Below are 57671 nucleotides of genomic sequence, written 5' to 3'. Positions count from 1 at the left end.
CTTTGTTTTTCCAGACAAGCAATCCCATATTCCGGGCTATCAGGCTTTCACAGTATATCGGCATATAAACAAGTGTGCATCATACCGTTCCGACGCGAAGCCCTCGCCAAGTACGCAAGGCTTTCTCCTACACCCGGAGAGATTGCTGAGTCGGTTGATATGATGCGTTTCCTCGAACACGGCATTCCTGTTCGAATGATACAAACAAATCAATCGAGCTACGCTGTAGACACGAAAGAAGATCTGGAACGTGTCATTCCATTGATGGAAAAGGACCCGTTTGTCCCAGAAACGCTTCAGCACATAATTAAAACCTGAGAGTTAAGATGAATTTCAAAGTTCTTGTATCGGCCCCTTATCTACTTCCTTTTATTGAAGACTTCAGACCTTACCTCGAAAGTCAAGGGCTCTCACTTTTAATACCTCAAGTACACGAACGCTTGGAAGAGGAAGACCTTCTTCCGATCATCCATGACATCGATGCTGTAATGTGTGGAGATGATAGGTTTACAAGAAAGGTTTTTGAGGCCGCTAAAAACCTCAAGGTATTGTCGAAATGGGGGACCGGCATTGACTCTTTGAACAAAGAGATTGCCGCAGAGTTTGGTGTAGAAGTAGTGCGTACGCCAAATGCGTTCTCTGAACCGGTAGCAGACACAGTTCTTGCTTATGCGCTCAATTTTTCGAGGAACATCGGAAAGATGAACTCCGAGATGCGAGCGGGGCGCTGGGAAAAGATTAACGGCCGCGCCATGAATGAGAGTACATTTGGGGTAATCGGCGTTGGCAACTGCGGCAAGGCCGTACTGAGAAGAGCAAAAGCTTTTGGAGCCAAACTGATCGGATATGATATTGCCGCCATTGATGAAGAGTTTATCAATGAAGTGGGCTTGGAGATGGTCGATCTAAAAACCCTTCTATCAGAGAGTGATTTTGTAAGCCTCAACCCGGATCTTACAGAGAGTTCATATCACCTGATGAATGATGAGCGTTTTGATTGGATGAAGCCGGAAGCTGTCCTTGTAAACACTTCCCGCGGGCCAATAATTGATCAGGCAGCTTTGGTCAGAACACTTGAGAAAGGAAAACTTTACGGTGTTGGCCTTGATGTATTTGAAGACGAACCGCTTCCTCAAACAAGTGAGCTAAGAAAGTTTGAACGCGTCATGATGGCGCCACACAACTCAAATTCAAGCCCGAAAGCTTGGGCACGAGTACATGACAGCACAATACAAAACATGCTGAATGTGCTGAACAAGTATCGGTAAGCTTCAGAAATGGCTCACCCCGAAATATCTGTCATCATCCGGACCTACAATGAGGAAAAGTACCTTCCGCTATTATTGGAGGCACTTAGCAACCAAGAACGCCAAAATTTCGAAACTATAATAGTCGACTCTGGATCGACAGATAATACCTGCAAAATCGCAGCACCGAGGGCACACAAGCTCATAGAAATAAAGAAACATGACTTCACCTTCGGGTACGCTTTGAACGTAGGAGGGGCCGCGGCGTCAGGAAAGTACCTCGTGATGGTCTCTGCCCATACTAAACCCGTGGGAAGGGATTGGCTCGAAAGACTTGTTGCACCATTGCGAAGCGAGAGTGTTGCAATGTCTTATGGGCGCCAAATAGGTTGGGAAACATCTAAGTTCGGCGAGGCCACGGACTTCTATCGAGTATTTCATACACGTAAGGAAGACCTAAAGCCCCCTCACTTTTTTGCAAACAACGCAAACTCAGCCGTTCGCAGGGATCTCTGGCAAGATCACCCGTTCGATGAAGAGCTCCCCGGCCTAGAAGATGCCGAGTTTGCCAAGTATTGGATGGAACGCGGCTACAGGGTGGTTTACGAACCTGAAGCTATAATTCACCACATTCATGAGGAAAGCTGGCCGCAAGTTCATAGGCGCTACTTCCGAGAAGCTGTAGCCGCACGCGTGATGGGACTTTCCGGCAAAGCACACATCCCGAACGTTGTTTCCAGAGAAAGCTACTGGTTTTTCAAAGATGTCATTTGCCAAATCTTCAATCCTCCAAAGGAAGTTCGCAGACGAGCATGGTTTACGGAGCTAAAAGAGATAGCACGTTTCCGCTACCTCAAAGCATTAGGAACGGTTCAAGGCATCCTTAGCTCCGAAGAAATCAAAAGTCAGAACATCCGACAGTTTTACTTCTTCGACAAAACTGGCAAAACGGTCATTATTGCCGAGCCGGGATTGGCAAGCGTTGAGGATGTAGAAGTCAGAACACCGAAACCTGGAGAAGTCCTACTTCGAGTAGCCTACGCTGGCGTTAGCTCAACTGATATAGAAATGTTCGATGGAACCTTCGAATACAACGGCCAGCACTATGATTGCTACCCCAAGACCCCAGGAAGAGAATTCTCAGCAACAGTGGCGGCAATGGGCCAAAATGTAAAGCACTTGGCCGTCGGTGAACCTGTAATCGCAGAGAATTTACAACAATGCGGCGAATGCGCTCAATGCATAGACGGCCACTCGAACGGTTGCGCGAAACTGAATGATATTGGAGTAACATCAGAACAAGGAGCATACTCCGAGTACCTGATTTTACCAGGGCATCAGGTCCACAAACTCCCGGACAATGTCGATTTAAAACTTGCCACGCTTATTGAACCATTGGCCGTTGCGATCAAGGGACTATCCAAGATTGAAAATATTCGAGTTAACAAACCGTCTTCGTCCGACGTTTTCGGGGTATATGGAGCAGGTTTGCTCGGACAACTTATTTCCTTAACCTTGCAACACCGAGGGCATAAGGTACAGGTTATAGACAAAAACCCATCCCGCCTAAAGCCGTTATCTCCGTTAGTCACAACAACTGACGATCCAGATATCCTGATTTCTTGTGGTACTGTAATCGAGGTGACGGGTGACGGCGAAGTTCTAGAGAAAATAATACGTAAGACTAAACCTGGTTGCAGCATTCTTTTGATTGGACTGCCTTACGCCCGGCACTCATTTTCTATTTCAAATGTCATGATGTTTGATAAAACTCTTGTCGGATCGGTTGGATATGACAGATCGCATCTGACGGAGGCGATTGAGCTTATCAGTAAACTACCCTTGGAACACTGCCTAGAGCATGAGTTCGAATTGCAAGACTTCAAGAACGCCTGGCAAGCGCATCGCACAGGCACTGCCTTGAAGACAATCTTGCGAGTATCTTGAACAAGTAAGGTACGTCTCTAGTGAAAAAAGACTTCACAAGCTTATTGATCTCCAAAACAGCGACTGTGATGGATGCCATAAAGGCCATCGACGCAGGCGGAAAGCAAGTTGCCTTTGTTACGGCAGAAAATAATAAGCTAACAGGCAGTGTTACTGACGGCGACATCAGGCGTGGCCTCTTGCAAGGCATTAGCTTGAGCGACCCTGTTGAGAAAGTGATGAAAACCAATCCAGTTCATGTCAAGCATGACAATTGGCAAAAATGGTTTGTGCTAGACTTGATGAAAACTGACAAAGTCCACCAGATACCCGTCATTGATGATGACGGTTGCATCGTCTCAATTTCATCTATTGATGACCTGCTCGAACAACCTGAACCAAACAATACTTGGGTTGTCATAATGGCTGGCGGACTTGGCACAAGGCTGCGCCCACTAACACACGATGTGCCAAAACCAATGCTACCGGTGGGCGGCAGACCATTACTGGAGAGTATTATCCGAAATTTTGTCGCCCAAGGTTACAGAAAATTTTTCCTCTCTGTAAACTATAAGGCAGACATTGTTGAGAAGCATTTTGAAGACGGTACAGACTTCGGTGCCGATATCAGATACTTGCACGAAAACAAACGTCTCGGCACAGCTGGCGCTTTAAGCTTACTCCCAGAACGACCAGATGCCCCCGTTATTGTGATGAATGGCGACTTGCTAACAACTGTCAATTTTGATCATCTGTTGCAGTTTCATAACGAGCATCAAGCGGAGGCAACAATATGTGGACGAGAATATCAACAACAGGTGCCGTATGGCGTACTGAAAACAGAAAACTCGTATTTGACTCAAATTGTTGAGAAACCCTCTACCAAATATCTCGTCAATTCAGGTATTTATGTCGTGTCGCCAGACGCCTTGGAATTAATTCCGAAGAACACCTATTTTGACATGCCACAATTGTTTGAATTACTCCTAAAACAAGATAAACGGACTGTAGTTTTCCCGATGCACGAATACTGGCTTGATATTGGTCAATTCAAAGATTTGGAAAAGGCGCAAACCGAATTTGAACTTTTATTTGGATCCGAGAGTTAATAATGAATCGCACAATCGACGAAAACAGTATTAGACCAGACGATATTTTCGAGAAATTTTTAGAGCTGTGCATTGAGGATGCAGAGAATTTTTTTAACAAAGAAAACTTTATTGAGATTCCATGTCCTGCATGCGGATCAGACGAAAAGGACTCATGGTTTAAAAAACACAGTTTTCAGTATGTGGAATGTGCCAATTGCAGGTCCCTATTTGTCAGTCCAAGGCCATCGCTCGAAGACCTCGGAAACTACTATTCATCTTCCGCATCTGCAGCGTACTGGGCAGATAATGTAATAAAGAAAACACTTTCTTCGCGCAGAAAGTCGATCGTTCGACCAAATGTCGAAAGAATATCCGAATTGACGTTTGAGAAAGCTAATCAAGACCATACGATAATCGATATCGGAGCAGGAAGTGGATCATTTCTATCGGAATGGAAAAACGAGCACCCAAAAGCATCTTTAATTGCAATCGAACCGGGCGATCAAGCTGCGAAGGAATGCGAGAAGCTAAACATACAAGTAAAAAAAGGCGTTGTCGAAAATACATACAAGGGCATCGGCCCAAAAGGGGATATTGTTACTTGCTTTGAGGTGATTGAGCACGTTCAAAACCCAAAAGCATTCGCGACAGCAGTTTTTGGGTTAGTTGCCCCAGAGGGCACAGCAATCATAACTGGCTTGGGGGTTGACGGATTTGATATTCAGATAATGTGGGAGAACTCAAGAAGCATTATGCCTCCGCATCATTTGAACTTTATGTCGGCAGAAGGTATAAAAGAGCTGTTTCTCAACGCAGGTTTCTCAAAAGTGACCGTAGTAACCCCTGGTAGACTGGACGTAGAAATCGTATCACGCGCAATAGCACGTAAAAGCTACACCCCCCAATCGCGGTTCGAAAGATTTCTGTTTTCTCGAAACCCTGCCACGCTCGACGCTTTTCAGCAATTTTTGGCCGAAAACAAGATGAGTTCCCACGTGTGGGCAATATGCCAACGTTGATTGCGAATGATGTGCTGAGCGAGTCCTATTAAACTTGATGGACGACAAACATTATACGCTTAGACAAAGCCACTTTGGTCACCTTTACATTTGGCGTTTTTTGGAGCCATTCATTCCATGCGCGCTGTATTCCGTGCATGGGGTGACAATGATGGCGAACCCAATCGTCAATTACAATCACCGAACCGACCTGCAACCCATGCTGCAAATAATTAAAGATTGGCACTGCAGACTCATAAATGTCGCAGTCAATGTAAGTCATTGCGACTTTACGGTGTGAAAACACTTCTTTGGCAAGATCCTCAGTCAAACTCTCGTCATAGAATCCCTCTACGACTCCGATCTGATCAGACGCCACCCCATCATTTGTCACATTTTTATGGAACAATTCGCGAGAGGCCGAAAAAGCGCCCTTCTCAAAATGTGATGGTGCATACGAGTCTGCTGTTTCAGGCAATCCCGCGAATGAATCGTACGCCCAGAACTTCATTTCAGAAAACAACTCATGACGAGTATGTTTTTGAAACAGGTTGGCAACTTTACTGAACGATCGCCCCCTGAAGACACCGAATTCATGATAGTCACCAACCACGTTATTCATAACCGCAGTTTCGACGCCAAACGACAAAGGCCAATCGAGGATGGAACGTCTGACGATCCCTTCAATCTGGTTTTCAATTTTATTTCGAATGAACCGATACATCGCTTCGCTTACCTCGTACTCTGAAGTTGGGAGCGTCACATTATGCATTTACAGAGAAGTTTCAACACTTAATCGGAGCCCCGATTACGAATGCTGACCGAAACTGTGGTTAAAACACTCCCTTATCAACCTGACATCATTCTCTGGATCCAAAAGGCACACTCATTCCAAAAACTCTGTCTCGAATTCAACATTTGACTAATCTGACCGTTTCACTAAAAGCAACTGCATGATGTACAACATTCAAATTCGAACAGTCTGCGAAAAAAATGGCCTCTTTTAGTAGTTCGATTAAAATGATTTCCTTGGTTGTTCGAGATAATCGGGGTGCAACATTTACGGTTATATCTTGCTTGACACTCGCCACAGCTTTGGAAGCCATCGGAATTTCAGCAATGTTTCCGGTACTAGCCGCGATGCTGGATATGGACACCCAAATTCAGGACGGCATCATCGGAAGAACAATACAAATTGCGCAGTCTTACTCTGTATATCAGACCGCTGCTTTTATTTTAGGTTGCTTTGTTCTCAAGTCGATAGTCAACCATCTTTCTTATTACATTATAGCTAAGCATATTGCGAGTTTTTCAAACAAGCTTCGTATTTCGTTTGTGGACGCTGTTGTTAGATCAAAAATTACATTTATTCATTCGAAGTCACTTGGCGAGAACCTGTCTGTTCTAACCAATGATTCAATTCGCTCGGCGCAAGCCTATATCTCAGCAGCACGGACAGTTTCAAGCGGTATGCAGGTTGCGCTCTATGTCCTATACGCACTATGGCTCTCGGTTCCTGCAACTCTGCTTTCTTTTGTCACAATAGCTCTTTTAACACTTCTGGTACGTGGCACCCTTTCAAGAACCCGCGAAGCAGGTCACGACACCACAGTTCATATGCATGCTTTATCTAAAAATATGGGAGAAGCAATAAGAGGTATAAAAGCGGCAAAAGCAAGTGCACGAGAGGAGTTTATATGCAAGAAGATCAAAAACTCCTCTGAAAAATTATACGAAGCACATAGAACTGGCATTCTCGTTGGACAGACTCTAAGAAACATTCAAGATCCCGTACTGGTCGGATCCGTATTATTCTGCCTAATATCTTTTAAAGTCTTACTTCAACTAGACCCAAGCGAAATTATTTTCATTCTTGCGATATACTACCGCCTAATGTCGTCGATGAATACACTTCAAGCAGATATTCAGAAATACCTTGGTCAAGAATCTGCACTTTGGTCGATACTTAACATCACTCGAAAAGCGGAAGAAGAAAAAGAAGTCCACACAAAGGGGCATTCAATAACATTTGAAACCCCCCAAGACATTCGACTTAAAAACATTGGTCTTTGCTTCGGAGAAAAGGAAATTTTCACCGGGCTAAATTTTACCTTTCCAAAGAATCAGATTACCTTATTAAAAGGTGAATCGGGGAAAGGGAAGACTTCTGTAATTGACATTATTTGCGGACTGCTTCAACCGACGCAAGGTGAAGTCAAAGTCAGCGGCACTCCCTTGGCGCAAATCGACATATACCAATGGCGGCGGCAGATCGGGTATGTAGACCAATTCCCATTTTTGTTTAAGGGATCAGTTCGCGAAAACATCGTCCAAGATGGGCCTACATTCGAGAACGATGAGCACCTTAATAATTGCCTGACACTGAGTCACTTGGACGATTTTGTCGCGTCTCTTGAAGATGGACTAAACTTTATGCTCGAAGAGGGCGGGAACAACATCTCTGGTGGTCAACGGCAAAGGATCGCCCTTGCCCGAGCCCTCTATTTCCGACCCAACTATCTAATATTGGACGAACCGACCAGTGCACTGGACCCTAGCAGTCAAGAAATGATTTTCAATTCTATGACGGCCCTAAAGAAACAGATGACCGTGATTGCTATTAGCCATAGTACAGAGATAGAACCATATGCTGACAGCGTCCTAGATATGGGGGAGATATCTCGCACCTAGATCCGCTATCTAGCCCGTCGGCGCAGAAACGTCACGGACAATAGCCTGAGCTATCCGGCCGGCAACATCCGGATCTCGACTATCCCCGTACAGTTCTTGCGCAAAGAACTCTCCAGCATCTTCACTGTTAACTCGTGCACAACCCGAACGCATTTGCACAATTAGCTCTTCCAGGTCGGATAGGCTATTCAGAATCGACCACGCATTCCCATGGTCAAAAACGGTATCGAACTCCTGCAAAAATGCCAAGTATCCAGCCACCTTATCTTTAAGCAACACGTGGAACGCAATTGACGAACCAGAGAACAAGACAAGGTCACTCCAATCAATTAACTCTGTTGATGGCACATCAGGAACCAAGTGAACACCCGGAAGCTCTGCGATACTCATAAAGTCAAACTTCATCCCTCTGGTATGAGGCTTGATAGCCAACTCAACATCGTTCATGAATGCTAATTTTGTTAGGCATTTTTTTAGTAAGTCAATATCGACACCGTAGTTAATCTTAGACAACATAATGGATACGTGGACTACTCTTGGAAGTCGTACCAAGCGTCGATCCGAAACATCAACTAGAATATCAGAGAGCTTCTTCACCCAAACCGCATTCATTCGGGGATTTCCAAACCTGACAACATTGACGCTCGGCAGAGCCTGCCGCTCAAACATTTCGTCAATGGGACCGGATACGTTAAAGAAGCGGACAGCAACTTCACGAAGTTTGATGTTACTCGTGTCTACTTTAGCCGGATTTGAGACATAGTATATGTGATGCCCCGTCTTGATCGCGTAGATTGGGATGTAGCGAGATTTCGATATCTCCACCAACTTATCAACAATTGGTGATCGCCCCTCTTGAAAAACAATCTCGTCGGTAAGGACGATACCGTCCGAAATAGCATCAACTACCTTGTTGACCCAACTCCCCATACTATCAAAAGATGACCTCATGATAGTTCGGACAATCAGATCTGCCGGCTTAAGAGCCACATCAAGAACAGAAGAAATTTTTCTAACTTTTCTTATTCGCGACAAAACCGCAGACGATAGCCTCAATATTCGGGGACAATTCTCGAGTTCAGTAATTCTGGAGAAACGGACTTTATAGTTCTTCTTGAGGAAATCAGTTAGCTCGTGATGATATGGTTCTGAGACATGCCCATCAGCTATAAGTCCAATAACATGAATGTCTGAATATCCGCGCTCTGCCAAGGCAACGATAACTGAAGCCTGCATGTCCATATCGTTATAAGCACGGTTTAGAAAGACCGCTTTGCGCCGACGTTTATTTTGGATTTCAGTCATTACAAAAGTCTCTCATCACACTCAAGTCTCAAGACCCCTTCACAAAACAGCTCTGTTTTGACACAGCCCTTTGGTAAACCTTCGCCCGCAACATACTCATCAACAGTTCTATTTACCAAGCTGATATCCAACCCCATTTCCTTGTGGCGTCCATAGTCCTCCGCAATGGCACGATATCTTAGAGACATCGGCATTACCCTTCGGAACACTTGATGCTCGTTCATGAGTAAAAGCATCCCATTCAAAAACCTTTTGATTCGCTCTTTGAATTCGATCTTGCAGCCTTCCAGCCCCCTTGTCGGTTCTGGAGCGATTGCTGAAAACACTTTTTCAATTCTTGTCGAAGCACTTCCATTACAATCCGAATAGATCCAGGGTTTCAGAACCTCATCTGCGCCTTCTTTTTTTCTGTATTCCTGCGTGCTAATCGCTTCTAATACTAATGTAGTGAACTCTCGCCGGTTTTCGGCGCGTAAAGATACCGCCGCAGGCAGTTCTAAATCTGCAATATCCAAGTACTCTGGGACCCTAGGTTCGTAGGTCAGTACAGGCACTCCAAGCAGATACCCCTCTACGCTCGTAGTGCTTCTAAAGTGGAGCATAGCGCGAGAACCTAATATCCACGACGTCACACTTCCGTTGTACACGACATGAATATTAGCGTGCGCTTGCTCCAACCGTTTCCACATTTCATGTGTCTCTGATGGGTGTGGTCTTACGACAAAACTTGTCTCAGGGAATTGTTGGGCAAGCTCAGGAAGGAATTGGTAATACTCGTTAAACGTAATACGCAGCAGCTCTCCTTGTGCTTGCAACAAGCGTGTCATATGCGACGAAATGCCCTTACCCGCCATTTCAAAAGTCAGACCAACGCCGTACTCGGTCCCCATCCGATGTGCTGCACCACCAAAACTCGATGGAACAAATATATAGTCTCCAAAATCCCTTTGATGATCTTTTATCGCCTTGCCATAAACAGCGCGAGCATAGTCCACCCAAAAATCAGAGCGTGGGCTACCTGTGAGTACTGCTTTACTCTCAAACTCGGGGAGGGCCTTGGAAAAGGCATTGCATTGCATTTCTCCCCAAAACAACATCTTGTCTACGATAGATAGGGTGTCTGAGTTGTATCTGAGCTGGCTCTCAAATGAAGAGACCTGATCCACAAGCCCCTCTTCATCCAACACACAAATTCGATGGCCTGCGTCAAAAATCAATTTCAATTGATTGAATTCATTCGGGGTCGCACTTTTGACCAGAAACACCCCTTGAGGAAGGGACTTGCATCGCGCCATCAATGCACGTTTTTGGCCAACGAATACATTCCATCCACGCGATGCGCAAACAGCAGCAAGTAGAGCTTTCCCGTCAAGCTCTCTGACGACGAGCTCCATAGGAATATACAAAAATTTATCGCGCATTATAACCGTTTGGATGCGTTAAGAAATGAAGCTACTTAGAATTTTTAATCCTGTTGCCCCACTCTTTTCTGGGTGGAACTGGACACCGACGATGTTGTCCTTTTTTATTGCAGCACTGATCATAGAATTACCATAGTAACTTGATGCAATCAGGTGTCTGGAGTCGTCAGGAATTGCTGTAAAGGAATGAACAAAATATGCGCAGTCACCAGCATTGAGTTGACTTAGAGGGGTGTTAGCCCACGAACCACATTTGTGACCAGCAGGAAGCTCAAGCTCCGCCCACCCAATATGGGGAATTTTCTGAACACGACCATTAATGTGTTCGGGTAGAATTGCAACAACCCTACCAGAGACCAAACCGAGCCCCTTATGCTCGCCAAACTCCTCCCCAACATCGAAAAGCATCTGCATACCAACACAAATACCAAGTAAAGGACGGCTTTCAGCCACATAATTCATCAAGGCGGTTCGTAAACCACTTTCATCAAGTGCAAGCATGCAGTCCCCGAACGCACCTACACCCGGCAAAATAAGCCTTTCGACTTTATCCATACCTTCTGGGGTATCAACCAAAGCGACTTCAGCACCGCAATGCTCTACGGCCCGCTTCACGCTCATCAGATTGCCTACTCCATAGTTCACAATTCCTACTCGGTTTTTTGCAATCATTAATGAGTTTTTCCCAACGGTCTGATATCAATTTGGCTTGAAATTGCTGCATCGCGAATCTCACTCAAAGAGTAACGCTCGTAGTGCAAAACATCTGCCATCGAAACAGCATCAGCATGTCCCTTTGTCACAACATCAACCAAGTGACTCAAATTTCCCATACCACCAGAAGCGATAACTGGAACGGGCACAGCGTCAGCAACGGTCTGGGTCAGATCTATATCAAAACCTTTTCGTGTTCCTTCGTTATCAACCGACGTTAGGAGGATCTCTCCTACGCCCATTTGACACGCACGTTTCGCCCAATCGACAACATCCAAACCGGTGTGCTCGCGTCCATTGTCGGTAAAAGCTTCCCATCCTTCACCATTAGGGCGTCGCTTGGCCTCAATTGACAAAACAACACACTGGGAACCGAAAGTACGAGAGATCTCCTTCAATAAATCAGGCCTTTTCACGGCAGCCGTGTTGACGGCAACTTTGTCCGCACCGGCCTGCAATGCTTGCCGAACATCCTCTAGACTGCGAATTCCCCCACCTACAGTGATCGGTACAAATACATCTTTCGTTGTTCGTGAGACAATATCGAGAAGGCTGTTTCTCTCGTACAAGGACGCTACGATATCCATATAGATAATCTCGTCGATTCCTTGTTCGTAATAGCGTTTTGCAAAATCGTTGGGATCGCCGATTTTCCGCAACCCCTCCAAGTGGATGCCCTTAATCAAGTTGGGGGCCTTTACATCCAATCTGGCTATCAAGCGTACACGCGACATCAGTGAAGAACCCGTAAAATTTAGTTCGAAAATATTTTGTGCCGAAGCAACCACGAACCGTTCTCGTATTTCCAAAGATGCGGAGAGCGAAACTCATCCACCTTACGATCAAAACTATCTTTGGACATTATTGGGTCTTCGAACTGGGCGCAGATGGCGGAACCAAATTCCTTCTCCGTTATTGACATGTAGTCAAATAACTCTTGCTCGAAACGAACCGGATATTCGCCATCAAATTTCTTTACCAATGCGATTCCTTCGTCACGCTCAATGTCACCGGATCGAACTTCTTGGGACGCATCGTAGGTTGCACGTCCAATACCGAATTTTACAAATGTGGTATAGTAATGCAGATCATCCATCTTATCGTCGATGGAGTTATATTTTGAATAAGTTCCGGGAGTTCTCTCGGGCGCAGCTTCAAATCCACCATGCTCTACTGCATAATAATAAGCGGCCTGAGGATGCCACTTGACGTAGTAGCCGAGATAATGCACCTCAATCCCTTGCTTTTCTACAACCTTTGGATCAATCGGCAGATAAGGCTCTAGATCGTGCTGACGAAGACCAAACGTAGATTTCAGGTCATGAAATGATGTACCGCCAAGATAAACGTCGTGGTCATCAGAAGTGGTAAAGTATTCGTACTCGGCAAAATCGCGTTTCGCACTCTCATTCTCCTCGGAGGGATTACCATACTCACTACCACTTTCGCCGTAGAAAATCAGTTGGATATTGTGCAAAGCAGCCATTTTAGCTGCCAAGTGGCGCTGCCCTACAATAAATGGCTGGAAAGGATGCAGCAAACGATCAAATGCCAGTCGTGTCAGAAGACGATGAACACGACCATTCGGTGTGACAAGGATATTATCGAAGCCGGCATGAATCCATTTCTGGAAGTTTCTCCATCCCCAGTCTGTGTAAATGTGTGGGGCCCAAGTTACGGTTAGCGGATTCATTCCATACTTGTACTTAAGAAGATGGGCCTGCATAAAACTGTCTTTGCCGCCAGACCCTGGTACAAGACAATCATAAGAACCATCTTTGGAGCGATACTTGTCACAGAGCTCTATAAGCTCTTGCTCCCGATCGTCCCAATTAACTGTATCTTTCCAATCCTTAGTTTTGCATGCGTCGCAAACACCTTCAGAAAAAGCAATAACCTTCTTCTTTGTTTCTTTTGTGTGCTTTTGCTCGATCGTGGAATTAGGCCGCTGGTTCGATATCACGCAGGTTCTGCAGAATTCGACGTTATGCGGGAGACCGTAATATGCTTCGTTTGGAGCATCTGTCTCATATTTTGAAAATTTGCTCATAAAATTGGTCCTTTTAAAATCATGATATCGACGGCAATCAGAGCGAAGTTTAATGCCATTCGCCTAAACAGCAGATTTCTCTAATACATAAAAAAGTTGCCCCTTGAAAGGCGACCTGAAAACATGACCGTCTTGATAGTCAACGCTATAGCGGTCACGAAGTTTGAAGCCAGCTTTTCGAACCAACGTCTCCAGCTCTTGTGCTACAAACAAGTGTCCAGATGACTTAAATATCTTTCCTTCAATATTCCAGTCGTAATTTGCATCGCCTCGCTTTTCATCAAAGATGAATGAGTCGATCAAAACACGTTTGGCAACGGTAAAAGCACCATAAGCAGTTGCATTATGTCGGTTATTTACATCGAGCATTAGTATGCCGCCATCAATCAACTTATCGGCAATACATTTCAAAGCAGTTAGGCGCGCATCCGAGTTTCTCACATGTCCCAACACATTCCACAACGTCAAGGCCACACTGAATTGACCAATGTGCAATTCGTCAATCTTCTCTGCCAATACTTCTCGAACATCTCCCGCCAGATTCTGGCGACAAATTTTTGCCATCTCTTGGCTTGGTTCGACAGCAAGATAGTCTGTTATACCAGCCTTCTGGACTATGCGAGCGGTTCGCCGGCCATCCCCGGCTCCTATGTCAAGCAGTCGATCTTCAGGCGACAAACGCTCAATAACGAGGTTTTCGATAGCCGCGAGGTATGCTGATCTACTCATTGAGTAATTCTCATACATCGGAGCTATAGCATCATAAGCCTGCAACGTCGTTTCACTTCTCGTTTCCGCGCTGTCTACCATGCTGTCCAACCACCATCTACGATTAGGTTTTGCCCCGTAACATAAGCAGCATCATTAGATAGCAAGAATGCAACAGCGCCGGCGATATCTTCGTTTGTAGCCATTCGCCCCAAAGGTGTCTTATATTCATACCTAGAAACGAATTGCTCGTCCTGTCCCCTTTCTATTCCACCTGGCGTCACAGTATTAACTCGAACATCCGGTGCCAACACCGTGCTGAGCCAACGACTGAGCTGAATTAATCCTCCTTTTGACGCCGCATACGCGGCTGGATTGGTCATGTTAAGACCTTCGTAAATACGATGATCAGGCCCTACCAAGCCATAAATCGAACTTACATTCACTATTGCACCGGATTCTGACTTTCGAAGAAGTGAGCTTAGGCTTTGCGCTAGAAAAAATGGGGCCAATAAATTGACCTTCATTACTTTCTCCCAAGCCTCATAGCCCTCCTCTTCGAATGGAACTCCCCATCCTGGAGTATCATCGTAGAACGCCGCATTATTCACTAGAAAATCCATGCGGCCAAACTGCTGCGAAACAGTTTCACACACCTGAGAAAAGGCGTCTGGGCTTGATAAATCGCAAGGTATGAAATCAGCGTTTACTTGATACTCTTCGGTGATCGAAGAACATGCGCGCGCCGCTTGTTCCCTATCCTTGTCCAGCAAGACTACATCAACTTTATTGCCCGCCAGCTTACGTGCTACAGCCTGACCAATATGTCCTGCTCCGCCGGTAATAAGAGCGATTCTATTTGTCATGGAATTGAGGTCCTCGATAAGGTGTTCTTAATATGATATCAGCCAAATACAGATCATATTCCGTGTCGATATCCAGAGCTCTTTCTTGAGGAACCACAATAGCGCCAACCTTACCATCAACAAGCCTATCACACGACATAACGTAATCAGTGTTAGCAACGTACACAGATGTTGTTATGTCATACACACAAGGAACATCTTGCCTACGATAACTGCTGCCTTCTGAAATCACCACGTTGATCAACCGATCCTCATTGATGGTGACCATATTTAGATAAGGGCTTCGCAACGATGGTGATATGGCAAAAACGACGTCGCAATCGCCTTCAGAATGACGTTTTACTGCCGCATCAATATCACTTGGCGCTCTAAGTGGACTAGTGGCAGGAAGTGAAACCAGAACATCCTGTTTATCTTGACTAAATATTTCGGGCATTTGTTCAATCGCATGACGCCAAGCTAAAATTTCTGGCGTGGCATCTGCAGCCAAGCTGGCAGGGCGCATCAAAACACGTGCACCAAATTTTTCTGAAACTTCGGCTATTTCCTCATCATCAGTAGAAACTACCACCTGCCCTATGCAACTTGCTGACAAAGCACATTCAATTGAATGTGCGATTAATGGCTTACCTTTTACCAGACGAACATTTTTCCGAGGAACACCTTTAGATCCCCCTCTGGCAAAAATCATTCCTGTCAAGAGTGATCTATTTGACATCCTGTTCCCCTGGGAAGTGCAGACGTTTCCCTTTGGCATTGGACGCTTTGGCAAGATCAATTAACCTCATAACGTTCGCGGCATGCCTCACATCAACAGCATCCTTGAAGCTGGCCGTCTCTTCAAATCGATCTTGGTATGCCTTTAGCGACCGGCTGAAAAAGTAGTCGAACTGCCTCAAATAAAGTTCATTGCCATTTTCAAGTCTTGTAGCATCTACAGCCGTGCCATTCGGATTACTAGGTGTTTTCAACACTAGGTTTTCATTTATGAGATCCGCTTGTAATGTTGCCTCTGTACCGACGATTTGAAGAAACATGTTTGCCGTACGCTGTAAGAAATCTAGCTGGACGTGAACAGTTTTTGACCCGTTTTGTGGGCCGTACTCAAGAAAGACTTGAGCAGAGTCCTCTACATCTATATCGAGATCACTAAGCTTTGAGGCACTGCATATCACGCTATCTGGCAATCCAAACAACCAAGTTGCGTAGTCGAGTTCGTGACTTAACTCAAGGAGGCAACCTCCGCCGAGTGATTTTTGGGCACTCACACCAAGACGGTAGTCTGTTTCAGGTCTCCAATCAGGAAGATACTGCCCCACCTCTACATGCGCAGTAAGGACCCGCCCTAAAGTACCGGCGGCCATGAGACTTCTTACCTCATGTAGGATTGGTAAAAACCGTAAGACGTAACCGATCATCAAAAATGCATTCGACTCCGTTACAATAGTCGCAAATTCATCAATATGATCCGAAGTATGAGACAGGGGTTTCTCAAGGAAAACCGGAATACCGCGTTCTATAAACGGAAGGCTATATCTAACATGCTCAGTCGCGGGCGAAGAAATTATAACAGCGTCTGGCGCAAATGAGATTGCATCACCAATAGAGCCGAGCAATATGTCAGCGCCGACAGGAACAACACCGTCATTTTTAGTATATTGACGAAAGACAGCAATTTCTGCATTTGGAAGCAGCTCACGGGTATTTTTTAGATGTCTCCGGCCGATGCTTCCTAAGCTTATGAGAAGAATTTTTTTTTTTTGCATTTCTGTCAAACCTTTATTGGAAGTCGGTCCATTTTATTGGTTCATCGTAAGCCTTGTCTTTTGTCAGACGCAGTCCCACGACTTTATCGATATCGCTCGGGACAACGGCTCCGGTTGTTGCTGGTCGTTTAATGCCAATCATATCCTTGGTTAATACGGTACCTTTCAGCAAAAGAGGTGCATTTACTGTCAACGTTTTTCTGATGAGAGGCCTGTTTGAGCTTTCACACGACATAGGACGCTTGATCCCATCACCAACGCTCTTCACAGCCCCTTTGACAGCCTCAACTAAAATCTTTAGCTCTGCAATATCACTAGAAGCTTTGTGATCAGGTCCAGGCAGAGACTTGTCCAACGTATAGTGCTTTTCGATCATGGCCGCCCCCAAGCTGGCAGCTGCAATTGAAGCAACAATGCCATCGGAATGATCCGAATAACCCACAGGAACATTCAAGGCGCTACGCAAGGTAGCCATCGCGCTCAGATTAAGTTCATTGAGAGGTGCCGGGTATTCTGAGACGCAGTGCATGAATGCAATTTCTCGAGATGCCACTTGTTCTACCCACTCCAGTGCCTGACAGCACTCCGACAAATAGCTTGCACCTGTCGATATCAGAAGGGCATCAAACTTCTCAGCCATGTGTTGTAGCAAGGGCTTGTTATTAAGTTCCGGAGACGGAACCTTAATACTTTTGCAACCCAACGTATCCGCAATGAAATCAACACTTCCGTGATCGAATGCAGCACAGAGAAAACCTATATTTCTCTCATTACAATAGGCGTGCGCCTTTACGATCCACTCGTCGGGAAGCTCCAACTTCTGAGCCATCTGAAGTTGGCTCTCACCCTGACCGGCTTTTCGTTGGTAGTCAGTTGATGACGCAAATTCAGATAACTCATCCTTAGAGGAAAAGCGCTGAAGCTTGATGATATCGACACCAGCCTCGATCCCCGCATCAATCAATTTGAACAGGAGGTCGATATCTCTGTTGTGGTTGACACCAATCTCTCCAATGATTTTACATTCACCGGCTTTCGAGAAGTCGAATTCTGCTGCTTCGAAGTTCATTAAGTCCTCTAGACCTTGTTATCTTATCTGTAAAAAATCAGCCGCGTCGGCTTTTGAACCTGGCCAGTCATATCCATCCACTGATCAACAAGTGCATCATAATCTTGCTGCAACAAAACTCTTTGCCCAATGCGATAATCATCAACAGCAAAAGCATTGCTTTTCTTGAACCGCAACAAGGCATCATGGTCTGCGGTTGTCCGACCTCCGCCTACATTGAGGAATCTTACCCCACTTTCTCGCAGAGCACAGGTCATTGTGTAAAGACCAAGATTGCCGGCACCAAGACGTGAATAATCAGACAAACTGGCACCCAAGTGGTACAACGCGTTGTTCTTATATGTCAGAGCAATTGCAGAAGAAACCATGTCGGCGCCGGCAAAAACTCCGAACAACCGTACCGCACCCTCTGGAAAGTCACTTAGCAAATCGTAATACGCGTCATCGTACAGGAAGAAGCTAGGCGCATTATTGCGTTTCATAGTCTCCTCATAGAGGGTACGAAAATCCCGAAGGCCCCTCTCTAATTCAAGCTCCTTAGCCTCAAAGCCAATTTTTAGCGCTTTTCTAATCATGTTGCGTGTTTTAGACGGCAAAGACATCAGGATATCATCCGATTTATCTGGCAACGCGGAAACCGCAACTCGTCTATTGAATGCAACCTTGCAATCGGGATGAGCCAACTCGTGAGAGCGTGTAAAAACGCTGAAGCGTGTGAATTCGGCGACGACTTTCGTTGCACTGGCCCATTCATCGAAGGCTTGCCAAGCGTTACGAATAAAGTCCTTATCAGCAGTATTGCTCAGCGGACCACCATATCCATACGTGCTTGATATATCGAAGAATTTGGTCTCAATCTTTGTGCTCTCGCTAGACAAAGTGACAGGCGTCAAGACAAAGGGATAAGCAAAACATTTTTCACCATCATTGATGTGCCAGATATAGGACTTCCCCCCAGCCGAGCGAGTGTCATATAACCGGTGATACTCAGGTGTGGAGCAGACATCTACAACCGGAAAATGTTTAAGAACGTCGCCCCATTTCTCAGGGCTATCAACGCTTATCAAGTTAGATTTCATATTCGGGTCTTTGAAAAGACAGTGGATCAACAAACTTTTTTGACAGCAGTTTATTCATGTCTCTTTGAGCCTTTAGAACTTCCAGCATTTCGGCAATACCGCGCGACCTAACATACGGGTTTTTGACGTATTTCATATTGTCTCGAAACGCCTGGCTTGAAACTAACTTGATTGCATTCTGTATAGACGAGACTTCCAAATCCGCATCCACAACATTTTCGGATCGAACACGCCCATTCTGACGAGAGCCAATATTAATTACAGGCAGTTGGAAACTCGGTGCTTCCCACAAACCACTTGATGAATTTCCAATCATGTATCGAGCATAACTCATTGCTGCGTAGTAGTTATCAGCTCCCAAATGTTCGTAGAGACGAACTCGACCATTACTTTTGCGACAGTAATCAACTAAGCCCCTGTAAAATCTTCCACTCCCGGGGTCTGGGTTAGGCGCAGTCAATACAACATTGCCGCGTACCAGATCCAAGGCGGCCAAAAATAGCTTAATCTGATTTTCGAATGACATTGGATCGTATGTGGTAGGATGAAACGTTGCCAGAACGAAGTCTGAACCTACAGGCAAGTTTACCAAGCTGTAAAATTCTTCTTTACTCGAACTTTGCCGCTCTATCTGACTTAACGCTGGCTCTCCAACAGTCCGAATTCGCCAGCTTTCCTCGCCGACCGCCATCAACCGCTTAGCGTGCTCTGGCAATGCAGTAAAATGCAAATGCGCCAAGTTTGTTAGCAAGTAGCGGGTTTGGTTATCAGCTGAGCCTTCTGTGATATCCCCACCAGAATGATGCGCTATCGGTATTCGCATTAGAGATGCTACCGTGGCGACAGCTTGCATTTCCCAGCGGTCTCCAACAATGAAAACACAGTCAGGACGACTCTCGCTAAAAATGTCGAAAAAGCTAAATACGGCGCGAGAGTAAGCAGCTGCCATAGTATCATCTGTATCGTCGGTCTCTTCCATGAACCGAGCTAGATAGTCGATTTTGATTCCGTCGTCTTGAACGACTTTAACTGTATTGCCAAAACGGCTCAGGAGGTGACTTCCGCCTACTGTAACTTCAACCTCAAGATCTGCGTCCTCTATAGCGGCCTGAATAATTGGCTTGGTTGAAGCGTAATCCGAACGACTTAGAGTTACAAAATGAAGACGTTTCATACGGCGAAGTCTGGCTTCTTAAAAACACAATGATATTCTTCTATAGCGCTGATATTTGCCAGAGAATCGCTACGAATATGTCGGTCTATTGCGATCATTTCAAAATCGCCGAAGACGTTTTCGATCTCCTCCATATCAAAGAAATGAGAAACGCCCATATCTTTACAAGGGCCTACTCCAATCTTGTCAAAGGTCTTGGGCTCGATCAAAACGCCTGTGCCAACGCCCTCACAGTTGACCCCCCAAAGCTTGGAGTAAAAGAGAGCACCGGGTTTCATTACCCTGTAAACTTCAGAAACAGTACTATTTATCACTTTTCTGAGATTCGCATAAATAGCAAAGATGTCTATGACAACATCAAAACTACCATCCTCCCACGGCAATACAGAAAAATCTCCGGCCTTTAAATCTGGCTCCGCAGAGTTGATCTCTGCATTTTCCTGCTTTAATCGCTTATGCGCAAGCTCAACGCCATGAGAGGAACCATCAATTCCTGCAACAGCAAAGCCCTCACGGTGCAAGAACCAAAGGTTGGCCCCAGTACCGCAGCCAACCTCCAACACACGTATCTTAGCCTTATCCGCAGAACGAAAACTCCTCCCAAAAAACCTAACAAGATCCTCTGGAGGGTATCGCCCCCAACTTCGCGTTCGGAACTTATGGTCCCAATGCTGAGTGTATTCTGCAATCATGGAGCGATACCTTAAGGCCTGTGACTAGAGGAGGCTACCGATCTCTAGAGAGTCAAGATAGATTTCCCGCCGGTAAAATGGGGTCACATCCCGGAACAGAACATTCTTGGAACGAAGAGAAACGTCGTCCCTGAATTTATCCAATTGCTCGGAATAACCCAATTTCGGCAGCTTGAATGCGACAGGAATCTTGGCAATGTCAAGATGTACGAGTGTTGCATCCTGACTTACAATACCGAGATGCTTGCATTCCCGCCATGCACGTCCAGCAAGAGCTTCTGCGTTGTTCCAATCTTCACTATTTAACTCAACCGGGCATTCGCAGGTAATAAACGAAGTACCATCCTCTTTGACTTGACCACTAAAGATGCCCGCCGACGCGATGCGATAGTTTACAGCTTCTGGGTCAAAGTTCTGTAGGTAGGTAAAATCCTTGATCTTGTCGGCTTCAGTGATCATCGTCATAAGCACCAGTGAGGTCCGATGTTGATAATCCGACAGATCGCATTCAAAACCCATTGCAGAGCTAAGAGCTTTCACATTGTCGTTTGCCCAAATAACTTTATCAGCACAAATCTCGCGCTTGGTTGTTTTAACAACCGCTTTCCCAGAGTTCTCTGTGATCTTAACGACCGATTCACCGAGACATAGCTCCACACCCTTTTTCTGAAGCCACTGCGTAGTGCGCTCGCACCAACCACGCATTGCTTCGCCAGTATCAGGATAAATTGAGACGAAGTCGTCAACCTTCACCTTGAGACTTTTGCGCCTTGCGGCTAGTACGGTATCGAGCCAAGAATGGCTTTTCAGCACGAGCATCTCCTCGTCGGAAAGATGCTTCATACGCCCCATAGATGTCTGAGACAAAGCCTTTGCTTCAAGCTCGTTTGGTTCGACGTGGTAAATATTTTCAAAGATCTTCGAAAAAATACTCCCAGCGGTTTTCCCATATCTCCCGTCAAAAAGCTCTCTCAGAGTCCTAAAGTGGTCATTGGAATGGTCTTCACTAGCGAGCTTTACAAGCTCAGCTGTTATTGCATCTTTGATATTGCAGTCATCCATTGAGGACAAATCTGGCAGGGAATAACCTTGGGTAACTTTGCCATTAAATGCACTCTCGGAAACAAAATCAATTTCCTTTACAGCCCCACCCATTATCTCCGTAATCACGTCAGCTAGATCAACGGGGATAGAGTCGAAAACATGAACACCTTTGTCGACATTGAAGCCATGAACTTCACTCGAGTAAATTACTCCGCCAAAAAACGGAGCGGGATCAACCATATAGACTTTGCAATCTGGTTGTTTCAACAACTCGAGACAATCACAAAAGCCCTTAAACCCAGCCCCAGCAACGACATAAGTCTTAGTCATAACCACCAACCTCTACGGCAATACCTGAAATGTCATTCGCGACACTTACACGCGACACGCAGGACAAATACCACCTCAATCAAAAAAATCAAAAAGAAAAGAAATTTACATTCCTACAATTAAAACAAGCACTGGCTAGATGGTATGTTAATAATAGAATTCGACAATATTTTAGCGTTTCTATTTTTCATCGACGGCATTTCCTGATAACAGCCGACATTACTTAAAATTTTCCATACCTTCCTCGCCATAATATTGCTTTTATTTAAAAAACTCAAAATTTCATCGAGCTCCACCTCGCCATGATTATCTAAGATTAACGCATTAATCCAATAATTGCTTTCCCTGTCAGAAGATTCAGAAAAAAACGTACACCCTTCCATATCGGAAAATGCTTCTGCATATCGGCGAGCCAAAGCTCTTTTACGCCGCAAGAAATCAGGCATCATCTCCAATTGAGCACATCCAAGAGCGGCATTTATATTCGGCATACGGTAGTTATAGCCAACTTGATCATGGTCAAATTCCCATTTATGAGGGATCTTTGCGGTTGTCGTCAAATGCTTGGCTTTGTCGGCTAGTCTTTCATCGTTGGTAAGGATCGCTCCCCCGCCCCCAGTAGTAATTATTTTATTTCCATTGAATGAGAGAGCTGCGGCCACCCCAAAACAGCCAACATGATTGTCTTTGTACTTACTTCCAAGTGCTTCAGCAGCATCTTCAACAATAGGAATGCCCCATTTTTCACTAATGATGGCCAATCCATCCATATCACATGGATGACCAAAGGTATGCATTGGCATCAACGCCGCAATCCTTCGCCCAGTGTTGCGGTTAAAACATCCATCTTCCGTAATCTCTGCAATTTTAGAGAGATAGCCTTCAAGCGCCCGAACGTCTATTCCAAGTGAATCAAGATCGCTGTCAACAAAGTGCGGCACAGCACCCAGATAGGATACTGCGTTGGCAGAGGCAATAAAACTGAGGGCGGGAACCAGCACCTCGTCGCCAGACCTGACGCCAGCGAGTATTAGGCACACTTGAAGCGCAGAAGTTCCGTTAACAACGCTGATCGCACGTTTAACACCGCAGTAAGCGGCCAACTCCTGCTCGAAACGATCTACGTACGTACCGACAGAAGATACCCAACCTGAATCAAGACAATCTTTGACATAGTCCCACTCTTTACCTTCAAACGACGGCCTGTGAAGCGGAACTGGGTCATCTATCTGACCGATTACACTCTCTATTCTTGCCTTGATTTCCAAAGCCAAGATTTCGCTATTACTCATATAACGTATCTATCGGTCTTGTAGAGGGACAGGTTTTTGGGATTGCTAAACCACTCAATGGTTTTCAGGAGCCCCTTCCTGAGACCAGTGGCTCCTGAAAACTCGGGATTCCAGTCCATGTACTTTTCCGCTTTCAAAACTCCAGCACAGAGTCGGTCAACTTCGCTTTTTTCAGGTCTAAGTCTCTGCTCATCGCAGACGACCTGCACCTCTTCCGAACGCCCCATCAACTCAATAATAGCCCCCGCTAACTCACCAATAGATATTTCGTATCCAGTACCAATATTTGTCACAGAGCCGATTAAATCATCGCAAGCAGCTGCCAAAACGAAGCCTTTTGCCGTATCCGTTACATATGTAAAATCACGGGTCGGGGCCAATGAACCGAGTTTGACTTCTTTAGCCCCACTTGCAACCTGTGAGACGATTGCCGGAATCACAGCTCTTGCAGATTGCCGGGGACCAAAGGTGTTAAATGGCCTCAGCAAAGTTACAGGAAGATCAAATGATGCGTGAAATGACAATGCAATCATGTCAGCACCGATCTTGGAAGCAGAATACGGCGATTGCCCTTGAAGGGGGTGCTCTTCGGTAATCGGCACGAATTTGGCTGTCCCGTAAACCTCTGAGGTCGACGTACAAACGACGCGATCGACACCAAAGTCTCTTGCTGCCTGCAGAACATTCAGTGTGCCATGAACATTGGTATCCACGTAGCTCGCAGGCGCAGAATACGAATAGGGTATAGCTATTAGCGCAGCAAGATGTAAGACCACATCACATCCCTTAACTGCGTCGCGTACGCTACCCGCATCTCGAATATCTCCAAGGACGACTTCGATTCTCGATGTTATCTCATTCTCACAATTGTCCAGCCATCCCCAAGCGCCGATTGAATTGTACATGGCAAACGCACGGACGTCATGTCCACTGCGAACCAAAGCTTCCACCAAATGTGAACCAATAAACCCATCAGCACCTGTCACCAGAATTTTCTTATTGCTCAGTTTCATGTCGCTTCGAACCAATTTTGCGGCGCCTGGCCATACTAAATACGTCTTAAAGGAGAAAATCCGACTGCAGAGAAAACATTCTCGAATACACCAGAACGCTCTATTACGGCGTTCCACTCAAGGTCATTTACACTAGGAGTCCGAAAATCAAACTTTTCTAGCATTGAGGCACTAGTCACCTTACCCCCACGATTTAGCCAAAAAAATCTTCCATCTCGTTCACGGACAAACTCATCTACCCATGAATAGTGAGAACTAACCACACCGATCCCTAGGGCGCAATATTCAATCAACTTGGTGGAAGTTTGAATATTATATGGGTACACATCAGGTATAAAATTTAGCCCTGCAATCGCCGATAAAGCCAAATCTGGCAGGACAGACTGATCAACACGACCAGTAAAAACGATATCTTTGTTGCCACGAAACTCGTCAAAAACGCCTCTTTCCGGCTCACCTACCAACAGGATTTTTAAATTGATGCCGCGACAAACCAGACTTTTGACAAACTCGTGCACGCCACGACTTTTTGTCAGACTTCCCATGTAAACTAAATGGTATTCCTTTTTCACATTTCTGGCGGTTTCTGCAGCCAGAAAGAAAGATTTGTCCACTCCCATATCTCTTATAGAAGCTGGCACTTCATCCTTGAACTTAAAACCGGATCTAACCCTTTTATTCAGAAAAACCCGATAATCTGGTCGAGCGTTTGCTACTTTTTTTGCTAAATTTTTAATCTTTGCAAAAGGGGCTGTAGAGAGCGAGTTGTATTCGTGAACCGTGAAAATATGATCTCGTCTCGGCAATAGGCCTGGGAATTTCCAAAGAACATCATATGCAGCCCCCAAGCATTTACAGCTAGAGCAGGCTTCAAACGTCTCGACACCATCAAATTGATCCAGATATCGCCTATAAGCAGTGACCTCGGGCAAGTAGGAACCGGCAGATCGCTCGAACAGGATTTTCATTCTTCGTCTTTCAGATTCATCACGATCAAAAACGCCAAAAAAAATTAAACGCCACTTCCGTTGAGTTCTAGCTCAAGTTTTGAGATTAAAACACATGATTTGAAAACAAACAGATGTTAGAAAGCCAGAAATAGATTTTAAGGAAGTTTATATGCGGGTTCTTGTGACTGGTGGTGCCGGATATATCGGCTCACATGTTGTTTGGATGCTCCTAGATCACGAACACGAACCGGTGGTCGTAGATGACCTATCAACGGGCTACCGACACCTCATACCTGAAGATGTGACCTTCTTCCAAGCAGACATCGGCAACAAACAAAAACTGTTTGAGTTGTTTGCCGCTGTTAAACCTGAGGCAGTTATGCACTTTGCCGGGTCTATCGTCGTTCCGGAATCAGTAAGCAACCCGCTTAAGTACTACGAACACAACACCATCAACACAATCAACCTTGTTGAAGCATGCATCAGGCATAATGTCAAAAATTTCGTCTTCTCCTCAACTGCAGCGGTTTATGGCGATCCAGAGAAGCCTTCAATTGACGAGAAAACCCCCACGCAGCCGACCAACCCTTATGGAATGTCTAAACTTATGGTCGAGAGAATCTTGAGAGACGTATCGAACGCTCACGACTTCAGGCACATAAATCTAAGGTATTTTAATGTGGCAGGGGCCGACCCAATGGGCAGAACAGGACAATCGACGCCTCAAGCTACACACCTTATCAAGGTTGCGACTCAAACACTTTTGGGCATACGACCATCCATGAAGGTATTTGGGACAGATTACGACACGAGAGACGGAACCTGCGTAAGAGATTTCATTCATGTTTCAGATTTGGCCGAAGCGCACATTTTGGCACTCAATCATCTTACGAAAACCAAACAGAACAATACATTCAATTGTGGATATGGCCATGGCTTCTCAGTGCTTGAAATCCTCGATGCAATTCAGAAAGCTGCTCCGGAGAGGCCCTTCACCATCGAAAATGCAGAGCGCCGACCGGGGGATCCACCCGCTCTGGTAGCAAATTCTTCCCATATCAAAAGCACACTTAAATGGGTGCCGAAGTTTGACAACATCACATTTATTGTAAAAACGGCGCTGGATTGGGAAAAACGTCTATTAACCGAGCAAAGTTAGTCTTTTTTCAGTTTTCACGAATGAGAACAAAATGTCTTTGAAGAACAAAATCGACTATTCAATCAATCCTTCCTACAACTCGCGGGAAGAGAGGAATAAGTTTGTTTATAGCCTACTTGAAGGCTCAACAAATAAATCTGTCGTTAATGTAGGAAGTGGGGGCGAGAGGTTTCTGCAAAATTTTGCAAAAGATTTCGATGTTTTTGACATTGATATCAATGGTGATGTTGACCTCAAGGTTAATCTTGAGAGAGATTTGCCGCTTCCACTTAAAGACAATCAATTCGGTTTAGCCGTTTGCCTAGATGTTCTGGAACACATTGAGACTTTCCACGCTGTGTTCTCTGAGATCAACAGAATCACGACCGACAGAATTATAATTTCCTTACCGAACCCACTTCATGAATACATGTTCAACATCATAAAGGGCCAAGACTACCTTAAAGAGGGAGACGACAAGCACCGCTTTGGCCGGCGCTCAAAGTACTATGGCATACCCTTGTCAAAGCCGTGTGACCGACATAAGTGGTTTTTCTCGTTTGACGAGGCATACGATTTTTTTGAACAAAATGCCGATAAATACGGTTACGAAGTCGAAAAGGTGTTTTTTCCGAGAAGAGATACCCTCCTAAAGAACATTATTCGGCGCGTTCATTTTGATCTGTATATCAATTTTGTTCCGAGAGCATTTTGGATCATTTTGAACAAGAAAAAATGAAACAGGCAAAACGACTAGTTCTTTTTTTTACGTTTGACGTATCCCTGCAAACATGGCTTGAGACAGGCCTCTTTGCACGTGAGGTCGAACTTTACCGAAGATTGATTAAAAATGGTTGGGACGTAACGTTTCTGACCTACGGGACGAACAATGACCTTGAACTGGCAAAAAAAATATCGCCGATCAAGGTCGTTCCCCTTTTCAAGAAGTGGCGACCTAGCAACCCCATAATCCGCTTAGTTTTGTCTCCATTCCTCATCTTCAAGGCCAGAAAACTGATAAAGAACTGCAGCGTTTTAAAAACGAACCAAATTTGGGGAGGATGGAACGCAGTTCTTGCTCGGTGGGTATGGGGACGGCCCCTAGTTGTACGCGGCGGCTATGAACCATATGCATTCTCGATACATCAAAACCAACCCAAGCCAAGGCAGATTTTCACCAAATTGATGACCGGGCTCTGTTATCGAAATGCAGATGCTGTCTTTCTGGCAACGAAAGAAGATTTGGACTTTGCCAAAACACACTTTTCAATTCACACGCAGGAAATATACATTAGAAGCAATTGGGTAGACACTGAACACTTTCGTCCAAGCCTCAAAAAACGATCCGCTTTAGAAATCCTCTACGTTGGACGCTTCAACTCTCAGAAGAACCTTACTACACTTATTAAAAGCTTGGCCAATAGTGACTACATTCTGCACTTAGTCGGCGACGGCGAACAAAGACATGAACTTGAGGAACTGGCAGAAAAAGTATCGGTTTCGGCAATTTTTCATGGCCGCCTACCCAACGATGTACTTTCGAAATTTATGGCAGAATTCGAAATATTTGCCCTGCCGTCACTGTTCGAAGGGAACCCTAAGGTTCTGATAGAATCAATGTCGGCAGGACTGGCAATTGCAGCTACAGATAGCCCCGGTATCAATTCACTAATACGCCACAATGAAACCGGCGTCCTATGCCCTCCATCGGAAGAAGGACTGAGGAGGGCAATAGACAGTCTTGCAGCTTCGAAGAACTTCCGAATGTCTATTGGGAAAAAAGCAAGGTCCTATATTTTAGAGCACCACAGCTTAACAAGTTTCGCAAATGAAGAAGAAAGAATTTTATCTAGTTTAGCAGAAAAGAAATACGATGAAACCTGAAGTAACAGTGCTCATGTCTGTTTTCAACGGAAGCAGTACCGTAGCAAGTTCTGTTGAAAGCATACTTAATCAAACATTTAAAAACTTTGAGTTCATCATAATAAATGATGGATCAACAGATGAAACATCTGATATTTTAAATAGATTTGCTAAAGCAGATAGTCGTATTAATTTATTCGAGCAAAAAAACTTGGGGCTAACAAAATCTCTTAATAATGGAATAAATATAGCAAACGGCAAATACATTGCACGTCAAGATGCTGATGATCTATCTAAGCCACAAAGGCTGGAGAGGCAGCTTTTTCTTTTTCAAAACAACCCCTCAATTGCGCTTGTCGGAAGTAATTCCGAAGACCACTACGACAGCCTTGGCGCATCATCTGAATGGGGCTTCTACTCAGATGAAGAACTTAAATCTATTGTATATTTGCAAACACCTTTTCCCCATTCATCAGCAATGGTCAGGACCGACGCATTGAGAGCCGTCGGCGGCTACAATGAGGATTTCAAAACAAGTCAGGATGCAGATCTATGGATGAGAATTGCTTCAAAGTATATGATTTCCATGTGTCCAGAAGCACTTATCGAAAGACACATTCACCCCAACTCAATTAGCTCGAAGAAGCATTTTCGTCAGTGCATTGACAGTTTCAATGCTCGTCGAAGGAGCGGAAAAGTAAATCTGCCGCGCTGTATCTGCATCTTAATTCGACAGCTTGCCGTTGGCTCAATACCTCAGACAACAGCCTTAACCCTCAAAAGGTTTAAAAAAAAGCTCACAGGAAGGCATGCTGAGCCCTAACCATCACACCTTCACCACTGCAGCGAACACAGCCAACGTCTCCTCACTCACATGATGCTCGATGCCCTCGGCATCGAACTCTGCGACTTCGGGGTCGACACCAATGGAGACCAGGAAGTTATAGACGATCTGGTGGCGTTCGCGACATTTTTTGGCAAGCGTCTCGCCTTTTTCTGTCAGGAAGATCGAGCGGTAGGGGCGTGAGGTGACGTAGCCGTCGCGCTCGAGCCGTTTGATGGTGTTATTCACCGTGGCAGCCGTTACGCCAAAGCGCTCTGCCAGGGCGACTGAGCGCGCCTCGCCTTCTTCGGCGATCAGGTCGCCGATCATTTCCACGTAGTCTTCGGTCACTTCGCGGGCGTGCGCGTCGCGCAGGCGCGCAAAAACTTCGGCCTTGTTGTGACGCGGGTTAAGGCTTGTGTCGTCGCCCATTAAACTCTCCAATCCAGACTCCTGAAATCTTCATAACAAGTAAGTTGGCAAATAGCAATTTAGCCTTGACTAACTTTAAAAGTCCGCACATAAATAGGGGACATTTACCAGAGTAATTCCAATTAGCTTTCGGATGCCCTGATGTCGTTTTCCCCCACTGCCCGACCCGTCGCTCGTTATCTTGTTGCACTTGCCTTTGCGCTATTTGTTAGCGCGGGCGCTGCCCATGCGAAGCCGCTGAATGTCGTTGCGACCACATCGATGATTGCCGATGCCGCGCGTCAGGTCGCCGGTGATCGGGCCGAGGTCACAGCACTCATGGGCCCGGGTGTGGATCCGCATTCCTATCGTCAGACGCGAAGCGATATTGCCGCGCTGGCGCGTGCCGATCTTGTTTTGTGGCATGGCCTTTATCTTGAGGCGCAGCTTGAAGAGTTCTTCCTTGATCTTGGCAAACGCCGCAACGTGGTTGCCGTCGGCGAAGCCGTGGCACGCGAGAAGCTTCTGAGCCATGCCGACTATGAAGGCCGGTTTGATCCGCATGTCTGGATGGATCCGAAACTATGGGAAACCGTGGTTTATGCCGTGCGCGATGCCCTGATTGCGACCGATCCCGATGGCGAGGCAACCTATAACGCCAATGCAGACACCCATGTGGCCGAGATCGAAAAACTGGTCGACTATATGACATCCGTCACCGCCACCGTGCCAAAGCAAAGCCGCGTGCTGTTGACTGCCCATGACGCGTTTAGCTATTTCGGGCGTGGCTATGATTTCGACGTATTGGGCATTCAGGGTATCTCAACAGAATCCGAGGCAGGCCTTCGCCGGGTCGAGGAATTGGTCGACACCATTGTCGAGCGCAAGATATCAGCCGTCTTTGTCGAAAGCTCCGTGCCGGAACGCAATGTGCGTGCCCTGATTGAAGGGGCTTCTGCCCGTGGCCAGGACGTTACGATTGGTGGTACGCTATATTCCGATGCGATGGGTGAGCCCGGCACCTATGAAGGCACCTATATCGGCATGATTGATCACAATGCGACATTGATCACCCGCGCCCTTGGCGGCGATGCCCCCGAAGGCGGTTTTCAGGGCAAGCTTGCGGCCGGGTCATAACCGCTTCACATATTAATCGCGATGGCATGACGCAAAACGAAGCAGGACAAACACCATGAGCAGCGCCAAACTGGTTGCAGAATCAGGCAAGATACTGGACGTCGCATCCAAGGACGCGCCGCTGACCGTGCGCGGACTGACGGTATCTTATGGCAATAAGCCGGCTGTTTTTTCCGTTGATGCCTCGATCCCGGCGGGCTCCATGACCGCGATCATCGGCCCGAATGGCGCCGGCAAGTCGACCTTCCTCAAGGGCGCGCTTGGTGTGGTCCCGCGCCTTTCCGGCGAAGTGCGTATTTTTGGCAAGCTGTTTGAAGATGCCCGTGATCGTGTGGCCTATGTACCGCAACGCGCCAGTGTTGATTGGGATTTTCCGGCGCGTGTGATCGATGTCGTCCTGATGGGGCTTTATGGATCGGTCGGGCTGTTTCGCCTGTGGCGGGCACGCCATCGGGAACAGGCAATGGAGTGCCTCAAACGCGTGGGCATGGCCGATTTCGCCGACCGCCAGATCGGCCAACTTTCTGGCGGACAGCAACAGCGCGTGTTTCTGGCGCGCGCCTTGGCGCAGAATGCCGAGTTCTATTTGCTTGATGAGCCGTTTGCTGGCGTCGATGCCGCGACGGAGCGCGCCATTGTTTCGGTGCTGAAGGAACTTAAATCCGAGGGCCGCACAGTGGTTTGCGTGCATCATGATCTTTCGACCGTGGCCGAGTATTTTGACCGGGTTCTTCTGATTAATGTCCGGCGCATTGCCGAAGGCCCGGTCGAGACGACCTTCACCGCCGAGAACCTTCAGGAAACTTATGGTGGTCGACTTGCCGCCACCCATATCGATGAATTGCATCTGGCGTAACGCACATGGGATTTGGTGATTATTTCATAAGCGCCCTTTTCCTGCAGGCTGGCTATAACAGCGCGCTTGTTGCCATTGGTGCAGGTCTGCTTGGCCTGTCGGCCGGCAGTGCCGGGGCGTTTATTTTCCTGCGCAAGCGTGCCCTTGTTTCCGATGCGATCAGCCACGCCACCCTGCCCGGTGTCGGGCTTGCATTCATTATCATGGTGGCGTTTGGCAGTGACGGGCGCTGGTTACCGGGACTTATTCTGGGATCGGCAATTTCATCGGCCATCGGGCTTTTGATGGTCGAATGGATCACACGCAAAACCCGCCTGACAGAGGATGCCGCGATCGGTGCCGTGCTGTCGGTGTTTTTCGGCTTTGGCATCGTTCTTTTGACCGTGATCCAGACCATGTCATCAGGCCGTCAGGCCGGGCTTGAAAACTTCCTGCTGGGTTCCACCGCAGGCATGCTGATTTCAGAGGCCACCACCATCGCCGTTGCCGGGGCCATGGCGGCAGGCTTTGTTTTCCTGCTTCGGCGTCCGATGACGCTTGTGGCGTTTGATCCGGAATATGCCGCGACCACTGGCGTTAATGTCCGTAATATCGACCTGGCAATGATGGGGCTTGCCCTGATTGTCACGGTGATCGGGCTTAAGATCGTTGGTCTTATCCTGATTGTGGCCCTTTTGATCATTCCGCCGGTGGCGGCGCGCTTCTGGACCAATCAGGTCGGCAAGATGATCGGGATTGCCGCCGTCATTGGCGGCCTTTCGGGTTATGTCGGGGCGGTGTTGTCGGCCGCGCACGCGGCACTTCCGACCGGACCGATCATTGTTCTGGTGGCCTTCGGGTTCTTTATGATTTCGGCGCTCTTTTCGCCGTTGCGGGGCGGGCTGGCATCGGCATTGCGGCATCAGCGGTTTCAGCGCCGCGTGCATCGCCGGCAAGGCTTGCTGTCGCTCGCGCGCCGTGAACCGATCTATGATGGACTGACCATTCGTATCCTGCGCCGTGCCGGGATGATCCGTGCTGACGGGGTTGCCACCGCGCGCGGCCGGATTGCCGCAGAAAAGGCCGCCCATGACGAGGCCCGCTGGGCGATGGCGCGCCGGATGCTGCCCGATGATTCGGCCATTGAACGCTATGACGGGCTGACCCCGATTGAACGGATGATGACGCCCGACCAAATCGCCGAGATTGATCGCATGATCCAGAACGCACAAACCACCCAGGGAGCAAAGGCATGATCGATGATCTGATCATTGCCCTTGGCGCGGAGTTTGTCCAGTTGAGCCTAACACCGATTGTGATTGGCACGCTGGCCGCCATTGCCTGTGCGCTTCCGGGTAATTTCCTGTTGCTGCGCAGGCAGGCCCTGATTGGGGATGCGATCAGTCATGTTGTCCTGCCCGGTATTGTTGCGGCCTTTCTGGTGACCGGCACCATCACCGCCGTACCGATGATGCTGGGTGCAGGCGCGGCTGCGATCATTGCCGTGGTGATGATCGAAATCGTCAAGCGCCTCGGTCGGGTTGAACCGGGGGCGGCGATGGGGCTGGTGTTCACAACCCTGTTTGCCGCCGGTGTTTTATTCCTTGAAATTACCGATACCAGTTCGGTGCATATCGATGTGCAGCATGCGTTGCTCGGCAATCTGGAAAGCCTGATCTGGTTTGATGCCGAAGGCTGGGGATCGCTTTTGGATCCGGCCGCGCTTGCGACCCTGCCACCACAATTGCCGCGCCTGGCGGTTGTTCTGGTCGGCATCGGGCTGTTTATTTTCCTGTTCTGGAAAGAATTGAAAATCTCGACCTTTGATGCCGCCTTTGCCGGGGCGATTGGTATTCGTACCCGCGCCCTTGGCTTTGCGCTGGTCGTGGCAACGGCCGTTGCCGCCGTCGCTGCCTTTGATGCTGTTGGCTCAATCATTGTCATCGCGATGTTTGTTTGCCCCCCGGCCAGTGCACGTCTGATGACCAATCAATTGAGCCGTCAGGTTGGCTGGTCGGTTGTCTTTGCAACAATCTCTGCCGTTCTGGGCTATGTGTTTGCCGGCTATGGTCCGGGCTGGTTCGGATCACCCTACGCGGTCAGTGCCGCGGGTATGATTGCCACGGTTTCGGGCGGGATCCTTCTTCTGACCTGCCTGTTTGGTCCGCAACGCAAACGCACCGGTCAGAACGCGGAAGCCTGACAGTTTCCTGTCGCGTCATGCACCGCCGACAGGCATAGTGTCGTGATGATTGCCATGATAATCACTTTGTCCCGAACATACCTGCAGCAAATCGGCCTGATTGCAGCACTGGTTCCGGCCCTTGCCGGGGCCAGTCATGCCCAAACCGAGCACACCGCACCGATCGCTGATCTGGCAGCCGAACTCCGTCAGTTTGGCGATATCGAGCTGTCGATCTTTGACGGGCGGGATGACTTTTTAAGACAGATAGACGCGGCACTTGGGCTTGGCGCGATCAAGGATCCTGATCAGACCTTTGCCAGACTGCCGCGCTCCCCATTTACTGTCACCGGACGCAAAGGGGATACGGCATTGCCGACCTGCCGGATTTTCATTCCGGCGAAAGTCATCCCGGACAGCAGCATCGAAATCTTTGCCGAACTGATGCGCAACTGGTTTGGGACGCGGCTTCACTATGCCAGCACTGCGGAATTGACCTTTCGCTGGCTGATCTTCCATGAAGTACGTCATTGTCAGCCCGATCATTTCGGCGGGGATGCGTTAAAAGACCACCGCGACGAGCACGAAGCAGATCTGTTTGCCTTCCAAGAATTGGCAAATACGCAAAACCGATCTCAACTGGCCACCGATATCATTGCATTTCGAATCATCACATCCGCCCTGATTGCCGAGCCCAGCCACATGACGGGTTTATCCCTCAAGCGTGCACTTGCAGGCACAGAACAGATCGCGCCGCCTCCAGCCAAAATGGAAATGGCCGCCTTCCGGACGGTTCGTGAGATGATCGGCCAACGGGCAAAATCAATCGCCACGGCCGTCACCCCCACCAACCGTGAGCTGATCCGTGCCATTACCGAATTGCGCAATGAAGTCGATCACACAACGGCACGTACAGGCGATCCAATGATTGCCGAAATCCTGATCGCGCTCGACAATGCGATCGCACATTTCTCCCCCGGCCTGCATCAATCCGTTGCAACGATCCGGGAGAATTAATTCGCGCCACCTATTTTGCAAACTGTCATGATCGGATGTTGCGACGTGATCATGGCCTGACCTCGACACGCACAATGACACCTATCCACAATAAAAATTATCATTGTTTTTGCAGCGCCATGATAGATGTTTGGCACATGCGTATGACCAAGTCCCCATGGTAACCCCAACCTTCATCTGATCACCGGAAGTCTGAACAGAACGATGCCTGATAAAATCCGCCGCCTCAAACCATTCGAGTTTCCCCTTGCCGTTGAGTGGGCCGCCAAGGAAGGCTGGAATCCTGGCCTTTCTGATGCGGAAGTGTTTTTCAACACCGATACAGATGGCTTTTGGGGCGCGTTTGACAAACAGGGACTGGCTGCGGTGATTTCAGCCGTCCAGTACAGCTCGGATTTCGGGTTTGTCGGATTTTATATCTGCCGCCCGGATCGGCGCGGTTCCGGTCTGGGCTATCGCCTGTGGCAAGCTGTGCTTGACGACAGCGTGCTTAAAACCATCGGCCTTGATGGTGTCATTGATCAGCAGGACAGTTACCGCCAATCCGGCTTTGAATTCGCCCATCGCAATGTCCGCTATGGCGGCGTGGTTAAGGCCGATATCGAAATCCCGGATGATCTGTTCACGCTTGCAGTGGATGACATTGCCATTGTCGATGCCTTCGAGCAGACCTGCCACCTGTTCCCCGAAAGCCGGATTGAATTCCTGCGCGGCTGGATCGGCAATGACAAGCATACCGCCCTGGCCCTTAAGGGACCGATGGGACTTCGGGGTTATGGTGTAATCCGCCCGTGTCGTGAGGGCCACAAGATTGGTCCGCTGTTTGCCCATAACCGACAAGATGCACAAACCCTGTTCGCCGCCCTTTTACAAAGCCGCGATGATCAGAGCGCCAAAGTCTATCTTGATGTCCCGGAACCAAATCAGACCGCAATTGATCTGGCAACTGCACACGGCATGGTACCGGAATTCGAAACTGCGCGTATGTATAAGGGTCCGGCGCCAAAACTTGCGCATGATATGATTTTTGGGATTTCGTCGTTCGAGTTAGGTTAGCTTTACGCAATCGCTTCCACTAAAGCCCTGCAATATCAGAAAATGTCAGGATTCCGATCCTGCTTTTGTGCGTAGGCTTTTGTATAAAAGCAGTGTGTATATCCATACTTATATGCGCATATTAGTCTTCTCTGGGATTGAGAATTGCACAAAAGTCTGGCAACTAAAGATTGGGCACCAAAAGTATAGCAATAGATAGACCTATGCCGTAGTTTTGAAACTTGGTTGATAATTGGCAGAATGCTTTTCGCCTATTGGGGCAGGAAGTTATTGCAGACATATGGAAAAAGGGTGATGAAAACCCAATTTTTGAAGTGTAATGCGATTTTAATTTGCAGCTTTGAGCTGTCCATACAGGGGGAATTTATCTGCAAGGTATAATACCGATGATGACGTGACGACCCGTTTCGCGTTGGTTGCCGTCAAGCAGCCGCGCATTTTCAGGAATTTGTTTTTAAAAGCCGGATACCACAAACCGACATGGATATAGCGACACTTATTGGAATTATCGCCGGAATGGGCGTTATTTTCGGCGCCATTTTGATGGGCGGCAGCCTTGATTCCTTTGTCGACGTTCCATCAATCATGGTCGTGTTTGGCGGGACTGCGGCAGCAACCCTGATCAAATTCCCGATGCGCGACGTGATCAAGTCACTCAAGATCGGGATCAGCATTGCGTTCAAAAACCCGAAGGAAGACCCGCTTTCGATCTACGAAAAAGCGATCGAACTTGCCGGGCTTGTTCGCAAAAACGGCCTGCTGGGTCTGGAAAATGTCGAGATTGAAAACGAAATCATGGCGCGCGGCATTCGCATGTGCGTGGATGGCCACAGCGGCGAAGTCATCAGAAGCTCGATTTCAAGCGAAGTGGAAAAATCCATCCAGAATGATGAACTTGGCGAACTGATGTTCCGCGGCATTGGCGACACCGCGCCAGCCTTTGGCATGATCGGAACGTTGGTCGGCCTGGTGCAGATGCTCGCCAACCTTTCGGATCCGGATGCGATCGGCCCCGCAATGGCCATTGCAATGCTGACAACTTTCTATGGCGCAGTTCTGGCCAACCTGATCGCCCTGCCGGTTGCCGACAAGCTGGCACTCAAGGTGGACCGCCTGAAGAACACAAAACAACTGATCATTGAATCCGTTGTGCAAATCCAGGCCAGCCAGAGCCCGATGGTCATGAAGGAAATCCTTGGCCCCTATCTTCCCGGTGGTGTTCCGGCTGACGAAGACGCTGGCGGCGGGGAATGATCCGGATGGCAGCGCTTCAACAGGCAACAGGCTGGGCATAGTCCATGGCAAAGAAACCCGCAGCAGGTGCACCGGCCTGGATGGCGACATTCGCTGATCTTATGTCGTTGCTGCTTGTCCTGTTTGTGCTTTTGCTGACCTTTGCTGAGATGGATGTCATCCGCTACAAGCAGATTGCCGGGTCGGTAAAGGCCGCCTTCGGTTTTTCCCAGCAAGATCAGCTTGCCGGGGTGATTGAACTCGATGGTTCGATTGTTGGCAAATCTCTTAAGGCGCCGACCCCCGATACTCCGCGCGTGGTATCGGAAATTCCGCCTGTCGAAACACCCCAGGTCGAAAGCAAGGAAACCGATACCAAGGAACAAAAAGCCGAGGCGCTTGAAGAAACGCTCAGTTCGGTCCTTGATAATATGGGACTTCAGGATCAGGTCGGACTGGAACGCATCGACGGTGAAGTTGTCATGCGTTTTCCCAACGAACTGGCTTTTCCGTCAGGCTCATCGGGCATGACCGATGAATTTGCCGCCATCCTTAACCGTGTTGCGCCCGTCATCAACCAGACAGAAGGCGAAATTAAGGTCGCAGGCCATACGGACAATGTTCCCGTTTCGGCATCGTCACCCTATATATCAAACTGGGATCTTTCAGCTGCACGTGCGACATCGGTGTTGCATTTCCTGATCAACCAGAATGGAACAGACCCCGGACGCATGGTCATTCAGGGATATGGCGACAGTCGGCCGCTTGCGACCAATGACACGCCCGAAGGTCGCGCGACAAACCGGCGGGTTGAAATCACCATTGAAATGGTTGAAAGCAATTACGATCCGGATGGTGCTGCGGCGGCAGGAACCGGCACTGGAACTGACGCTGGCATCCCGACTTCGAACGGAGAGGGCGATGTCGGCGATGGAGAAATCGGCGGGAACACAGATATCAACGATCAGATACCTGAAAGACGGCGCACATTTAGCATTCCGTCCGACGGCCTCTGACGGATATCAGACGACAGGCGCAGAGTGACCAACCTGAAAGCAGAGGAACCCCCGCATCATGGCGAGCCATGACAACAAGAAAAAGACGATCCTCTATGCGGACTACAGTGAACGCAACATCAACGCGGCACGCGTGGCGGTCGAACCTCTTGGTTTTGGCAAATTTGTCACCTGTGATGATCGTGACCGTACCGTTGAACTTGTTGCCGAGCTCAAACCCGATATGGTGTTGATCGGCCTTTACCTTGATGGCATGCGCGGCATTTCGACCATCCGGGCCATTCGTGATTCCGCCACAGATGACACCCCCCACGGGCGCGATGTCCCGATCCTTCTGGGCGCGCCGAAACTTGACCGGCGCGGCATGCGCGATGCCGTCGATGCCGGCATTGAAGGCGTCTTTCGTCAGCCGATTGATGCCAAACGCCTTACAAAGATTATCGAAACAGTCCTGAAAAAGCCACGCCGCTTCGTGCTTGAAGAAAACTATTTCGGCCCGGCACGGCCGCAGGATTTGGCAAAGACAAGCCCCCTTCCCGCCACCAGGACCGAGGCAGCGACAGCCGTTGCCAAGCCGTCGGCAAATCCGCAAACCAAAGAAAAATCTGATACCACCGCCGTTCAGTCCACCAAAAACGCAGCCCCCAAGCGGACGCTGGACAATGATGGTGCGGGCCCTCAAACCCGGACGAAAACGCCAAAGAAATCACCGACCATCGATATCACGCCACTCGTTATCGCGGATACCAAGCCGCGCCTGAATGGTGCCGGACAGACATTTGGCGATGATGAGCTTGTCAACATTCCGGGCACAGATGGGAAAAGCACCCGCGATCAGAACCTTGAAGCGGCTCAATCAGCGCGCGAAGCCCTGGTTCCCGGGGTCGTCAAAACCGAAACCAAGCCCGATGCCATCCCCGACGAAGATGGCATCGAAATCGAAGAAGAAGCACAGATCGAGGACGAAGAACTTGTCGAAATTGATCTGCATGAGGCCCTGATCAGTCACAAACTTTGGGTCGATACCGGCGGGCGCGAGGGTACGGTGATGTCCATCGAACACGCCGATCTACGTGATGCGGAGCTTGAAGGGATCGATCTCAGCCGATGTGGCCTGCCCTTTGCCAGTTTCCAGCGTGCCAATTGCAAGGATGCGGTTTTGCGCCGCTGCAATCTGATTGCCGCCGACTTTGGTGAAAGCAATCTCGATAACGCCAACCTGGCAGCAAGCCGCCTTGCCGGGGCGCGCTTTGGCAAGGCGGTGATGCGTAATACGGTGTTTCTTGGGTCTGATCTTTCAAACGCCAACTTCCGCGGGATGCAGTTGCCAAACTGTGATCTGAGTGGCACCAATCTGGCCGGGGCGGATTTCCGTGATGCGGATCTGAGTGGCACGCGCGGCCTGTTTGCCGAACAGATTCAGCGCGCCCGTGTCAATGCCAACACCCGCCTGCCCAGGAGCCTCAAGCTTCGGGATTAATCCAGCTCACAGACCATATGCAGACTGGGAAAGCTGAAATCCGGTGCAAACGGGACGGCGAAACCTCCGATCACCCGAAAGCCACAGGATTCATAAAATCGTTTGGCTGTAAACGTCGAATAGCATTCGAAGCGGGTTACGTTTTCTGCTGCCTTGGCATCTTTTACACAGCGATCAAACAGCATACTGGCTACGCCTTTGCGGACGTGGTCGGGATCGACGGCGAAATGCCGCATATGGGCAAGGCCACTTTGAACATCGCCCTCGTTGCTTCCCGGCCTAACCGCCGTCCAGCCTCCGGCCCCGACAACATCTCCGTCCTCGGATTTCGCAATATAATAGGTGCCTGAATTCAGAAGATCGGGTTTTGCAAAGGTCAGAAACGGCATAGCGCGCTCAAGGATTTCGGGCGCATAGTCATTGACCAGAAATGTCGAATAGGACCGGGCAAACAATGCACTGACAGTGACCGCATCATCGAGTTTTGCGACATGGATCGTGATCTTTGCCATCAGCCTTCCTACCTCCGGCCAAACATCTTTTCGATGTCGTGAAGCTTCAGCTCAACATAGGTCGGGCGACCGTGGTTGCACTGGCCTGAATGCGGGGTGGCTTCCATCTGGCGGAGCAGTGCGTTCATTTCGTCAGCATTAAGCTTGCGCCCGGAACGCACAGACCCATGGCAGGCCATGGTCGCGCAGACATACATCAGCCTGTCTTTCAACGCCATGCCCTGGCCCAGTTCGGCAATTTCATCGGCCATGTCGCGCACCAGTGCGCTCACATCAACCTTGCCCAGCAGTGCGGGCACTTCGCGCACTACAATCGCACCTGGGCCAAACGGCTCGATCACAAGACCCAGTTCTGCAAATTCCTCTGCCCGATCCGCAATACGATCAGCCGACGCTTCATCCAGTTCAACCACTTCGGGCAGCAACAATCCCTGCCGCTTGACACCATTGGCGGCAAGATCCGCCTTCATGCGTTCATAGACAATGCGTTCGTGTGCTGCGTGCTGATCGACGATCACCAACCCGTCGCGGGTCTGGGCGATGATATAGTTGGCATGCACCTGCCCGCGCGCCGCCCCCAGCGGATGATCGACAAATTTTCCCTCATCGGCAATGTTATCAATCCGCGCGGACGGTGCGGCAGCGTCATAGCCACCCGAAAGGGCTGCCGCCGCGGCCGCAGCAAAGCCGCCCTCGCCACCTGTGATGTTAGCGCTACCACCCGATCCGCCAAACTCGCGCCCGCGATCAAACAGGCCACCATAGTTTCCTTGGCTTTCCATCGGGGATTGGGCGGCGTAATTGCGTTCAATCGCGGCATGGCCCGGCACGCTTGGCTGATATTGTCCGATGTTAAATCCGCTGCCGCCGCCGCTTCGTGCGCCACCGCCATACGGAAGTGAGGGTCCCTCACCTTCGCGGCGCACCGCCCCCAAGGCCATGTCGGCCACCGTGGTCGAGGCCCGATGCCCCGCCCCGGCCAGCGCATGTTTCAGTGCGCCGACAATCAGCCCACGCACCATGCCGGGATCACGGAACCGGACCTCGGTCTTGCCGGGATGGACGTTGACGTCGACATCGCGTGGGGAAAGTTCAAAGAAAAGTGCTAATAACGGATGGCGATCACGTGCCAGAAAATCCTGATAGGCACCGCGCACCGCCCCTTGCAGCAGCCGATCCTTGACCGGGCGGCCATTAACAAACATGAACTGCATCTGGGCATTACCCCGGTTGAGTGTCGGCACCCCGGCATAGCCGGTCAGGCGGATGCCTTCACGCTCTGCCTCGATCTGAAGGGCGTTGTCCTGGAATTCGCGGCCCATCACCGCGCCCAGCCGTTTCAGGCGGGCATCAAACAGATCACCTTCGCAGGCCGGGTAATTCAGGATCGTTTTGTTGTTATCACCACTGAGTGTAAAGCCGACATCCGGGCGCGCCATCGCCAGGCGATCCATGATCTCGCGCGCATACATCTGTTCGGTCCGCGCGGTTTTAAGGAATTTCAGACGTGCTGGCGTGGCATAGAAAAGATCACGCACTTCAACACGCGTGCCATAGGGATGGGCGGCCGGTTCGGGTGCGCCCTTGGCCCCGCCTTCAACCGCCAGCGTCCAGGCATTTTCAGAGCCGCGTACCCGGCTGGTCAGGCGCATGCGCGACACCGACCCAATCGATGGCAAGGCCTCGCCACGAAAGCCCATGAAACCGATATTGAAAAGATCATCATCGGGCAGCTTGGATGTCGCATGACGTTCGACGGCCAGTGCCAGTTCTTCCGGCGTCATGCCCTTGCCGTCATCGGTAACGGATAACAACGTCCGACCGCCATCGCGCAGATTGACATCCACCTTGGTCGCCCCGGCATCAAGGGCGTTTTCAACCAGTTCCTTCAGCGCAGCCGCAGGACGTTCGACCACCTCACCGGCGGCAATCTGGTTGATCAGGTTCTGTGGCAGGACGCGCAGGGTCATGAAGGCGGTGCTCGTGATGTTTGTCTTGGTTGGGATGAACCTATCAAAGCACAAAGCGCGGCGAAATCCCTTTCACCGCGCTTTGCAACTTTTCCGATGTGGTTCTGCGATCAGAAGGCCAGATCACCTTCCGGCTTGCCAACCACGGTCACCGTGACATTGGCCGGGTCCATCAGACTTGCTGCCACCCGGTTGACGTCATCAAGCGTGACGGCATTGACCATGTCATTGCGACGATCAAGGAAGTCCATGCCAAGATCTTCCTTTTGCATGCCGACCAGCATGCCCGACAGATTGCCGAGGCTGGTAAAGCGCAACGGGAACGCCCCGGTGAGGTAGGCCTTGGCATTATCAAGTTCTTCCTGGGTACTGCCGTCCTGCTTCATCTTGGTCCATTCCGTACTGATCAGCGACAGGCTTTGACCAATCGCGTCATTGCGCGTGGCAACCCCGCCCATCATCATGTCGGCATGATCAAGATTGGCGAGGTAGCTATAGACGCCATAAGCCAATCCACGCTTTTCACGGACTTCCTCGGTCAGGCGCGATGAGAAGCCACCACCACCCAGGATATAATTCATCACATAGGCCGCATAGAAATCCGGATCCTGGCGTTCGATGCCCTTCTGGCCCCAGATCGCCTGACTTTGCGGGATGTCCTGTTCGATCACGTCGATATCGCCATAGGTCGGCGTGACATCGGCGATCTTGGGCAGATCGCTTTTGTCTGGCAGGGCGCCAAAGGCCTCGTCGAGCAAAGGACCAAGTTCTTCGGCGGTGATATCACCGGCGACGCCCACAATCAGGTTGTCCTTGGCAAAGGCACGGCGCACGAAACCACGAAAATCATTGGCGCTCAAACCGGCCACGGTTTCAAGCGTGCCCGAGACCGGACGCGCATAGGGATGATCGCCAAAGATCGAGGCAAAGAATGTGCGGCTGGCGATATCGCGCGGATCGGTCTCGGCCCGTTTGAGGCCCGAAACAACCTGTGCGCGGATACGTTCAACCGCCTCGTCATCAAAGCGCGGCTCGGACAGGGCCAGACGCAACAGATCAATCGCCGTTTCGCGTTCACGCGTTAGCGTGGTCAGTGATCCGGCAAAATCATCGCGCCCGGCATCAAAGGAAAGACCGATCGACCGGTTTTCCATTTCACTGCGGAAGGTCTGGCTGTCCATGGCACCTGCACCTTCGTCAATCAGGCCCGATACCATATTGGCCAAACCAAGTTTGCCATCGGGATCGGTTGCCGCCCCGGCACCGGTAAAGGCGATATCCATGGTCATCAGCGGGTTCATGTGATCTTCGATCAGCCAAGCGCGAATGCCGCCGTCTGAAATCACTTCCTGAACTTCGACCGCCTTGGCCTGTTGCGCAAAGCCAAGCGTTGTCGCAAAGGCAACACCGGCAATCTGTTTAAACAGCTTGTTCATATCAGTGCACTCCTTCGCCAGAGGTGATCGGAAGGGCGGCACCAGCGCCCGTGACCGGGCCACCTTCGGGCGGCATCAGCCAGCCGGTGACAGATTTCTTGGCATCAAAGACGCGCTTGGCAGCGTCATTGACCTGATCCACCGTCACGGCCGAAATCCGGTCCGGCCAGCTTTCGACCTGATCCACGGTCAAACCGACCGCAAGCGACTGACCGAGCACACGCGCACCGGCCGATAGCGAATCACGGGCGAAGACCGCACTATCAAGCAGCTTCTGCTTGGCCCGGTCGAGTTCATCCCGGGTGACACCGTCGGCAACAACCTTGGCAATTTCGGCCTCGACCGCCTTTTCAAGGTCGGCCAGATCAACATCACCGCGCGGAACGGCATAGACACCGAAGCTTGCCAGATCGACCGCCACAGGGTCGTAGAAAGTACCAACGCTTGAGGCGATTTCCTGATCGACCACAAGCGCCTTGAAGAAGCGGCTGGTGGTGCCCGATCCGATGATTTCGCTTAGCACATCAAGCGGTGCGGCATCAGCCGCATCGGTATTGTAGGACGGTGCCAGGTAATAGCGCGACCAGGATGCCTGACCGACCTGCGGGTCACGCATGGTGACCTTGCGCGGGGCATGCTGAACCGGTTCCTGAACACGGTTGCGGGTCATGTCCTTGCCACGCGGGATGACGCCGTAATATTTTTCCGCCATCGGCAGCAATTCATCCATGGTGATGTCGCCGGCAACAACCAAAATGGCGTTATTGGGCGCATACCAGTCGCGATAAAATTCAAGTGCGTCTTCGGTGGAAAGTTTTTCCATCTCATGGCGCCAGCCAATGATCGACCGACCATAGGGATGCGCCATATAAAGCGATGCGCGCATCTGTTCGCCCAGAAGCGCCCCCGGGCTGGTATCAAGCCTAGACCGGCGTTCTTCGATGATCACATCGCGTTCGGGCAGAACCACATCATCTGAAAGCTTCAGATTGGTCATGCGGTCGGCTTCCATCTCCATGACCAGATCAAGACGGTCACGTGCGATGTTCTGGAAATATCCGGTGTAGTCCCAACTGGTGAAGGCGTTGTCATTGCCGCCATTGCGCGCAACGATCTTTGAAAAATCGCCCGGTGCCATATTATCAGTCCCCTTGAACATCAGATGTTCCAGGAAATGGGCGATGCCCGAAACCCTTTGGGGCTCGTCGGCCGAGCCGACCTTGTACCAGACCATGTGGGTAACGACGGGTGCACGGTGGTTTTCCACCAGCACGACCTGCATGCCGTTATCAAGGGTGGCAGTTTGCGGGCTGAAAACAGCCGCCCGTGACAAACCGGGCACAAGGGCAAGGGTCAGTGCGACGAGGGCAAGCACAGCCACAGAGCTGCGCGTCATTGATCGGATTGTTCCAGAAATTCTCATTGTGGCGTCCCATTCCAATTCAGGATGGTTAGGGTCAGGACCTACTAATTTGGTTTGATTGGTTCACCGGATTTGTGCGGATACGCGAAGTAAAGCTGCAGACAGATATATATCTTTCAAAGCTTTACGACAAAGTAGCCCGTGCAAATCCGGTTAATCCGAAGGACAGACGTTATATTTGCGAACTCCTACGTCAAACCCCTTGGCCGGGATACCAGCCCGCCCGACGTGCTTTTCCTTGGATTTCACAAATATAACATCTGCCATTCAAATCAAATTAGTAGGTCCTGACCCTGAGCAAACGGTGTGTTTCAATGCAGGTACGGCAGAACGCGGCACTTGCATTCAACAGGCATTTCTTAAGAACCGAATATGACAGAACAAGGGCGCGAAACCATCGCGCCCTTGTCTGAATGCATCAATTTGTCGTGTGTTCGGCAAAGCTTAGAAGATGTCTTCCAGCCAGCCTTTCTGTTTGCGTTCGATCACAGGGGTATCGGCACCACCGGCAACATTGTCACCCAATGCCTGCTGATCGCGGATACGCTTGGCTTCGGCGGCCGGATCGACAACAGTGCCGAATTCCGGCTTTTCCTGCCAGAACAGCAGATCGTCGACGACGCCTTCGCTTTCGGAAATGAAGATCGAGGTTTCACGATCCACCGTGTTGCGGATTTCCGGATCGGCATATTGCGCACCGGATGCCGAAAGAAGGGCAACCTGACCCTTGCTGCGCGTGCCTTCGGTGATGTCACGTTTTACAACGTTGGGATCTTCACCAACCAGAATACGGCGCGCCTGATCGGTGGTCGAACCGGTTTGCGGGCGCGGTGCGCCCGGATCAGGAACACGCAGCGTAAAATCAGGCGGCAGGCTGAGCGGGGCGCGCGAAACAACCGCAAACTCGTCGGGCGACTGTTTGTTCAGGCCAAAGGTTTCACGTGTTGATTCACAACCGGAAACGCCAAGCGCAAGTCCGCCCAGCAATGCAATTTTGAAAATATTGGTCGTCAGTTTCCGGGCCATTTGTGCCTCATTACCACTTCAAAACCGGACCATGTCCGCCCGGCCAAAATTCATCTGGTAGATTTTTTACCGCCAAAAAGGGAATCGATCAACAGTAGCGCCGCACCAACCGTGATTGCACTATCGGCAATATTGAATACCGGCCAGTGATAACCCGCAACATGCAGATCAATGAAGTCGGTCACAGCCCCGTGGCGCAGACGATCAACGAGGTTGCCAACCGCGCCGCCAATGATCATTGCCAGGGCAAAGCGCAGCATGGAATCGCGTGTGCGCCACATCCAGATGCCAAAGCCAATGGTGATGGCAGCGGTCACCGCAATCATCACCCAAGGTGCCTGCCCCTGAAACAGGCCAAACGAAACACCCGGGTTCCAGGCCAGAACAAAGTTCATGAACGGCGTCACTTCGATGACGCGAAGCGGGTTCGACAGACCATCAATGGCAAGCGCCTTGGTCCACTGGTCGACACCAAACACGATTGCAATGACGATCAGACCAAACACAAAGGCACGATGTTTCATCAACACTCTTTCTGACTTGCCGGGATGTGCCCTGCCAACTGGCAGGGCACCCCCGAACGCCACCGTTACTCGGCAGCAATTCCCATTTCATCAACGGCATCCGCACAGCGGTTGCAAACGGTTTTATGTTCAGCGTGGCTGCCAACTTCCGGCAGGGTCTGCCAGCAACGTTCGCATTTCTCGCCATCCGCCAATGCCGGCACAACACCTACACCTGCGACATCATCAAGGGTATAGGCACCGTCCGGTGCGTCACCCGTGATCAGTTCGATGTCAGATGTAATGGCGATTTCGGCAAGATTAAGGCCAGCGAGGGCTTCAACATAATCAGCCGTCGCATAAACCTTTGGTGCGGCATCAAGGCTGGCGCCAATGCGTTTTTCCGCACGTTCAAGTTCAAGCGCACCGGTGACAACCCGGCGAAGCTTGCGGATTTTGGCCCATTTGGCGGCCAGCGCATCGTCTTTCCAGCCATCGGAAACCGTGTTGAAGGTTTCCGAGTGAACCGAGCTTTCGGCACCATAACGCGCACGCCATGCTTCATCGGCGGTAAAGCAAAGAACCGGTGCCAACCAGCGAACAAGGCAATCAAACACGCGATCCATGACCGTGCGGGCCGCACGGCGGCGCAGGCTGCTTGGCGCGTCGCAATAAAGCGCGTCCTTGCGGATATCAAGATAGAACGCCGACATATCAAGCGCGCAGAAGTTATGCAGCTCGATAAACATCGAGTGGAAATCGTAGTCGGCTGTCGTCTTGCGCACCATGTCATCAAGGTGGCTCAGACGATGCAGAACCCAGCGTTCGAGTTCCGGCAGTTCGTTATCTGCGACCTTTTCAGACTGGTCAAAGCCGTCAAGGTTGCCCAGCAGGAAGCGCAGGGTATTGCGCAGACGACGATAGATGTCGGAATGGCGCTGAATGATTTCATGGCTGATGCGCAGATCGTCATGATAATCGGAGCTCACCACCCACAGACGCAGGATATCTGCACCAAGCTTGTCGATGACATCGTTCGGCGCAATGACGTTGCCGAGCGATTTCGACATCTTGCGGCCTTCGCCATCAAGAACAAAGCCATGGGTCAGAACCGCTTCGTACGGGGCGCGACCACGGGTGCCACAGGATTCCAGCAAAGAGCTGTGGAACCAGCCGCGATGCTGGTCCGATCCTTCGAGGTAAAGATCCGCCGGCCATTTCAGGTCCTGACGTTCTTCGAGCACGAAGGCGTGGGTCGAACCGGAATCAAACCAGACGTCAAGCACGTCAGTGACCTGTTCGAAATCATCGGCGTTGTATTTGTCGCCAAGGAAATACTGTGCATCACGGGTGAACCACGCATCGGCCCCTTCTTCGCAGAAGGCTTCGTAGACGCGATCAAGCACTTCCTGATCACGCAGCGGCTGGCGGGTGCTTTTTTCGATGAACACCGTGATCGGAACGCCCCATGCACGCTGGCGCGATACGCACCAGTCCGGGCGGTTGGCGATCATGGAATGCAGACGGTTACGACCGCCTTCTGGCACAAAGCGGGTTTCATCAATCGCCTTAAGCGCCTTTTCACGCAGGTCATTGTCCTGCATGGAAATGAACCACTGCGGCGTGGTGCGATAGATCACCGGTGCCTTGGAACGCCATGAGCACGGATAGGAGTGCTTGAGACGGCCACGCGACAGCAGCGCACCAACTTCGATCAGTTTGGCGATGACCGCTTCGTTGGCACCCGCTTCCTTGCCGTTTTCATCATAGATGCGTTCGCCGGCAAACAGCGGCACGGTCTGATAATAGGCGCCGTCACCATCGACCATTTCCGGAACTTCCAGACCGTATTTCAGACCGGTCTGGTAATCGTCCGGGCCATGGGTGGGTGCGGTATGGACAAAGCCGGTACCGGTGTCGGTCGTGACGTAATCGGCTGCGAGAAGCGGCACATCAAACTCGTAACCCTGCCCGCGGAACGGATGGGCCGAAAGCGTGCCTTCGAGGTCGGCGCCCTTAAAGGTACCGACAACCTTGTGACCGGTAACGCGACCGTTTTTGCACAGGTCTTCAAGAAGATCGGTACAGACGGCCATCTTCTCGCCAACGGTGGCCCAGGCTTCTTCGGCGGTTTCGGTGACTTCGATGACGGAATATTCGATGTCTTCGCCATACGAAATCGCACGGTTGCCCGGAATGGTCCAAGGGGTCGTGGTCCAGATGACGATGGTCGCGTCTTTAAGCAGATCAACCTTGGTCTCGGTGACCGGGAAACGAACATAAATCGTTTTCGACGTATGGTCGTGATATTCGACTTCCGCCTCGGCAAGGGCGGTCTTTTCAACCACCGACCACATGACCGGTTTGGAGCCCATATAGAGCGAACCGTTCATCAGGAATTTGCCAAGTTCACGGGCAATAGAGGCTTCTGCCTTGTAGTCCATGGTGACATAGGGATTGTCCCAGTCGCCCATCACGCCAAGGCGTTTGAATTCTTCGCGCTGAATATCAAGCCATTTCTGGGCGAACTCGCGGCATTCCTTGCGGAATTCGGCAATCGGGACATCGTCCTTGTTCTTGCCCTTGGCACGGTACTGTTCTTCGATCTTCCATTCAATCGGAAGGCCGTGGCAGTCCCAACCCGGAACGTAAACAGCGTTCTTGCCCAGCATCTGCTGGGAACGGGTGATGACGTCTTTAAGGATCTTGTTCAGTGCATGACCAATATGCAGATGACCGTTCGCATAGGGCGGGCCATCATGCAGGACAAACATTTCACGATCGGCCGAAATACCGCGAATTTTGCCGTAGAGGTCCTCTTTTTTCCACTGCTCGAGCAGGGTCGGCTCCATCTTTGGCAAACCCGCCCGCATCGGGAAATCGGTCTTGGGCAGGATAACGGTTTTCTTGTATTCGACACTCATCGTGACGGTCCTGTCGTCTTGAACAAATTAAAAGGGCGAACCCCCGGAGATCTCGCGAAAAGCTGATCTTGCGAAAAGCGCGCGGATCATAGCGGGTTCGTCAACAAATTCAAATCTTGCCGAGCATATCCTTGGCAGCGATCACATCTGCTGCGATCTGGGCTTTCAGGGCATCAAGCCCATCGAACTTCTTTTCCCCGCGGATAAAGCCGTGCAGACGCACGCGCACCCGCCGGTCATAGATGTCCTGATCAAAGTCAAAAAGGTGCGCTTCAAGCCCGGCATCATCATCGCCGCCAAAGCTTGGCCGCACGCCAATATTGGCGACTCCGGGGATCCAGCGTTCGACGGTTTTGCCATCGGTTTTAGAAACCAGTCCAAGCTCGACAGCGTAAACACCGAATTTCGGGCGCAGGTGATTGCCAAGCGGAACATTGGCCGTCGGGAAGCCGATGGTGCGTCCGCGCGCATCGCCATGGGCGACAACCCCGCCAATCTCCCACGGGCGTCCCAACAGATGCTTGGCGTCTTCGGGGCGGCCGTCACGCAGCGCCTGACGGATCGCGGTCGAGGAATAAACAATCCCGTTATCATGGGTGACAGCGGTCACCGCCGTGACGCCAAAACCGGATTTCTCGCCAATCGCGCGCAGCAAATCGACATCGCCTGCCCGGCCCTTGCCGAAACAGAAATCCCAGCCAACCACGACATGTTTGGCGCCAAGACCCGTGACCAGAACACGTTCAATGAATTCCTCGGCCGTCATGGCGGCAAAGTCGCGGTTAAACTCGACCTCAAAGAACAGGTCGATATCAATGCTGCCAGCTGCGGTTTCGCGATCCTCGGCCGAGGTCAGACGGAACGGCGGATCATCGGCGCGAAACAGCATGCGCGGATGGGGCTCGAACGTCAGGATCGCAAGCGGCGCACCAAGATCGCGGGCAATTGCGCGGGCCTGATCCAGAAGCGACTGATGCCCCAGATGCAGTCCATCGAAATTGCCGATCGCCACAACAGCGCCGCGCGCATCATCGGTCAGGTTCTCAAAAGATCGAAAAACGCGCATTCGCGCCGGTCTCTCTTTGCTGCGTTCCATGCCTGCCGACCTTTTGTCGACAAATCCAGCAGGCAGCTATATAGGGCGCAGGCCCGAAGCGTAAAGACTTTTCCGACAAAAAAGCGCAGGCTTTCCGGCATCAGGCGCGTGAAGGCACCATCACGGTTGCCTCGCCCGAGATCACGCAACGATCCCCGACATAGCAGTTGGTTTCCATAATGGCGCGTTTCTTGGCCGGGATCAGTTCACGCACGGTCACACGTGCCGTCACGGTATCGCCGATCCGAACCGGTGCCTTGAATTGCAGGTTCTGGGAAAGATAAATCGTGCCAGGCCCCGGCAGGCGCGTGCCAAGGACCGTCGAAATGAAACCGGCCGACAGCATGCCATGGGCAATGCGGCCTTCGAACATCGTGGTTGCGGCGTAATCCTGATTAAGGTGCACCGGATTGGTGTCACCAGTAATGCCGGCAAACATCACGATGTCGGTTTCGGTTACCGTTTTTCCATAACTGCCCGACAGCCCGATCTCGAGATCTTCGAAATACAGCCCATGAAGTCCGTCGCGTTCATCCATTTCCTAGAAACCCTATGCCTGTTGCGCGGTTGCTTACATTGCAGATGTCGCGCTTATAATTATTTTGCAATGCAATATTTGTAATTTTATTGCGCATTTTTCAAAATGAGCAATGCCTATTTCGTCGAATGCCGTTGCGACTGGCGCTTGAAATTGTCTGAAACGGGGACATATCAGGGCATGCCCACCTGTGATATCAATGATCTAAGCCCTATAAAAACAAACCTTTGGGAAACGCCCCCGATGAACAACACAATTGCAGACACCTATGAAATTGCCATGGGTCGATGGAGCCGCCGTCTGTCGCGCAGCTTCCTTGATTTTGTTGCCGCACCGTCTTGTGGGGCGCTGGTTGATGTCGGATGTGGTACGGGCAGTCTGACCTTGGCAGCGGCCAACCGGTATCCGGATGCGCGGGTTGTCGGCATTGACCTGATCCCCGATTACCTGACAGACGCCTTGCGCGAGGAAGCTTCAAATATCGAACTGAAAACCGGCGATGCGTTGTCGCTGCCGTTCGAGAATAACAGTTTTGATACTGCCTTCTCGCAGCTGTTGATCAATGATCTTGAAGACCCGGAAAAGGCGGTTGCCGAGATGGTCCGCGTTACCAAGCCGAACGGGAAAATAGCGGCGTCTGTTTGGGACCGCGCGGGCGGGTTGACGTTTATCCGCCTGTTTCTCGATGCCGCGGCCATTTTGGCCGGTGTCGAGGGCGAAAAACTGCGCGAAGAGGTTTTCGACGTCCCATATCAGGATGAAGATGACCTTTATGATCTTTGGTCGGATGCGGGATTGGGCGACATTGAAACTGCAACCCTGGCGGTGCGCATGGATTTCATCGATTTCGATGACTACTGGCAGTCGCTGATGGGGGCGCACAGCCTGATCCGCAATTTCTTTAACCGGCAATATGCCGACACGGCCTATGAAATTCAGCAGGCCACACGTCTGGCGTATCTTGGTGGCAAGACAGACGGTCGGCGGTCGCTTGTGGCATCGGCCATGGCGGTGCGCGGCGTGGTACCAGCGTAATCAGCGACGCCGGAATGGCATCCAGAGAACACCCAGCAAACTTTGGCTGTCCATGTCGCGGAATTCCTTAAGGCCGATCTGCATATCGTGATCATTGACCTTGGTGTGATCGATATAGCTGACAAATATCCGGTCCCAGATGGACAGGATATTGCCGTAGTTGCTGTTGGTTTCTTTCATCAGGCTTGAATGGTGCACCCGGTGCATATCGGGTGTCACGACCAATAGTCGCAAGGCGCGATCAAGGCGTTTGGGCAGATGCACATTGCCATGATTAAACAGGGCAAAGCCGCTTAGCATGCTTTCATAAATCACCACCGCCCATGGATCGGCCCCGATCAGCACGACAAAGGTCGATTTGTAGAGTGCCGATGCGACGATCTCGACCGGATGGAAACGCACGGCGGTGGAGACATCAAATTCGGTATCGCAGTGATGCACCCGGTGAAACCGCCAGAACACCGGCACGATGTGGGTCAGGCGATGCTGCCAATAGATCGCACAATCAAGAACAATGATGGTGACCAGCCCGGACAATAATGCAGGCATGCCCAAAAGGTTATTTATCCCCCAACCATTGGCCTGCGCCCAGATGGCGGCGGCAATCATCGCAGCCCCGATGGTGAAACGTGCAAGGGCAGCACTCAGCAACAACAGACCAAAATTGGTCAGCCAGCGCATCGGACGACGCACGGCTTCCTTGGGTCGATAAGGGGCCACCGCCTCCCACAAGGCCATGACCGCCAGAATGGCGGCAAAGATACCCAGCCGAAATAGTCCGCTCTGATCCATTTCATCCTGCCTTGTGTGATAAGGGGCGCGTGTGCGTCACCTTGAACTGATATCGGATATCGCAATGTATAAACAACATCTTGCACTTCGATATCTGATCACCTTTATGTTAGAGAAATTTGATTCATACTGAAATGCCAATGCTTGGCGACAATAACCGATAACGGGGGACTATATGCCAGAACGATCAGGATCCATTCGGACACTCTTTCTTTCCGTGTTCGCGACCCTGTCTTTTGGCAGCATCGCCCATGCAGATGGCCCGCCGTTTGATTTGCCGGTCGTTTGTGCCGGCAACAGCTGTGACATTGTTCACTATGTCGATCATGATACCGGACCGAACATTCGCGACTACGCCTGCGGCACGACAACATATGACGGCCATCGCGGTACTGATTTTGCCATTCCGGACGAAGCCACCATGCTTGATGGTGTTCCGGTCCTGTCCATCGCGGATGGCACGGTCGTTGCCCTGCGCGACGGGGTTGAAGACATTGACTCAGGTCGTATCGCCACCATCAGCCTTGAAGGCATAGAATGCGGCAACGGCATTCTGATTGATCACGATGATGGCTGGCAAAGCCAGTATTGCCACCTTCGTCGCGGGTGGGTTGCGGTCAAACAGGGCGACCGTGTTAGCCGTGGTCAGGTGATCGGGCGGATCGGCATTTCCGGTCAGGCCACCTTCCCGCACCTGCATTTCAACCTGCGCAAGGATGGCGAACTTGTTGATCCGTTCAGTGGCACCGCCATGGGCACCAGCAGTGCCGCCGATTGCAATGTCGGAAATGCGGCTCTTTGGTCATCGTCTGCACGCGCAAAGCTGAGCTATAACGAGATCACGCTTTATGGCCATGGATTTTCGATGGCGCGCCCGAACGCATCGGACCTTAAGCGCGGATACGGCAAGGATCAGGAACTGCCCCGCACAAGCCCGGCACTTTATTTCTGGGCCTATCTGATTGGCGCCAATGACGGTGATGTTATTCGCATGAGCCTGCAAACACCTGATGGCAAGGGCGGACATCGCGACTTTGTCATTGATCTGCCCAACGATGCAGGCCCGCGCGCAAAGTGGTTCTTTATCAATATGGACCGCCCCGGAAGCCAATGGCCAGCTGGCACCTATGACGGCGAGATCACCTTTACCCGTGGTGACAATTCCCCACGCATCATCGGCGAGGGCAAAGTCGTGATCCGCTAAGGATCCCACCCCCGCCCCGGAAAGATCCGATTTGGGTTGCTTCACGTACACCAGCCGACTTAAAATTATACCAGTAAAATTCATTAGTTATTGAAAATATTACATTAATTTTAGATTTGGCGCGTGAATGTACAGAATTTATGACTGTCTGGCACACCAGCACGATATCGTGCTGGTCCTCGTTGCCCTTCTTATTGGACTGGCGGGCATTCATACCGCATTCAATCTGTACGCACGCGCCTACATCGGTCGCCTTCGACAGAAAATCGCATGGCTTTTCCTGACCGGGGTTGTAACCGGCGGGGGCATCTGGGCGACCCACTTCATCGCAATGCTGTCCTATGACCCGGTTGTACCGGTTGGCTATGAGCCCCTTCTGACGGCTGTTTCGCTGGCGATTGCAATTGTGACAACCACCGTCGGGTTTGCGATTGCCTCGGTCGGTGGGCCGCACCTTGTCTTGTCGCGTCTTGTCGGCGGCCTTGTTGTCGGACTTGGCATTTCGGCCATGCATTTCACCGGCATGTCTGCCATCCGTGTTCCCGGCATTATCAGCTGGCACATGGATATTGTGATTGCCGCCATCCTGATGGGGGCCTTGTTCGGCATGGCGTCGCTGTATCTGGCCAAGACCGCACAAACCAACCAACAGAAACTTCTGGGCAAGGCAAACCTGACCATCGCGGTGGCGACCATGCATTTCGGTGCGATGGGCGCGTTGGTGATTACACCCGATCCGACTGTGCCGGTCCCGGCACAGCTTATTTCGCAGGAATATCTTGCGGTTGGTGTCGCCGTTGTTGCCATCGGGCTGATTGCGATTGGTTTTGTCACCGCCCTTGTTGACCGGCAACTTCGCGATCATGTCAGCAACCGCATGCGCATTCTGGGCGATTCCGCCATTGAGGCGCTCGTTCTGACCCAGAATGGGCGAGTGATTGATGCCAATGACAGTTTCCTGAAACTGGGTGGTGTGACCCGCGCAGACATTCTTGATCAGGATTTCCTGACAGAGTGGCTTTCCGATACACCGGCCGAATTCAAATCAGGAAAGGTCGGTTATGCAGAAACGACCCTGTCCTGGAGCACCAATACCGCCATACCGGTCGAGGTCGTTCGTCGCGAAATTCCCGCCGATGAAATATCGGATGCCACCGTCATATTTGGGCTACGTGATCTGCGCGAACGGTATGCTGCAGAAAACCATATCCGCTTCCTGGCAGAACGTGACGCCCTGACCAAGCTTCTGAACCGGTCGACATTCAATGACCGACTGGCCGAGGCACTGACGCAATCGGATGAAACAGGCATACCGTTGACGGTGATGTGCATTGATTTCGACCACTTCAAGGAACTCAATGACAGCTTTGGCCATATTGCCGGCGACCATGCGCTGCGGGAACTGGGTGAACGCCTTGCCGAGCTGTTTAGCGATGATGTGGTGATCGCGCGTGTTGGCGGTGATGAGTTTGTCGCCCTGCTGTCGCATCCTGAACAATCAGATATGGATAACGTTATTGCCCGGTCGCGCGAAACCGCCCAGCAAGTCCTTGATTGTGTCGCGCTCCCGGTTTTCATCAATGCCGAACACCGTGCGAAGCTTTCTGCAAGTATCGGGATTGCTCATTATCCAACCGATGGCAATGACGCCGAAAGCATCCTGTTTCATGCCGACCTTGCGATGTATCGGGTCAAACAATCCGGCGGCAATGACATTGTGTTCTATTCGTCGGAAATGGACGAGGAATACCGTTTCAAGCGCCAGCTTTCATCGAACCTGCGTCATGCGATGGAGAACGGCCAGCTTGAACTTCATTACCAGCCGCAATGCGAGACCGATGGTAATGATCAGGTGATCCACTCGTTTGAAGCCTTGCTGCGCTGGACGGATCCGGAACTGGGATCGATCCCGCCCGGACGGTTTATTCCGATTGCCGAGGAAACAGGCCTGATTGTGCCGCTGGGCGAATGGGTGCTTAGGACCGCCTGCAAAGAGGCCGCACGCTGGAAAAATCCGCTTGGCATCGGGGTCAATCTGTCAGCGGTTCAATTGCAGAAACATGAACTGCCGGAACTGGTCGCCGAGATCCTGAACGAAACCGGTCTTGATCCGAAACGCCTTGAACTGGAAGTCACCGAGACGGCCCTTATTCACAATCCGGCGCGCTCGATGAAGATCCTTTCTGATATCAAGAAGCTGGGTGTGCGGATTGCCATGGATGATTTCGGCACCGGTTATTCGTCGCTTGCGACCTTGCAGAACTTCCCGGTGGATCGCATCAAGATCGACCAGTCCTTTATCAAGAAACTGGTCAGCAACGATCAGGCGATTGCCATCGTCCGTGCAGTGATCAATCTGAGCCGCGACCTCAACCTCGAGGTGATTGCAGAGGGGGTCGAAACCGACGAACAGGCAAGCTTCCTGAACGATCATGATTGCCGCTCTGTGCAGGGGTACAAGTACGGATATCCCAAGCCGATAAGCGACTACGCGCATGTCGTAAATCCGGCGGAATTCCCCGAAACCACTGCGAATCGGGACAGCGGCATCGAAACCGTTTGATTGTTATGGAACCGGAAAAGGCATAATGCGTTTCAAACAGGCAGGGCCATTGCAATTTGTGACAAAACAGGCAGCAAAAACGTGACCTTTTCCATGAGGTTGAAAGTTTTTTGACGTTTTTTGAGCAACAACTCTTGTAACTCGGCCATCTGCCTGCCTATATTTGACGTGTGCCGAGCCCGGCACATTGACACTACCTGTCATAAGACGGAGTAAACATGATGAATAAGCGCAAAGCAGTTGCAATCGCCATTGCCCGTGAACAGCAGATCGCCCGTTCGATGGAAATCCTGTTCGCCGGTACCATTCTGGCCGTCATCGCATCGCTTCTGGTCATCTGACCTACGCTTCGCTTTCATCATTAGCGTCCCCATTCAAACCATCTGGCAAACCAACTGGTTTTGAAGAGACCTTCTTTTAAATAGCTTCATGACACATCACAGCGTCTTTTCGGTCATCATTGCGCGAATTATCAGCCCGGTTGTCTAAGGACACCGGGACGTATCTGTTCGCCTTTTTGATGCACTGAATATCTGTGAGCATTGTCATGACTGATCATGCATTTGCTGCGTCCGCAATGGACGCACATACCCCCAAATCCGTTTACTGTTTTTCCGTTCACGCCGCTGCCGAACCGGACGTGATGCCGCGCGTTCTCGAACTGTTTGCCAAGCGTAATCTGGTTCCGGCCAGCTGGCATTCGACCGTTGCCAATGGGCTGCGCGGTTACGAGGAACTTCAGATCGACATCCAGGTCCAGCAACTTGAAACCAAAGTTGCCGAGCACATCGCGCGATGCCTGCGTCAGATCATCCACGTGAATACGGTTCTGACATCGGAAAAAGGCTATTCAAACTCAGCGCTTAGCGCGTAGGCTGTCTTGGTTGCGGCACTGCAAAACTGGCAGTGCCTCTGCCCGACAGGAGTTCTGAGTTGGCCTATCTTGATCATATCCACGCGTGCAACAACGCCAATCTGTCGCGCTATGCCCGGTTTCGCATTGGCGATCTTCCGGTCGGTGCCATCCGGTCA

54 protein-coding genes (2 of these 54 cut by a window edge) are annotated in these 57671 nt (G+C 50.3%); 25 read left to right on the top strand and 29 right to left on the bottom strand.

The annotated features are described in order from the left end of the window. The 5 genes in view from AUQ41_RS12315 to AUQ41_RS12295 are tightly spaced (at most 20 nt apart) and all read left to right on the top strand, a layout consistent with a single transcriptional unit that may run on beyond the window. On the top strand, positions 1-318 hold the end of the coding sequence (locus AUQ41_RS12315; RefSeq protein ID WP_063088682.1) for a 3-deoxy-manno-octulosonate cytidylyltransferase. 453 nt of this gene lie to the left of the window's left edge; the window shows 318 of its 771 coding nt (coding positions 454-771); the start codon falls outside the window, past its left edge; its stop codon occupies positions 316-318. Between the two features lie 8 nt (positions 319-326). Further along, positions 327-1268 (top strand): phosphoglycerate dehydrogenase, encoded by a 942-nt coding sequence (locus AUQ41_RS12310; RefSeq protein ID WP_063088681.1) that lies wholly within the window; start codon positions 327-329, stop codon positions 1266-1268. Positions 1269-1277: 9 nt separating this feature from the next. After that, complete coding sequence (locus AUQ41_RS12305; RefSeq protein ID WP_063088680.1) at positions 1278-3194, top strand: alcohol dehydrogenase catalytic domain-containing protein; 1917 nt, start codon at positions 1278-1280, stop codon at positions 3192-3194. A 20-nt stretch (positions 3195-3214) separates the two neighbouring features. Beyond that, a complete protein-coding gene (locus AUQ41_RS12300; protein WP_198155634.1) occupies positions 3215-4282 on the top strand; it encodes a nucleotidyltransferase family protein in 1068 nt (355 codons plus the stop codon). Positions 4283-4284: 2 nt separating this feature from the next. After that, a complete protein-coding gene (locus tag AUQ41_RS12295; protein WP_063088679.1) occupies positions 4285-5283 on the top strand; it encodes a class I SAM-dependent methyltransferase in 999 nt (332 codons plus the stop codon). Between the two features lie 28 nt (positions 5284-5311). On the opposite strand, the gene AUQ41_RS12290 is transcribed toward AUQ41_RS12295, so the two are convergent. Beyond that, the gene (locus AUQ41_RS12290; RefSeq protein ID WP_168173381.1) at positions 5312-5986 is read right to left on the bottom strand and encodes a TylF/MycF/NovP-related O-methyltransferase; all 675 of its coding nucleotides are present in this window, start codon (positions 5984-5986) and stop codon (positions 5312-5314) included. A gap of 353 nt (positions 5987-6339) precedes the next feature. Between AUQ41_RS12290 and AUQ41_RS12285 the strand changes: the two genes are divergently transcribed. After that, positions 6340-7953 (top strand): ABC transporter ATP-binding protein, encoded by a 1614-nt coding sequence (locus AUQ41_RS12285; RefSeq protein WP_168173382.1) that lies wholly within the window; start codon positions 6340-6342, stop codon positions 7951-7953. A 9-nt stretch (positions 7954-7962) separates the two neighbouring features. Here AUQ41_RS12285 and AUQ41_RS12280 read toward each other — a convergent pair whose 3' ends face one another. The 17 genes from AUQ41_RS12280 to AUQ41_RS12200 form a co-directional block, all read right to left on the bottom strand. After that, entirely contained in the window at positions 7963-9258 is a 1296-nt protein-coding gene (locus AUQ41_RS12280) for a hypothetical protein (RefSeq protein ID WP_063088676.1), read from the bottom strand. Then, the gene (locus AUQ41_RS12275) at positions 9258-10679 is read right to left on the bottom strand and encodes a surface carbohydrate biosynthesis protein (RefSeq protein WP_063088675.1); all 1422 of its coding nucleotides are present in this window, start codon (positions 10677-10679) and stop codon (positions 9258-9260) included. The genes AUQ41_RS12280 and AUQ41_RS12275 overlap by 1 nt, the downstream gene beginning before the upstream one ends. Before the next feature lie 18 nt (positions 10680-10697). Next, the gene (hisH, locus tag AUQ41_RS12270) at positions 10698-11351 is read right to left on the bottom strand and encodes an imidazole glycerol phosphate synthase subunit HisH (RefSeq protein ID WP_063088674.1); all 654 of its coding nucleotides are present in this window, start codon (positions 11349-11351) and stop codon (positions 10698-10700) included. After that, positions 11351-12127, bottom strand: a complete 777-nt coding sequence (gene hisF / locus AUQ41_RS12265) for an imidazole glycerol phosphate synthase subunit HisF (RefSeq protein WP_063088673.1) — start codon at positions 12125-12127, stop codon at positions 11351-11353. The genes hisH and hisF overlap by 1 nt, the downstream gene beginning before the upstream one ends. A 20-nt stretch (positions 12128-12147) precedes the next feature. Beyond that, on the bottom strand, positions 12148-13443 hold the full coding sequence (locus AUQ41_RS12260; RefSeq protein WP_063088672.1) for an N-acetyl sugar amidotransferase: 1296 nt from the start codon (positions 13441-13443) through the stop codon (positions 12148-12150). Positions 13444-13506: 63 nt separating this feature from the next. Further along, complete coding sequence (locus AUQ41_RS12255) at positions 13507-14253, bottom strand: bifunctional 2-polyprenyl-6-hydroxyphenol methylase/3-demethylubiquinol 3-O-methyltransferase UbiG (RefSeq protein ID WP_063088671.1); 747 nt, start codon at positions 14251-14253, stop codon at positions 13507-13509. After that, positions 14247-15017: an SDR family oxidoreductase gene (locus AUQ41_RS12250; RefSeq protein WP_063088670.1), complete on the bottom strand. Its 771-nt coding sequence runs from the start codon at positions 15015-15017 to the stop codon at positions 14247-14249. Before AUQ41_RS12250 ends, AUQ41_RS12255 begins: the two co-directional genes overlap by 7 nt. Beyond that, positions 15007-15735 (bottom strand): cytidylyltransferase domain-containing protein, encoded by a 729-nt coding sequence (locus tag AUQ41_RS12245; RefSeq protein WP_063088669.1) that lies wholly within the window; start codon positions 15733-15735, stop codon positions 15007-15009. Before AUQ41_RS12245 ends, AUQ41_RS12250 begins: the two co-directional genes overlap by 11 nt. Next, positions 15725-16783: a Gfo/Idh/MocA family protein gene (locus AUQ41_RS12240; protein ID WP_063088668.1), complete on the bottom strand. Its 1059-nt coding sequence runs from the start codon at positions 16781-16783 to the stop codon at positions 15725-15727. The genes AUQ41_RS12245 and AUQ41_RS12240 overlap by 11 nt, the downstream gene beginning before the upstream one ends. A gap of 13 nt (positions 16784-16796) precedes the next feature. Beyond that, positions 16797-17852 carry an N-acetylneuraminate synthase family protein gene (locus tag AUQ41_RS12235; protein ID WP_063088667.1) on the bottom strand — a complete coding sequence of 352 codons (1056 nt, stop codon included), beginning with the start codon at positions 17850-17852 and terminating at the stop codon, positions 16797-16799. Positions 17853-17875: 23 nt separating this feature from the next. Further along, positions 17876-18931 (bottom strand): GNAT family N-acetyltransferase, encoded by a 1056-nt coding sequence (locus tag AUQ41_RS12230; RefSeq protein ID WP_063088666.1) that lies wholly within the window; start codon positions 18929-18931, stop codon positions 17876-17878. Continuing rightward, entirely contained in the window at positions 18921-20105 is a 1185-nt protein-coding gene (gene neuC, locus AUQ41_RS12225) for a UDP-N-acetylglucosamine 2-epimerase (protein ID WP_063088665.1), read from the bottom strand. Before neuC ends, AUQ41_RS12230 begins: the two co-directional genes overlap by 11 nt. Beyond that, positions 20102-20797 carry a class I SAM-dependent methyltransferase gene (locus AUQ41_RS12220; protein ID WP_063088664.1) on the bottom strand — a complete coding sequence of 232 codons (696 nt, stop codon included), beginning with the start codon at positions 20795-20797 and terminating at the stop codon, positions 20102-20104. Before AUQ41_RS12220 ends, neuC begins: the two co-directional genes overlap by 4 nt. 24 nt (positions 20798-20821) lie before the next feature. Further along, positions 20822-22171 (bottom strand): NAD(P)/FAD-dependent oxidoreductase, encoded by a 1350-nt coding sequence (locus tag AUQ41_RS12215; protein ID WP_063088663.1) that lies wholly within the window; start codon positions 22169-22171, stop codon positions 20822-20824. A gap of 119 nt (positions 22172-22290) precedes the next feature. After that, on the bottom strand, positions 22291-23463 hold the full coding sequence (locus AUQ41_RS12210; protein ID WP_063088662.1) for a LegC family aminotransferase: 1173 nt from the start codon (positions 23461-23463) through the stop codon (positions 22291-22293). Then, on the bottom strand, positions 23460-24476 hold the full coding sequence (locus tag AUQ41_RS12205; RefSeq protein ID WP_063088661.1) for an NAD-dependent 4,6-dehydratase LegB: 1017 nt from the start codon (positions 24474-24476) through the stop codon (positions 23460-23462). Before AUQ41_RS12205 ends, AUQ41_RS12210 begins: the two co-directional genes overlap by 4 nt. A 35-nt stretch (positions 24477-24511) precedes the next feature. Then, positions 24512-25444 (bottom strand): hypothetical protein, encoded by a 933-nt coding sequence (locus AUQ41_RS12200; RefSeq protein ID WP_063088660.1) that lies wholly within the window; start codon positions 25442-25444, stop codon positions 24512-24514. Between the two features lie 151 nt (positions 25445-25595). Between AUQ41_RS12200 and galE the strand changes: the two genes are divergently transcribed. Genes galE through AUQ41_RS12180 form a run of 4 tightly spaced genes read left to right on the top strand, consistent with a single transcriptional unit; the run spans position 25596 to position 29250 of the window. Continuing rightward, on the top strand, positions 25596-26585 hold the full coding sequence (gene galE, locus AUQ41_RS12195; RefSeq protein ID WP_063088659.1) for a UDP-glucose 4-epimerase GalE: 990 nt from the start codon (positions 25596-25598) through the stop codon (positions 26583-26585). A 31-nt stretch (positions 26586-26616) separates the two neighbouring features. Further along, the gene (locus tag AUQ41_RS12190) at positions 26617-27303 is read left to right on the top strand and encodes a bifunctional 2-polyprenyl-6-hydroxyphenol methylase/3-demethylubiquinol 3-O-methyltransferase UbiG (protein ID WP_063088658.1); all 687 of its coding nucleotides are present in this window, start codon (positions 26617-26619) and stop codon (positions 27301-27303) included. Continuing rightward, positions 27276-28448 (top strand): glycosyltransferase family 4 protein, encoded by a 1173-nt coding sequence (locus AUQ41_RS12185; RefSeq protein ID WP_143588664.1) that lies wholly within the window; start codon positions 27276-27278, stop codon positions 28446-28448. The genes AUQ41_RS12190 and AUQ41_RS12185 overlap by 28 nt, the downstream gene beginning before the upstream one ends. Beyond that, on the top strand, positions 28438-29250 hold the full coding sequence (locus AUQ41_RS12180) for a glycosyltransferase family 2 protein (protein ID WP_063088656.1): 813 nt from the start codon (positions 28438-28440) through the stop codon (positions 29248-29250). Before AUQ41_RS12185 ends, AUQ41_RS12180 begins: the two co-directional genes overlap by 11 nt. Before the next feature lie 3 nt (positions 29251-29253). On the opposite strand, the gene mntR is transcribed toward AUQ41_RS12180, so the two are convergent. After that, positions 29254-29682, bottom strand: a complete 429-nt coding sequence (gene mntR / locus AUQ41_RS12175; RefSeq protein ID WP_063088655.1) for a manganese-binding transcriptional regulator MntR — start codon at positions 29680-29682, stop codon at positions 29254-29256. 141 nt (positions 29683-29823) lie between these two features. Here mntR and AUQ41_RS12170 point away from each other — a divergent pair, with 141 nt between their 5' ends. From AUQ41_RS12170 to AUQ41_RS12130, 9 genes are all read left to right on the top strand, one after another. Then, positions 29824-30798 (top strand): metal ABC transporter solute-binding protein, Zn/Mn family, encoded by a 975-nt coding sequence (locus tag AUQ41_RS12170; RefSeq protein WP_063088654.1) that lies wholly within the window; start codon positions 29824-29826, stop codon positions 30796-30798. 55 nt (positions 30799-30853) lie between these two features. Continuing rightward, positions 30854-31654 (top strand): metal ABC transporter ATP-binding protein, encoded by an 801-nt coding sequence (locus AUQ41_RS12165; RefSeq protein WP_063088653.1) that lies wholly within the window; start codon positions 30854-30856, stop codon positions 31652-31654. A 5-nt stretch (positions 31655-31659) separates the two neighbouring features. Continuing rightward, positions 31660-32889, top strand: coding sequence for a metal ABC transporter permease (locus tag AUQ41_RS12160; protein WP_063088652.1), 1230 nt, complete (start codon positions 31660-31662; stop codon positions 32887-32889). Then, positions 32886-33836 carry a metal ABC transporter permease gene (locus AUQ41_RS12155; RefSeq protein ID WP_063088651.1) on the top strand — a complete coding sequence of 317 codons (951 nt, stop codon included), beginning with the start codon at positions 32886-32888 and terminating at the stop codon, positions 33834-33836. The genes AUQ41_RS12160 and AUQ41_RS12155 overlap by 4 nt, the downstream gene beginning before the upstream one ends. Before the next feature lie 54 nt (positions 33837-33890). Continuing rightward, positions 33891-34832 carry a hypothetical protein gene (locus tag AUQ41_RS12150; RefSeq protein ID WP_143588665.1) on the top strand — a complete coding sequence of 314 codons (942 nt, stop codon included), beginning with the start codon at positions 33891-33893 and terminating at the stop codon, positions 34830-34832. 204 nt (positions 34833-35036) lie between these two features. Further along, positions 35037-35888, top strand: coding sequence for a GNAT family N-acetyltransferase (locus AUQ41_RS12145; protein WP_063088649.1), 852 nt, complete (start codon positions 35037-35039; stop codon positions 35886-35888). Positions 35889-36404: 516 nt separating this feature from the next. Beyond that, positions 36405-37142: a motility protein A gene (locus AUQ41_RS12140; protein ID WP_232308384.1), complete on the top strand. Its 738-nt coding sequence runs from the start codon at positions 36405-36407 to the stop codon at positions 37140-37142. A 44-nt stretch (positions 37143-37186) separates the two neighbouring features. Continuing rightward, positions 37187-38137, top strand: coding sequence for an OmpA family protein (locus tag AUQ41_RS12135; protein ID WP_083952678.1), 951 nt, complete (start codon positions 37187-37189; stop codon positions 38135-38137). Between the two features lie 58 nt (positions 38138-38195). Next, entirely contained in the window at positions 38196-39617 is a 1422-nt protein-coding gene (locus AUQ41_RS12130; RefSeq protein WP_063088647.1) for a pentapeptide repeat-containing protein, read from the top strand. Here the strand turns inward: AUQ41_RS12130 and AUQ41_RS12125 are convergent. The 9 genes from AUQ41_RS12125 to AUQ41_RS12085 form a co-directional block, all read right to left on the bottom strand. Then, on the bottom strand, positions 39614-40129 hold the full coding sequence (locus tag AUQ41_RS12125; RefSeq protein WP_063088646.1) for a GNAT family N-acetyltransferase: 516 nt from the start codon (positions 40127-40129) through the stop codon (positions 39614-39616). The two genes, AUQ41_RS12130 and AUQ41_RS12125, sit on opposite strands and share 4 nt — an antisense overlap. An 8-nt stretch (positions 40130-40137) precedes the next feature. After that, positions 40138-42099, bottom strand: coding sequence for a DNA mismatch repair endonuclease MutL (gene mutL / locus AUQ41_RS12120; RefSeq protein WP_063089009.1), 1962 nt, complete (start codon positions 42097-42099; stop codon positions 40138-40140). 110 nt (positions 42100-42209) lie between these two features. After that, entirely contained in the window at positions 42210-43535 is a 1326-nt protein-coding gene (locus AUQ41_RS12115; RefSeq protein ID WP_063088645.1) for a pitrilysin family protein, read from the bottom strand. 1 nt (position 43536) lies between these two features. Next, positions 43537-44931, bottom strand: a complete 1395-nt coding sequence (locus AUQ41_RS12110) for a pitrilysin family protein (protein WP_232308383.1) — start codon at positions 44929-44931, stop codon at positions 43537-43539. A 471-nt stretch (positions 44932-45402) separates the two neighbouring features. Next, a complete protein-coding gene (locus tag AUQ41_RS12105) occupies positions 45403-45984 on the bottom strand; it encodes a DUF3035 domain-containing protein (RefSeq protein ID WP_063088643.1) in 582 nt (193 codons plus the stop codon). Positions 45985-46034: 50 nt separating this feature from the next. Then, the gene (lspA, locus tag AUQ41_RS12100) at positions 46035-46508 is read right to left on the bottom strand and encodes a signal peptidase II (protein ID WP_063088642.1); all 474 of its coding nucleotides are present in this window, start codon (positions 46506-46508) and stop codon (positions 46035-46037) included. 65 nt (positions 46509-46573) lie between these two features. Continuing rightward, positions 46574-49411 (bottom strand): isoleucine--tRNA ligase, encoded by a 2838-nt coding sequence (gene ileS / locus AUQ41_RS12095; RefSeq protein WP_063088641.1) that lies wholly within the window; start codon positions 49409-49411, stop codon positions 46574-46576. Between the two features lie 109 nt (positions 49412-49520). Next, positions 49521-50477, bottom strand: coding sequence for a bifunctional riboflavin kinase/FAD synthetase (locus AUQ41_RS12090; RefSeq protein WP_063089008.1), 957 nt, complete (start codon positions 50475-50477; stop codon positions 49521-49523). A 130-nt stretch (positions 50478-50607) separates the two neighbouring features. Further along, entirely contained in the window at positions 50608-51045 is a 438-nt protein-coding gene (locus AUQ41_RS12085; protein WP_063088640.1) for a MaoC family dehydratase, read from the bottom strand. Between the two features lie 243 nt (positions 51046-51288). Between AUQ41_RS12085 and AUQ41_RS12080 the strand changes: the two genes are divergently transcribed. Then, positions 51289-52080: a class I SAM-dependent methyltransferase gene (locus AUQ41_RS12080; RefSeq protein WP_063089007.1), complete on the top strand. Its 792-nt coding sequence runs from the start codon at positions 51289-51291 to the stop codon at positions 52078-52080. Here the strand turns inward: AUQ41_RS12080 and AUQ41_RS12075 are convergent, their stop codons facing one another. After that, complete coding sequence (locus AUQ41_RS12075; protein ID WP_063088639.1) at positions 52081-52872, bottom strand: sterol desaturase family protein; 792 nt, start codon at positions 52870-52872, stop codon at positions 52081-52083. Between the two features lie 175 nt (positions 52873-53047). Between AUQ41_RS12075 and AUQ41_RS12070 the strand changes: the two genes are divergently transcribed. From AUQ41_RS12070 to AUQ41_RS12055, 5 genes are all read left to right on the top strand, one after another. Further along, a complete protein-coding gene (locus AUQ41_RS12070) occupies positions 53048-54076 on the top strand; it encodes a M23 family metallopeptidase (protein ID WP_063088638.1) in 1029 nt (342 codons plus the stop codon). Between the two features lie 127 nt (positions 54077-54203). Next, on the top strand, positions 54204-56639 hold the full coding sequence (locus AUQ41_RS12065) for an EAL domain-containing protein (RefSeq protein ID WP_083952679.1): 2436 nt from the start codon (positions 54204-54206) through the stop codon (positions 56637-56639). A 218-nt stretch (positions 56640-56857) separates the two neighbouring features. Continuing rightward, entirely contained in the window at positions 56858-56980 is a 123-nt protein-coding gene (locus tag AUQ41_RS21285; RefSeq protein ID WP_255356118.1) for a hypothetical protein, read from the top strand. Between the two features lie 206 nt (positions 56981-57186). Next, positions 57187-57513: a hypothetical protein gene (locus AUQ41_RS12060; protein ID WP_063088636.1), complete on the top strand. Its 327-nt coding sequence runs from the start codon at positions 57187-57189 to the stop codon at positions 57511-57513. Positions 57514-57572: 59 nt separating this feature from the next. Next, positions 57573-57671 carry the beginning of an NUDIX hydrolase family protein gene (locus tag AUQ41_RS12055; RefSeq protein WP_063088635.1) on the top strand. 765 nt of this gene lie beyond the right edge of the window, so the window shows 99 of its 864 coding nt (coding positions 1-99); its start codon is at positions 57573-57575; its stop codon lies off the right edge, out of view.

Origin of the sequence: Thalassospira sp. MCCC 1A02898 (assembly GCF_001618185.1) — a bacterium.
In the GTDB taxonomy this organism is placed as follows: Bacteria; Pseudomonadota; Alphaproteobacteria; order Rhodospirillales; family Thalassospiraceae; genus Thalassospira; species Thalassospira tepidiphila.
This window is presented reverse-complemented; position numbering and strand designations above follow the sequence as displayed.

Bases quoted from the DNA above. Each gene is read 5' to 3' on its own strand.
- AUQ41_RS12310 (WP_063088681.1), top strand. From the start codon at position 327: ATGAATTTCAAAGTTCTTGTATCGGCCCCTTATCTACTTCCTTTTATT.
- AUQ41_RS12305 (WP_063088680.1), top strand. From the start codon at position 1,278: ATGGCTCACCCCGAAATATCTGTCATCATCCGGACCTACAATGAGGAA.
- AUQ41_RS12295 (WP_063088679.1), top strand. From the start codon at position 4,285: ATGAATCGCACAATCGACGAAAACAGTATTAGACCAGACGATATTTTC.
- AUQ41_RS12290 (WP_168173381.1), bottom strand. From the start codon at position 5,986: ATGTATCGGTTCATTCGAAATAAAATTGAAAACCAGATTGAAGGGATC.
- AUQ41_RS12280 (WP_063088676.1), bottom strand. From the start codon at position 9,258: ATGACTGAAATCCAAAATAAACGTCGGCGCAAAGCGGTCTTTCTAAAC.
- AUQ41_RS12275 (WP_063088675.1), bottom strand. From the start codon at position 10,679: ATGCGCGATAAATTTTTGTATATTCCTATGGAGCTCGTCGTCAGAGAG.
- hisH (WP_063088674.1), bottom strand. From the start codon at position 11,351: ATGATTGCAAAAAACCGAGTAGGAATTGTGAACTATGGAGTAGGCAAT.
- hisF (WP_063088673.1), bottom strand. From the start codon at position 12,127: ATGTCGCGTGTACGCTTGATAGCCAGATTGGATGTAAAGGCCCCCAAC.
- AUQ41_RS12260 (WP_063088672.1), bottom strand. From the start codon at position 13,443: ATGAGCAAATTTTCAAAATATGAGACAGATGCTCCAAACGAAGCATAT.
- AUQ41_RS12255 (WP_063088671.1), bottom strand. From the start codon at position 14,253: ATGGTAGACAGCGCGGAAACGAGAAGTGAAACGACGTTGCAGGCTTAT.
- AUQ41_RS12250 (WP_063088670.1), bottom strand. From the start codon at position 15,017: ATGACAAATAGAATCGCTCTTATTACCGGCGGAGCAGGACATATTGGT.
- AUQ41_RS12245 (WP_063088669.1), bottom strand. From the start codon at position 15,735: ATGTCAAATAGATCACTCTTGACAGGAATGATTTTTGCCAGAGGGGGA.
- AUQ41_RS12240 (WP_063088668.1), bottom strand. From the start codon at position 16,783: ATGCAAAAAAAAAAAATTCTTCTCATAAGCTTAGGAAGCATCGGCCGG.
- AUQ41_RS12235 (WP_063088667.1), bottom strand. From the start codon at position 17,852: ATGAACTTCGAAGCAGCAGAATTCGACTTCTCGAAAGCCGGTGAATGT.
- AUQ41_RS12230 (WP_063088666.1), bottom strand. From the start codon at position 18,931: ATGAAATCTAACTTGATAAGCGTTGATAGCCCTGAGAAATGGGGCGAC.
- neuC (WP_063088665.1), bottom strand. From the start codon at position 20,105: ATGAAACGTCTTCATTTTGTAACTCTAAGTCGTTCGGATTACGCTTCA.
- AUQ41_RS12220 (WP_063088664.1), bottom strand. From the start codon at position 20,797: ATGATTGCAGAATACACTCAGCATTGGGACCATAAGTTCCGAACGCGA.
- AUQ41_RS12215 (WP_063088663.1), bottom strand. From the start codon at position 22,171: ATGACTAAGACTTATGTCGTTGCTGGGGCTGGGTTTAAGGGCTTTTGT.
- AUQ41_RS12210 (WP_063088662.1), bottom strand. From the start codon at position 23,463: ATGAGTAATAGCGAAATCTTGGCTTTGGAAATCAAGGCAAGAATAGAG.
- AUQ41_RS12205 (WP_063088661.1), bottom strand. From the start codon at position 24,476: ATGAAACTGAGCAATAAGAAAATTCTGGTGACAGGTGCTGATGGGTTT.
- AUQ41_RS12200 (WP_063088660.1), bottom strand. From the start codon at position 25,444: ATGAAAATCCTGTTCGAGCGATCTGCCGGTTCCTACTTGCCCGAGGTC.
- galE (WP_063088659.1), top strand. From the start codon at position 25,596: ATGCGGGTTCTTGTGACTGGTGGTGCCGGATATATCGGCTCACATGTT.
- AUQ41_RS12190 (WP_063088658.1), top strand. From the start codon at position 26,617: ATGTCTTTGAAGAACAAAATCGACTATTCAATCAATCCTTCCTACAAC.
- AUQ41_RS12180 (WP_063088656.1), top strand. From the start codon at position 28,438: ATGAAACCTGAAGTAACAGTGCTCATGTCTGTTTTCAACGGAAGCAGT.
- mntR (WP_063088655.1), bottom strand. From the start codon at position 29,682: ATGGGCGACGACACAAGCCTTAACCCGCGTCACAACAAGGCCGAAGTT.
- AUQ41_RS12170 (WP_063088654.1), top strand. From the start codon at position 29,824: ATGTCGTTTTCCCCCACTGCCCGACCCGTCGCTCGTTATCTTGTTGCA.
- AUQ41_RS12165 (WP_063088653.1), top strand. From the start codon at position 30,854: ATGAGCAGCGCCAAACTGGTTGCAGAATCAGGCAAGATACTGGACGTC.
- AUQ41_RS12160 (WP_063088652.1), top strand. From the start codon at position 31,660: ATGGGATTTGGTGATTATTTCATAAGCGCCCTTTTCCTGCAGGCTGGC.
- AUQ41_RS12155 (WP_063088651.1), top strand. From the start codon at position 32,886: ATGATCGATGATCTGATCATTGCCCTTGGCGCGGAGTTTGTCCAGTTG.
- AUQ41_RS12150 (WP_143588665.1), top strand. From the start codon at position 33,891: ATGATAATCACTTTGTCCCGAACATACCTGCAGCAAATCGGCCTGATT.
- AUQ41_RS12145 (WP_063088649.1), top strand. From the start codon at position 35,037: ATGCCTGATAAAATCCGCCGCCTCAAACCATTCGAGTTTCCCCTTGCC.
- AUQ41_RS12140 (WP_232308384.1), top strand. From the start codon at position 36,405: ATGGGCGTTATTTTCGGCGCCATTTTGATGGGCGGCAGCCTTGATTCC.
- AUQ41_RS12135 (WP_083952678.1), top strand. From the start codon at position 37,187: ATGGCAAAGAAACCCGCAGCAGGTGCACCGGCCTGGATGGCGACATTC.
- AUQ41_RS12130 (WP_063088647.1), top strand. From the start codon at position 38,196: ATGGCGAGCCATGACAACAAGAAAAAGACGATCCTCTATGCGGACTAC.
- AUQ41_RS12125 (WP_063088646.1), bottom strand. From the start codon at position 40,129: ATGGCAAAGATCACGATCCATGTCGCAAAACTCGATGATGCGGTCACT.
- mutL (WP_063089009.1), bottom strand. From the start codon at position 42,099: ATGACCCTGCGCGTCCTGCCACAGAACCTGATCAACCAGATTGCCGCC.
- AUQ41_RS12115 (WP_063088645.1), bottom strand. From the start codon at position 43,535: ATGAACAAGCTGTTTAAACAGATTGCCGGTGTTGCCTTTGCGACAACG.
- AUQ41_RS12110 (WP_232308383.1), bottom strand. From the start codon at position 44,931: ATGACGCGCAGCTCTGTGGCTGTGCTTGCCCTCGTCGCACTGACCCTT.
- AUQ41_RS12105 (WP_063088643.1), bottom strand. From the start codon at position 45,984: ATGGCCCGGAAACTGACGACCAATATTTTCAAAATTGCATTGCTGGGC.
- lspA (WP_063088642.1), bottom strand. From the start codon at position 46,508: ATGAAACATCGTGCCTTTGTGTTTGGTCTGATCGTCATTGCAATCGTG.
- ileS (WP_063088641.1), bottom strand. From the start codon at position 49,411: ATGAGTGTCGAATACAAGAAAACCGTTATCCTGCCCAAGACCGATTTC.
- AUQ41_RS12090 (WP_063089008.1), bottom strand. From the start codon at position 50,477: ATGCGCGTTTTTCGATCTTTTGAGAACCTGACCGATGATGCGCGCGGC.
- AUQ41_RS12085 (WP_063088640.1), bottom strand. From the start codon at position 51,045: ATGGATGAACGCGACGGACTTCATGGGCTGTATTTCGAAGATCTCGAG.
- AUQ41_RS12080 (WP_063089007.1), top strand. From the start codon at position 51,289: ATGAACAACACAATTGCAGACACCTATGAAATTGCCATGGGTCGATGG.
- AUQ41_RS12075 (WP_063088639.1), bottom strand. From the start codon at position 52,872: ATGGATCAGAGCGGACTATTTCGGCTGGGTATCTTTGCCGCCATTCTG.
- AUQ41_RS12070 (WP_063088638.1), top strand. From the start codon at position 53,048: ATGCCAGAACGATCAGGATCCATTCGGACACTCTTTCTTTCCGTGTTC.
- AUQ41_RS12065 (WP_083952679.1), top strand. From the start codon at position 54,204: ATGTACAGAATTTATGACTGTCTGGCACACCAGCACGATATCGTGCTG.
- AUQ41_RS21285 (WP_255356118.1), top strand. From the start codon at position 56,858: ATGATGAATAAGCGCAAAGCAGTTGCAATCGCCATTGCCCGTGAACAG.
- AUQ41_RS12060 (WP_063088636.1), top strand. From the start codon at position 57,187: ATGACTGATCATGCATTTGCTGCGTCCGCAATGGACGCACATACCCCC.